The organism is Salmonella sp. SSDFZ54 (assembly GCF_004010735.1).
Classification (GTDB): domain Bacteria; phylum Pseudomonadota; class Gammaproteobacteria; order Enterobacterales; family Enterobacteriaceae; genus Salmonella; species Salmonella enterica.
Genome location: NZ_CP034819.1, coordinates 4,545,480 through 4,602,449, shown reverse-complemented (window position 1 = coordinate 4,602,449; position 56,970 = coordinate 4,545,480). Strand labels below are relative to the sequence as shown.

The following is a 56,970-nucleotide window of genomic DNA, read 5'->3' as shown; positions in this document are numbered from 1 at the left end:
CAAATGAAGCGACGCTGGCGGCCCGCATTGAACGCGCGCTAAAAACCTGGTCCGGCGAGCTGCCAAAAGGCGAACAAGGGTATGTATTCGTTCTCGAGGACAGTGAAACGGGTGAGGTCGGCGGGATCTGCGCCATTGAGGTCGCGGTCGGTCTTAACGACCCCTGGTATAACTATCGTGTCGGTACGCTGGTTCATGCTTCCAAAGAGCTGAATGTATATAACGCGTTGCCAACATTATTCCTGAGTAATGATCATACCGGCAGCAGTGAGCTTTGCACGCTGTTTCTCGATCCCGAATGGCGTAAAGAGGGTAACGGCTACCTGTTGTCAAAATCGCGCTTTATGTTTATGGCCGCGTTTCGCGATAAATTCAATGAGAAAGTGGTGGCGGAAATGCGCGGCGTCATTGACGAGCACGGTTATTCTCCCTTCTGGCAAAGTCTCGGCAAACGCTTTTTTTCTATGGATTTCAGCCGGGCGGATTTTTTATGCGGTACCGGGCAAAAAGCGTTTATCGCCGAGCTGATGCCCAAACATCCTATTTATACCCACTTCTTATCTGAAGAGGCACAGGCCGTGATTGGCGAAGTCCACCCGCAAACGGCGCCAGCCCGCGCGGTGCTGGAAAAGGAAGGCTTTCGCTATCGCCACTATATCGACATCTTCGACGGTGGGCCGACGCTGGAGTGTGATATTGACCGCGTGCGGGCTATTCGTAAAAGCCGACTGGTGGAAGTCGCGGAAGGGCAACCCGCGCCTGGCGACTATCCGGCATGTATGGTCGCCAATGAAAACTATCACCACTTTCGGGCCGCGCTGGTGCGTGCCGATCCGCAGACTTCACGACTTGTACTTACCGCCGCGCAGTTGGATGCGCTGAAATGTCGCGCGGGCGACCACGTTCGGCTGGTACGCCTTTGCGCTGAGGAGAAAACCGTATGACGCTATGGATAAACGGCGACTGGATAACCGGTCAGGGCGAACGCCGCCGCAAAACGAATCCGGTGAGCGCGGAGATACTTTGGCAGGGGAATGACGCTAATGCGGCACAGGTCGCCGAGGCCTGTCAGGCGGCGCGCGCGGCGTTTCCTCGTTGGGCCAGAGAGCCTTTTGCGGTACGACAGGCTATCGTAGAGAAATTTGCCGCCCTGCTGGAGGCGCATAAAGCCGATCTCACGGAGGTCATCGCACGTGAAACCGGTAAACCGCGCTGGGAGGCGGCAACGGAAGTGACGGCGATGATCAATAAGATTGCCATCTCGATTAAGGCTTACCACGCCAGAACAGGCGAACAAAAAAGCGAACTTGTCGATGGCGCCGCGACGTTGCGCCATCGTCCTCACGGTGTGCTGGCGGTATTCGGCCCTTATAACTTTCCCGGCCATTTACCGAATGGCCATATTGTGCCCGCGTTGCTGGCAGGCAATACGCTGATCTTCAAACCTAGCGAGCTAACGCCATGGACCGGGGAAACGGTAATAAAACTCTGGGAACGGGCCGGGCTACCGGCAGGCGTTCTTAATCTGGTGCAGGGCGGCCGGGAGACCGGACAAGCGCTGAGTTCGCTCGACGATCTCGACGGACTGCTGTTTACCGGCAGCGCCAGTACCGGATATCAGCTTCATCGCCAGCTATCCGGCCAGCCGGAAAAAATCCTGGCCCTTGAAATGGGCGGAAACAATCCGCTCATTATTGAGGATGTGGCAAATATAGATGCGGCGGTACATCTGACGCTGCAATCGGCGTTTATTACCGCCGGACAGCGCTGTACCTGCGCGCGACGCCTTCTGGTAAAACAGGGTGCGCAGGGAGATGCATTTCTGGCGCGGCTGGTTGACGTCGCCGGACGTCTGCAGCCCGGCAGATGGGACGACGATCCGCAGCCGTTTATCGGCGGACTGATTTCAGCGCAGGCGGCACAGCATGTGATGGAGGCCTGGCGTCAACGAGAGGCATTAGGCGGTCGCACGCTACTGGCGCCGCGGAAGGTCAAAGAGGGAACCTCTCTGCTGACGCCTGGCATCATTGAGCTGACGGGCGTCGCGGATGTGCCGGATGAAGAGGTGTTTGGTCCGCTGCTGAACGTCTGGCGTTATGCGCATTTCGATGAGGCGATTCGTCTGGCGAATAATACCCGTTTTGGTCTGTCGTGTGGGCTGGTGTCGACGGATCGCGCGCAGTTCGAACAGCTCTTGCTGGAGGCGCGGGCAGGGATCGTTAACTGGAATAAACCGCTCACCGGGGCAGCGAGTACTGCGCCGTTTGGTGGTATCGGCGCGTCTGGCAACCATCGGCCCAGCGCCTGGTATGCCGCCGATTATTGCGCCTGGCCGATGGCCAGTCTGGAATCTCCCGAACTGACGTTGCCTGCGACATTAAGCCCCGGTCTCGACTTTTCTCGCAGGGAGGCGGTATGACGGCGCATGAAGTTAATTTTGACGGGCTGGTGGGGCTTACGCACCATTATGCCGGGCTATCCTTCGGCAATGAGGCATCGACCCGCCACCGTTTTCAGGTGTCGAATCCTCGTCTGGCGGTAAAGCAGGGGCTGCTAAAGATGAAAGCTTTGGCGGATGCCGGCTTTCCCCAGGCGGTGATCCCGCCGCATGAGCGGCCTTTTATTCCGGCGTTGCGTCAGCTCGGCTTCACGGGTAGCGATGAGCAGATTCTGGATAAGGTTGCGCGTCAGGCGCCACGCTGGCTTTCCAGCGTGAGTTCCGCGTCGCCAATGTGGGTTGCGAATGCGGCGACGGTTTGCCCATCGGCAGACGCGCTGGACGGGAAAGTTCACCTGACGGTGGCGAATTTAAACAATAAATTTCATCGCGCTCTTGAGGCGCCTGTTACCGAAGCGCTGCTACGCGCCATATTTCGCGATGAAAGTCAGTTTTCAGTGCATAGCGCGTTACCGCAGGTCGCATTATTGGGAGATGAAGGCGCGGCGAATCATAACCGTCTTGGCGGCGAGTATGGTTCGGCAGGCGTGCAGCTTTTTGTCTATGGGCGCGAAGAGGAGAATGAAATACGACCCGCTCGTTATCCGGCGCGCCAGAGCCGCGAAGCCAGCGAGGCCGTGGCGCGTCTTAATCAGGTGAATCCGCAACAGGTTATCTTCGCTCAGCAGAACCCGGAGGTCATCGATCAAGGCGTATTCCATAATGATGTCATCGCCGTTTCGAATCGACAGGTATTGTTTTGTCACGAAGCGGCGTTTGCCCGGCAGAAAGTGCTCATTAATCAGTTGCGTACGCGCGTTGACGGTTTTATGGCGATAGAGGTGCCCGCCGGAGAGGTTTCTGTATCAGATGCTGTGGCGACCTACCTGTTTAATAGTCAGTTGTTAAGCCGTGACGACGGCTCAATGCTGTTAGTGTTGCCGCGGGAATGTCAGGACCATGCCGGCGTCTGGCGCTATCTGAATAAGCTGGTGGCGGAGGATAATCCCATCAGCGCGATGCAGGTGTTTGATTTGCGAGAAAGTATGGCCAACGGTGGCGGCCCGGCCTGTCTGCGATTACGCGTGGTGTTAACAGAAGAAGAACGACGGGCGGTGAATCCAGCGGTAATGATGAATGACGCTCTGTTTACGGCCCTTAACGCGTGGGCGGATCGTTATTATCGCGATCGCCTGACCGCTGCCGATCTGGCCGATCCGTTATTATTGCGAGAAGGCCGGGAGGCGCTGGATGTGTTAACGCGTCTGCTGGATTTGGGGTCGGTTTATCCTTTCCAGCAAACGGGGGCGGCTGATGGATAACTTTCTGGCGTTGACGCTAAGTGGCACGACACCACGGGTGACGCAGGGGAAGAGCGCGGGTTTTCGCTGGCGCTGGTTAGGTCATGGTCTGCTTGAACTCACGCCCGATGCGCCGGTCGACCGCGCGTTAATTCTTTCTGCGGGGATACACGGCAATGAAACCGCGCCGGTAGAGATGCTGGATAAGCTGCTGTCGGCGCTGTTTTCAGGCAGCTTGACGTTAACGTGGCGAGTGTTGGTGGTACTCGGCAATCCGCAGGCGCTGGCGGCGGGAATACGCTATTGTCACAGCGATATGAACCGTATGTTTGGCGGGCGTTGGCAGTCCTTTGCCGAAAGCGATGAAACGCGGCGGGCGCGTGAGCTGGAGCTCAGTCTGGAGACCTTCTTTTCATCTGGCCATGCGCGGGTACGCTGGCATCTGGATCTGCATACCGCCATTCGTGGCTCGCATCATTTGCGTTTTGCGTATTGCCGCAGCGCGACCGCCCGTGGGAGACAGATTTTCTGGCGTGGCTGGGCGCGGCAGGACTAGAGGCGTTGGTATTTCATCAGGCGCCCGGCGGTACGTTTACGCACTTTAGCTCTGAACATTTCGGCGCGCTTTCCTGTACGCTGGAGTTGGGAAAGGCGTTGCCGTTTAGGCAAAACGATCTGACGCAGTTCAACGTAACCTCGCAGGCGTTGTCGGCGTTGCTGAGCGGTGTCGAAACGTCAACCTCGTTTTCGCCGCCGCTACGCTATCGGGTGGTGTCGCAAATCACGCGTCACAGCGACAAGTTCGCGCTTTATATGGATGCGCAAACGCTGAATTTTACTGCCTTTGCGAAGGGAACGTTGCTGGCCGAGGAGGGGGATAAGCGCGTGACGGTGACGCATGACGTTGAATATGTTCTCTTTCCTAATCCCTCTGTCGCCTGCGGATTGCGGGCTGGATTAATGCTGGAAAGACTGCCCTGATAAATGTCCCTGTAAGCTCACGTTAGGATTACAGGGATGATTTGGGACACAGTTTCATGCTATTACGGATTATTCCTGGAGAATTGCTTTATTAATAAGCGTTGCTGCGTTATAGTTCTGCATAATTTCTGCTATATCATGCTGTTGTATATTTCTCTTTCAACTCTGCGCAATTTATTCTTTTTTTCTTCACAATTGGCGAAAAAGTGTTTTTTATACTTTCATTGTTTTACCGTTGTTATGACTAATTGACGCTAAGACGGTTAAAGTTAATCACGACAACACGGCGCTGTTTTAAATATGCCGTAAAAATAACTGAAAGGAAGGATGGAAATATGCGTAAACTGACTGCTCTATTTGTTGCCTCTACCCTGGCGATGGGTGCTGCGAATCTCGCTCATGCCGCTGAGACTACCACCGCCGCGCCAGCGGATGCGAAGCCAATGATGCAGCATAAAGGTAAATTTGGCCCACATCACGATATGATGTTTAAAAACCTGAACCTGACAGACGCACAGAAGCAACAAATTCGCGACATTATGAAAGCGCAGCGCGAGCAAATGAAACGTCCGCTGCTGGAAGAGCGTCGCGCCATGCATGATATTATCGCCAGCGATACCTTCGATAAAGCCAAAGCCGAAGCGCAAATTACGAAAATGGAAGCGCAGCGCAAGGCCAATATGCTGGCGCATATGGAAACCCAGAATAAAATTTATAACGTTCTGACACCGGAGCAGAAAAAGCAATATAACGCTAATTTTGAGAAGCGTCTGACAGAACGCCCGGCGCAAGAAGGTAAAATGCCTGCTGCGGCAGAATAACTTTCCGCATAATTTAAGACCGCCGGTCTTGTCGACAACACAATCGTTGAGGTGGACAGGATCGGCGGTTTTCTTTATGACTGGCGACAGTCGGTGTGCAGTTCAATGATCTCATATTGACCTGACATTAGTGGCTTACAGAGAATTTTATAGCCATCCTGATCAAAGCCCGCAGGGGTGCGCACCAGGGTGGCGGCCTCATCCAGCGAGGGTACCGCCCCCAACCATAACCAGTTGTTGATAATGTGGAACTGGGTCATTTGTGGGCGGCTCTCTTTTAACGCGATAGCGCCTTTCCAGGGCCAGCAAACCACACGTAACCGTTCCAGTGAGGCCTGCAGACGAAGAAAATGCGCCTGCGGGGTTTCTTGCCCACAGCACGCGCCAGCGCAGCGCTTCAGAGCGAAACGAAAACAGGCGCGCCCACGGCTTACCGGTTCAAGCCCCAGCAGGCCATAACACAATTTTTGTTCATCGGCGAGGTTCTGTAAGCTTTGCAGCGCTGCCCGACGGTTGGCGAAGAGCCCAAACAGGTTCGGCTCATGGGAAAAATCGACGCTGCGGGCGGAAACGACCTCAATCTTTTGTTCGCTCAACTGTAGAGAGCAAAGCTGGCGATTACGACGTAACCGCTTGTTAAACAGCGGCTGTTGTTCTTTGATCAGTCGCGCCTCCAGCAGCAACGCGCCCATTTCCCCAGCGGTGCAGATCCAGCTTATCCGCCGCGCCTGTCGCAGCATAGCGGCCTCGTCAGGCGTTCGCAGATGTGAGAGCACCCGGCTGCGAATATTTACGCTTTTACCGATATAAAGCGGCAGCGTCTCGCTTTCGCTATGAAATATATAGACGCCCGGTAAGGCTGGCGCTTCGCTGAGGAAAGGACGTAAATGTTCTGGATATTCGTAAATGGCCGCCGCTTCAAACTCAAGGCGGGGGGCTGATTGACGCCGTACCACAGTGATCTCCGTTAACTGGTTATTCATCCAGTATAACAGCGGATGGGTGATTAAAAAAGAGGCTGGGAAGAGAGGAGGCCGGATAGACGAGCGATATCCGGCACAACAGTAGAAGTACGCTTACTTTTTCCAAAAGTCGTCGAATACCGTAATCGGCAAACGGCGCTTATGTTCAGTTTTTACATACCAGCCTTCGATAGTTTTAGCGATGGCGGAGTCCAGCGTTTTGCCTTCCAGGTAATCGTCAATATTGTCATACGTTACGCCCAGCGCGGCTTCATCAGGCAGTGAAGGGCGGTCGTCTTCCAAATCGGCGGTGGGGACTTTTTTATACAGATGCTCAGGACAGCCCAGCGCTGCGAGAAGCTGTTTGCCCTGGCGTTTGTTAAGGCGATGAAGCGGGTTAATATCGGTACCGCCATCGCCATATTTGGTGAAGAACCCGGTTATCGCTTCCGCCGCATGGTCGGTGCCCACCACGACGCCGTGAGTCATACCGGCGATGCTATATTGCGCTTTCATTCGCTCACGCGCTTTTTCATTGCCGCGAACAAAATCGCTCAGCTCAATTCCCGCTTCGCGCAGCGCCTGTTCGCTGGCGAGGACGGCGCCTTTAATATTGACGGTGAGTACTCTGTCCGGCTGAATAAAAGCGATGGCGTCCTGGCAATCCTGTTCATCGGCCTGCACGCCATAAGGCAGACGAACGGCGATAAACTGCAGCGCATTATCACCAGTCTCTTCCCGCAATTCGGCGATAGCCATCTGGCTGAGTTTCCCGGCCAGCGTCGAATCCTGCCCGCCGCTGATGCCTAACACCAGCGATTTCAAAAAGGGATAGGTTTTCAGGTACGCTTTAAGAAAATCCACGCTGCGGCGAATTTCTTCTTCAGGGTTGATATGCGGTTTCGCGCCAAGCGCCTGGATTATCTCTTGCTGCAGAGTCATTTAACCCCCTTCGACATTAAAAAAATGAATCTTTACCCTGTTAAAGCTAACCCTTCGCCGCTGAAACGACAAGGTTTGGCGGGCTAAGCGGTGTTTAAAACAACATATCGCTGCGTTAGAGAATTTTCCGAAAGACTTTTTGTGGCGAGGCGCGGCTTGAAAAATGTTCTGATGTATTCCAGGCTTACATAACACGCTGATAAACAAGAGGACGGAAAATGAACAAGAACGTAGCAGGAATTTTAAGCGCAGCGGCGGTAATGACTATGCTGGCAGGCTGTACGGCGTATGATCGTACAAAAGACCAATTTGTTGAGCCTGTCGTTAAAGATGTTAAAAAAGGAATGAGCAGGGCGCAAGTTGCGCAGATTGCGGGCAAACCGTCATCTGAAGTGAGCATGATTCATGCGCGCGGTACCTGTCAGACCTACATCCTGGGTCAACGTGATGGTAAAGCGGAAACCTACTTTGTTGCGCTGGATGATACCGGGCACGTGATTAACTCCGGCTACCAGACCTGTGCGGAGTACGACACTGACCCACAGGCGCCGAAGCAGTAACAACTGTACATTGCCTGAACATTCAAGGAAACCGGCCTGCGAGCCGGTTTTTTTGTGCCTGCCATAACCTTATTTATTATCGCGAATTATTTGCCCGAAATGTGAGGGGGGTCATAACGCCAGGTCAATGAGAGACAATTTAGTGGGTCAAGGAAATACCATCCGGCGGTCCGATCCCGTATACTCATTTCAGCCACCTAAAAAAGTAAATCCGGTTACGCAAGTCGCCCAGAGTATGGATGCAGGTTGAGGCTTGCGGCGTATCTGGTTGACAGATAATCGCACATGAGGAAGGTTTTTATGGAAAAGAAACACATTTATCTGTTTTGTTCTGCGGGCATGTCAACGTCGTTACTGGTATCAAAAATGCGCGCTCAGGCTGAAAAATATGAAGTGCCGGTGATTATTGAAGCATTCCCTGAAACCCTGGCCGGTGAAAAAGGCCCGGCAGCGGACGTCGTGTTATTAGGCCCGCAAATTGCTTATATGCTCCCCGAAATTCAGCGTTTATTACCCGGTAAACCGGTAGAAGTCATTGATTCAATGTTGTACGGCAAGGTAGATGGCTTAGGCGTGCTTAAAGCTGCGGTAGCGGCAATTAAAAAAGCCGCCGCGAATTAATTATTTTTTAATTTTTCCCGTCAAAGAGTTATTTCATACACTAACCGCAATATTTTATTGCGGTATTTAAGGGTATTTTTCTATGAGTAACGTTATTGCTTCACTTGAAAAGGTACTCCTTCCTTTTGCTGTAAAAATAGGAAAGCAGCCACACGTTAATGCAATCAAGAACGGCTTTATTCGTTTAATGCCATTAACCCTTGCGGGGGCGATGTTTGTATTAATTAATAACGTTTTCCTGAGCTTTGGGGAGGGGTCGTTTTTTTATTCCATGGGCATTCGGCTTGATGCCTCAACCATTGAAACACTTAATGGATTGAAAGGCATCGGCGGGAACGTCTATAACGGCACATTGGGCATTATGTCGCTCATGGCGCCATTTTTTATCGGCATGGCGCTGGCGGAAGAGCGCAAGGTTGATGCGCTGGCCGCCGGACTGCTCTCCGTGGCGGCATTTATGACCGTAACGCCGTATAGTGTCGGCGAGGCCTATGCCGTAGGCGCTAACTGGCTGGGCGGCGCGAATATTATCTCCGGTATTATTATTGGCCTGGTGGTCGCGGAGATGTTTACATTTATTGTCCGGCGCAACTGGGTGATTAAGCTACCGGACAGCGTACCGGCTTCGGTGTCTCGTTCATTCTCAGCATTAATTCCCGGCTTTATTATTCTCTCTATTATGGGGATTATTGCCTGGGCGCTGTCTAATTACGGTTCTAACTTCCATCAGATTATTATGGACACTATCTCTACGCCGCTGGCATCGCTGGGTAGCGTGGTAGGGTGGGCATATGTCATTTTTGTACCGCTGCTGTGGTTCTTTGGTATTCATGGTTCGCTGGCGCTGACCGCGCTGGATAGCGGCATCATGACGCCCTGGGCGCTGGAAAACATCTCTATTTACCAGCAGTATGGCTCCGTCGATGCGGCGCTGGAAGCCGGTAAAACGTTCCATATCTGGGCGAAACCGATGCTGGATTCTTATATCTTCCTCGGTGGCAGCGGCGCAACGCTGGGTCTGATCATCGCTATCTTCCTGGCATCCCGTCGCGCGGACTATCGCCAGGTGGCAAAACTGGCGCTGCCGTCAGGTATCTTCCAGATTAACGAACCCATCCTGTTTGGCCTGCCGATTATTATGAACCCGGTGATGTTTATCCCCTTCATTCTGGTTCAGCCGATTCTGGCGGCGATTACGCTGGTGGCTTACTATTTGGGTATTATTCCGCCGATTACCAATATTGCGCCGTGGACCATGCCAACCGGGCTGGGGGCGTTCTTTAACACCAACGGCAGTGTCGCCGCGTTGCTGGTTGCGCTATTTAACCTGGCGGTCGCTACCCTGATTTATCTCCCCTTCGTGGTGGTGGCTAACAAAGCGCAGAACGCCATCGAGCAGGAAGAAAGCGAAGAAGATATCGCTAACGCACTGAAATTCTAAACTCCGCGTCGGCATGGGATGCCATGCCGGGCTGAATCAGAGGAAAGACTATGTTTGATCTTGAAAATGTTGTAGATAACCAGACAGCGGCTGAGGAACTCGAAGAAGTCGTTATGGGGCTTATCATCAATTCTGGTCAGGCGCGCAGCCTGGCATATGGCGCGCTCAGAAAAGCGAAAGAAGGCGATTTTGAGGCGGCGAAAGCGATGATGGACCAGTCGCGCATAGCGCTCAATGAAGCGCATCTTGTGCAGACAAAACTCATCGAAGGCGATCAGGGCGAAGGCAAAATGAAAGTCAGTCTGGTCCTGGTTCACGCTCAGGATCATTTGATGACATCAATGCTGGCTCGTGAACTGATCGCCGAGTTGATTGAGCTCCATGAGAAACTGAAATAACAGGGGGCGGATGATGCAGCTACAGGTTAACGCAACGGAAATCAAAACGGTTTATGAGCAGCAGCTCTTCAATGGCAAAAATTTCCATGTGTTTATCTATAACAAGACGGAAAGCGTCACCGGGCTGCATCAGCACGACTACTATGAATTTACCCTGGTATTAACCGGACGTTATTACCAGGAGATCAACGGGAAGCGTGTGCTGCTGGAACGTGGAGATTTTGTTTTTATCCCGGTGGGGTCGAATCACCAAAGTTTCTATGAGTTTGGCGCAACGCGTATTCTGAACGTAGGAATTAGTAAACGTTTTTTTGAACAGCATTATCTTCCGTTACTGCCGTTTTGTTTTGTGGCATCGCAGGTATACAGGGCGAATAGCACCTTCCTTACCTATATTGAAACGGTGATTGCGTCGTTGAATTTTCGCGGCAATGGGCTCGACGAATTTATCGAAGTGGTGACATTTTATATTATAAACCGCTTACGTCATTACCGCGAAGAGCAGGTTTATGATGATATTCCACAATGGCTGAAAGCAACCGTGGAGATAATGCATGATAAAACGCAGTTTGGCGAACATGCGCTGGAAAATATGGTGCGCCTGTCGGCAAAATCCCAGGAGTATCTGACGCGCGCCACCCGACGTTATTACAGCAAAACGCCGATGCAAATCATTAATGAGATTCGCATTAATTTTGCCAAGAAACAGTTGGAAATGACCAACTATTCGGTTACGGATATTGCTTATGAAGCCGGGTATAGTAGTCCAAGTCTGTTTATTAAAACGTTTAAGAAGATGACCTCATTTACGCCGAATAGTTATCGGAAACGATTGACGGAAATTAATGAGTAACGGTTTGCATTGCTCGATTAATTACATTTCACGCTTGCCCCAATAGCGCGGGGAACGTCACGCTATTTCTTACGAGCGGGCATAGCGTAATACATATCAGTGTCATACACTGAAGGGAGATATTATGAGCCAGAAATTAAAAGTCGTCACTATTGGTGGCGGGAGCAGCTACACCCCTGAATTACTTGAAGGCTTTATTAAACGCTACCATGAGTTACCTGTCACCGAATTATGGCTGGTTGACGTTGAAGACGGGAAAGAGAAGCTGGGCATTATTTATGATCTCTGCCAGCGAATGATTGATAAAGCAGGCGTTCCGCTAAAATTGTATAAAACGCTGGATCGCCGGGAAGCGCTGAAAGACGCTAATTTTGTTACTACCCAGCTACGCGTTGGTCAACTCAAAGCCCGTGAGCTGGACGAGCGTATCCCGCTTAGCCACGGCTATCTGGGGCAAGAAACCAACGGCGCTGGCGGTTTATTTAAAGGGTTGCGTACCATTCCGGTTATTTTTGACATCATTAAAGATGTTGAAGAATTATGTCCGAATGCGTGGGTCATTAACTTTACTAACCCGGCGGGGATGGTGACGGAAGCGGTTTATCGCCATACCAACTTTAAAAAATTCATCGGCGTATGTAATATTCCTGTCGGCATGAAAATGTTTATTCATGACGTGCTGGCGCTGAATGAGAATGACGATCTTTCCATTGACCTGTTTGGTCTAAACCATATGGTCTTTATTAAAGATGTGCTGGTGAATGGCACCTCACGGTTCGCAGAATTACTGGATGGCGTGGCGTCCGGTCAGTTGAAAGCGTCAACCGTAAAAAATATCTTTGATCTGCCGTTTAGTGAAGGATTGATTCGCTCGCTGAACATGCTGCCGTGCTCTTATTTGTTGTATTACTTCAAGCAAAAAGAGATGCTGGCGATTGAAATGGGCGAATATTACAAAGGCGGCGCGCGCGCTCAGGTCGTACAGAAAGTGGAGAAACAACTCTTCGACTTGTACAAAAATCCTGAGCTAAACGTGAAGCCGAAAGAGCTTGAGCAACGCGGCGGCGCTTATTATTCCGATGCCGCTTGTGAAGTCATTAACGCTATTTATAATGACAAGCAGACTGAGCATTACGTTAATATTCCACATCATGGGCATGTCGAGAATATCCCGGCGGACTGGGCGGTGGAAATGACCTGCATTCTGGGACGCAATGGCGCGACGCCGCACCCGCGTATCACCCGTTTTGACGAAAAAGTGCTGGGGCTTATCCACACGATTAAAGGATTTGAGGTCGCGGCCAGCAATGCGGCGCTGAGCGGAAACTTTAATGATGTGCTGCTGGCGCTTAACCTGAGTCCGCTGGTGCATTCCGACCGCGACGCAGAAGTCCTGGCGCGTGAGCTCATTCTGGCGCATGAAAAATGGCTGCCTAATTTTGCCGCTTGCATCGAAGCGCTGAAAGGTAAGCACCACTGACAGAGGTAGGCTATGGAACGCGTGTTGATTGTGAATGCCGATGATTTTGGCCTGAGTAAAGGGCAAAATTACGGCATTGTTGAAGCATATCGCAACGGCGTTGTGACCTCCACGACGGCGCTGGTCAATGGCGAGGCTATTGACCATGCGGCGCAGCTTAGCCGCGAGCTGCCTGCGCTTGGGGTGGGAATGCATTTTGTTTTGACGTTAGGCAAACCGGTGTCAGAGATGCCGGGCCTGACGCGAGACGGCCTGTTGGGGAAATGGATCTGGCAAATGGCGGAGGAGGATACGCTTCCGCTGGATGAAATTGCGCATGAACTGGCGTGTCAGTATCAGCGTTTCATCGACGTATTTGGCCGCGAGCCAACGCATCTCGACAGCCACCATCATGTGCATATGTTCCCGCAAATTTTCCCCATCGTCGCCCGTTTTGCGGCGCAGCGCGGGATTGCGTTACGTATTGACCGCCAGACGGTGTTGAACGCCGACGATCTGCCGTCGGATTTGCGCAGCACTCAAGGATTTAGCAGTGAATTTTACGGCGAGGAGATCACCGAAGCGTGCTTTTTACGCATTCTGGATGCCTCGACGCATCGAGGAGAAACCTCTCTGGAGGTGATGTGTCATCCGGCGTTTGTGGACAACATTATTCGCCAGAGCGCCTATTGTTACCCCCGCTTAACTGAACTGGAGGTATTGACGTCTGCGTCACTCAAGGCAGCGATTGCGGAACGTGGATATCGTCCTGGCAGTTTTCTTGATATTTAGCTCCTGAGTTTGCGGCGCAAGAATGCGCCGCATTTTTTGCCGTTTATGCAGGAATCGCGTTAATTTTCCCCGCACGCGACCAGACACGGTGTGCCGCCATCAGCGTCAGCAGAGTGTCCATAAAGTGGTGGTCAACGTTATCGGCCTCAACAAGTCCTTCTTCCCCCTGGCTATCAATGTTTAAAAGCGCCTTAAACCGTCGGGCGTCGCCTGCCAGTGCGATGGGCTTCAGATGTTTGTAGGCTTCCAGAAGGTAGTAGCGGGCATCGCCGCAGCTCTCGATATCGGCAATATTGCCGCACGGTACTATTACTGCATCGACCGTTAGCGACGGCGCGCCGGCAAAGGTTGCCGCAATAGTTAATGTTGAACCGTCATCAGCCGTTACTTCACCCATCCGTGAATAGAGCAGTTTTGCGTGGACGCCTTTGGCTTTTAAAGCCTGCAAAATGGTCAACAGCTCGGCGGCGTTAACCTTGTCGTTCAGCAGAATAGCGACCACTCGGCCTTTAACATCGCCGTCCGGCACCGCATACAGGCTGAGCGCCGGATCTTTTTTCAGACCGTTGACATCAGGAGGCGGGGCAATTTGCGTTTGCTCATGGGTGAGTGCAAAACCGAGATTATGCGCGACGCCCTGAGCCAGCGTGACATCAATATGCGCTAACTGATCGACCACCCGCTCCCGAATATACGCGCGGGCGACTTTACTCAGTTCAAAGCTGAACGCCTCAATAATATGCTGCTGCTCTATCGGCGTCTGACTGAGCCAGAACAGGCGAGGATGCGCGTAATATTCGCCGAAAGAGGGGCTGCGTTCGCGGATTTTATTGCCATCCACGCGTTCCTGGTATGATTCGAAGCCGCCGCGTTTTGGCGCTGGCGGCGTTTCGCGCGGCCAGTTGTCATTAATGGAGTTCGGTTCATAGTTCGCCGGATTGGTGTCGATATCCATCCGGTGCATACCGTCACGCTGGAAGTTATGGTAGGGGCAGGTAGGGCGGTTAATCGGAATTTCGTGGAAGTTTGGCCCGCCCAGACGGCTGATTTGCGTGTCGGTATAAGAGAACAGACGCCCCTGTAACAGCGGATCGTTGGTAAAATCAATGCCGGGAACAATATGTCCTGGATGAAATGCCGCCTGTTCGTTTTCAGCGAAAAAGTTATCCGGATTACGGTTTAACACCATTTTGCCGACGCGTTGTACTGGCACCAACTCTTCCGGAATCAGTTTGGTCGGATCGAGCAGATCAAAATCGAATTTAAATTCATCCTCTTCGGCAATGAGTTGTAGGCCCAGCTCGTATTCCGGGAAATCGCCCGCTTCGATGGCCTCCCACAGATCCCGGCGGTGAAAATCCGGATCGCGACCGGTCAGTTTTTGTGACTCATCCCATACCAGCGAGGCTTTACCTGCCAACGGTTTCCAGTGGAAACGGACAAAGGTCGCTTTCCCTTGTGCATTGATCAGACGGAAGGTGTGAATGCCGAACCCTTCCATCGTCCGATAACTCCGTGGAATACCGCGATCCGACATTGCCCACATGACGTTGTGCAGCGTCTCAGGCTGTAAGGAAACATAGTCCCAGAAGGTGTCGTGCGCGCTCTGTCCTTGCGGAATAGCCCAATGTGGTTCGGGCTTAACGGCGTGCACAAAATCCGGAAACTTATGTGCATCCTGGATAAAAAAGATCGGCGTGTTATTACCGACGAGATCGAAAATTCCCTCTTCGGTATAAAATTTGGTCGCAAAACCGCGGATATCACGTACGGTATCAGCAGACCCCGCGCCGCCCTGTACTGTCGAAAAGCGAACAAAGACCGGGGTAATTTTCTGTGGATCGCACAGAAACGCGGCTTTCGTGATGTCGCTCAGGTCTTTATATGGCTGAAAATAGCCGTGCGCTGCTGATCCGCGGGCGTGAACGAGCCTCTCCGGGATACGCTCATGGTCAAAGTGGGTAATTTTCTCGCGCAGGATAAAATCTTCCAACAGCGTAGGGCCACGGCTGCCGGCGCGAAGAGAATTTTGATCGTCGGCGATGCGCACACCCTGATTGGTGGTCAGCGCATAATTTTCGCTGCCTTTACGAAAGGTGTCGAGGGCGGTGAGCTTATCATTCGCGGTCTCGGGCGCTTTTAAGCTGCCGGGGGCCGTTGGTTGCGCGCCCGGCGGCGTCGGTTCTGGCGTGGGGCGATGTGAACCGTCTGACGGCGCCAGGGAGTCCAGGCCGGGCTGTGATTCACGGGTATCATGCACGGGGGACTGATGGGGGGATTTCTCATTATGCGACATTGAACTCGTCTCCTGCTTTCATCACTGAAATGGGCGTGGTAGTAGTCAAAATCACTCTAACTATAGAACATTTCAGCAATTATGCCGGGGGAGAGCGGAACGGCAGACAAGGCTCAATAGGGAAATCGCACGCGCGGAACAGGACGTCGGGGGCGAAGATCGGCTAAAATAGTGTTTTTCTGATTTTTAGCCTTAGAGCCTATCCCAGTAGGCGTTATTGGCGCAGCCAGTTTGGACACGGACAGCGCGCAAAAACCGGAGCGTACACGTAGTACGTGAGGATTTTGAGCACTGCCCAGGACCAAAATGGCAAGTAAAATAGCCCTAATGGGATAGGCTCTTAGCCTCTTTTAGTGAAGCATTAATGATGAAACCTCTTCGCCAGCAAAATCGCCAGATTATTAGCTATATTCCGCGTGTTGAACCCGCGCCGCCGGAACATGCGATAAAAATGGATACGTTTCGCGACGTCTGGATACTGCGCGGTAAATATGTTGCCTTTGTTCTGACGGGGGAGTCATTTCAACGGTCGCCCGCCTTTAGCGTGCCAGAATCGGCGCAACGTTGGGCGAATCAGGTTCGCCAGGAAAACGAAATCGCTGACTAAGAAAAAAACAAAACGCCGGTACTGGAGACCGGCGTTTTTAGTGACAGACATTTTGAGTTGCCGATCGTCGTGTCTCAGACGATGTGAACTCCCGATAATGTATTATCGATGCGCCAGTTCAGCGTCTTCTTCGCTATCGAGAATGGTTTTATCGGTCTGCTTCAGCCACTGGCTGGTCAGCGTACCCGCGGTCATTGAGCCACTCACGTTCAGTGCGGTACGGCCCATATCAATCAACGGTTCGACGGAGATTAACAGCGCGACCAGCGTGACCGGTAAGCCCATGGCAGGCAGCACAATCAGCGCGGCGAAGGTCGCGCCGCCGCCAACGCCGGCAACACCCGCCGAACTTACGGTAACGATACCCACCAGCGTGGCTATCCATACGGGGTCTAAGGGGTTGATGCCGACCGTCGGCGCAACCATTACCGCCAACATCGCAGGATAAAGACCGGCACAACCGTTTTGGCCGATGGTCGCGCCAAAAGAGGCAGCAAAGCTGGCGATGGACTCCGGCACGCCCAGGCGGAGGGTTTGCGCTTCGACATTAAGTGGAATGGAGGCGGCGCTGGAGCGGCTGGTAAAGGCAAATGTCAGCACCGGCCACACCTTGCGGAAATATTTCAGCGGGCTAATCCCGTTCACGCCCAATAGTATGCCGTGAACCACAAACATTATCGCCAGACCAAGATATGACGCTACCACGAAGCTTCCAAGCTTAATAATGTCCTGCAGATTGGAGCCAGCAACCACTTTCGTCATCAGCGCCAGTACGCCGTAAGGCGTAAGTTGCATCACCAGACGCACCAGCTTCATCACCCAGCTTTGCAGGGTATCGATAGCAACAAGCACACGCTCGCCTTTTGGCGCATCATCTTTCAGCAGTTTAAGCGCGGCCACGCCCAGGAATGCGGCGAAAATCACCACGCTGATAATAGACGTAGGATTGGCGCCAGTCAGATCCGCAAACGGATTTTTCGGTACAAAAGACAGCACCAGTTGCGGCACGCTGAGATCGGCCACTTTGCCGACATAGCTCGTCTCAATGGCATTCAGACGCGCGGTTTCCGCGCCGCCCTGAACCAGACCTTCCGCCGTCAGTCCGAACAGATTGGTGACCAGCACGCCCACCAGCGCTGCGATAAGGGTAGTAAACAGCAGCGTGCCGATAGTCAGAAAACTGATTTTCCCCAATTGAGAGGCGTTATGCAGTCGTGCCACGGCGCTTAAAATAGAGGCGAATACCAGCGGCATCACAATCATTTGTAGCAATTGCACATAACCGTTGCCGACAATATTGAACCACTGAATGGAGTCTTTTAACACCTGACTGTCAGCGCCATAAATGGTGTGCAGGGCCAGACCAAAGATCACGCCCATCACAAGGCCGACAAGCACTTTTTTAGCCAGACTCCACTGTTTATGACGGGCCTGCGCCAGTACAAACAGCAGAATGACGAACACCGCAATGTTCGCAATTAATGGAAAATTCATCCCCGTTCTCCTGATTTTTTTATTATGAAGCGCTGTGTTTTAGCGATTCTGTTCGCGCAAGATTAGCAGAACTGTGAGCTGGCTCTTATATTCAAATGGAATGGTTTATACCAAAAATGACTTTGGCGTTGATTTACTAATCAATCTGGTGATTTATAAAACGATTGAACTGCATTTGCAGGATAGTGATCATCTGCGAAGACCAGCGTATGACGTTGTTTTCCGGCATGGACTGTGGCATCCACACCGCCCAGGCAAACAACGCCATACATAAAAATCGCTCCAGTTGATTGCCTTTGCGCGGCGCCAGAATAGGCAGGCGGAAACGCCAGCGACACGGCCACAGTAAGGGAACGCCTGCGGGGGTAAGCATATCCGCGACGATATGGCTTAAATAGCCGAGTACCATGCCTTGCAGCGCATCCGCCGGGATAATCCACGTATCCGGAACCTTGAGATAAAAGGTCGCCAGTAGGGCAAAGACCGCCAGCAGACTATGGGTAAACCCCCGGTGACCGAATGCGCGGGCGATCGGTTTCGATACCCATTTCAGGCGCTGACCAAGAAAAGATTTGGGGTGGTCGATATCCGGCAGCAGACAGGTCAAAATAGCCGAAGGAATAATATGCCACCAGTCGCCGTGCGCAAGGACGGGCGTTAACTCGGCATTCTTGGCGAAAACCGCGCTGGCTATAGAAAAAAGAAGATGTCCTTCCGCCGTCATGATAAAACCCATTAAACTGTCAATTCATACAGTATAGGGTTTTTATACAGTAGGCGGAAGTGGTGACGTTGTAACTCTTTGTCTCTGTCAAAGCCGCTTGCCGTCTGGCTCAGCGGCTAATTGCCCGTTGACTTTGTTTCGGAAACATCTTAACCGAGTAGATGCGCCGCCGTCAGCTCTGTCAGCGAGTTAAGTTTGACATTCGCCAGCGCAAAGCGCGGATCATGCTGGTTTTCTTCTGCTGGCACCACAATGGCGCGCATTCGCGCCGCCTTTGCCGCGATTAAACCATTCACCGAATCCTCCAGCGCCACGCAGGTTAATGGATCAACGCCTAGTTTGGCCGCACAATCCAGATAGACCTGCGGGTGCGGTTTGCTGTAGGGCAATTTTTCCGCAGAGGCCAGCGCGTCAAAACTGTCGCGCAGCTCAAACATGGTGAGCACTTTTTCCAGCATATGCAGCGGCGATGCCGAGGCAAGCCCCACTAATAGCCCCTGCGCTTTACACAGCGCCACAGCCTCGCGCACACCCGGCAAAAGAGGGCGCGTCTCTTCGATAAGCGTAATCGCGCGGGCAATAACACGGTTTGTCACTTCCTGGCGATCGGGGCCGCTCCACGGTTGCTGCGCAAACCAGAGATCGACAACCATATCAATGCGTAGCCCAAGCGTGTCTGGTAACTCATGGCGCCGAGTAATATCTACGCCTAAACTTGCCATCACGTCCAGTTCAGCGCGATCCCAGAGCGGTTCGGAATCGATCAGTAGTCCATCCATATCGAAAATTGCAGCAAGAATTTGACGTGGGGTTGACATCACAACCTCTCCTGTTGAGATTAAAAAATAACGAATTAAGCGTTCATTATGACCATGTTCTTAGTATATCGCCCTTAAAGATCAGGCGAAAACGGGAATCAACAGGTAGACTTAGGCCAAAACGACGCGTCTTTATCAAGGGGAACTCATGACGTATCAACAAGCTGGACGCATTGCAATCCTAAAAAGAGTTGTAGGGTGGGTTATTTTTATTCCGGCACTGCTTTCCACGCTCATCTCAGTCCTTAAATTTATGTATGCGCACAGTGAAAAGCAGGAGGGGATAAATGCGGTAATGCTGGATTTTACCCACGTAATGATAGACATGATGCGCGTGAATACGCCGTTTCTGAATGTTTTTTGGTACAACTCGCCGACGCCGAATTTTCAGGGAAGCCTGAATATCGGTTTCTGGCTCATTTTTATTCTGATTTTTGTCGGGCTGGCGATGCAGGATTCCGGCGCCAGAATGAGCCGCCAGTCACGTTTTTTGCGTGAAGGCGTGGAAGATCAGTTGATTCTGGAAAAAGCAAAAGGCGCGGAAGGGCTAACGCGTGAGCAGATAGAGTCACGTATCGTGGTGCCGCACCATACCATCTTTTTACAGTTTTTCCCGCTCTATATTTTGCCGGTTATTATTATCGTGCTCGGCTACTTTTTCTTTTCCTTGTTAGGCTTCATGTAAACTGAAAAATGCCGGATAGCCCGTATCCGGCATGGGCTGTACCTATACCGCAAGCAGCCGATCCATCGCTTTTTGCGCAGTAGCCAGGTGCTGACCGCCAAACAGCCTTGCCCGATTAAGCAGGGTGTAGAGCTGGTAAATCGGCTGCCTGTCGAGAAAATCCAGCGGTAGCGGCGAAACGGACTGATAGCCGTCATAAATCTGCGGTGGCTGATCGGTATGCAGCGGCAGCATCGCCAGATCGCATTCTCTGTCGCCCCAATAGCAGGCTGGATCGAAGATATAGGGGCCGTCAGGGCCAAGCGCGCAGTTCGCCGACCATAGATCGCCATGCAAAAGAGAAGGCTGCGGTTGATGCGACGCCAGACGTTGCTGAACATGTTCAACAATGGCGTCAATATTACCAAAGGTAATGCCTTTTTCCGCGGCGAGTTCAAGTTGCCAGCCAATGCGCTGTTCGGCGAAAAAAGTCGACCAACGGCGTTGCCAGGTATTCGGCTGCGGCGTGGTAGAGAGCGCGTTGTCAAAATCGAGGCCGAATTGAGGTTGGTCGCTCCATTGGTGCAGGCGCGCCAGCTGTTGCCCAAGAATAAACGCATTATGGGCATCCAGCGGGCGGGGCGAGAGGTAGTCCATGACTAAAAAGCTGTAATCCCGATCCGAACCTACCGCCCATACCTTAGGCACAACAACGGTTTTACTGCGGGAGAGCAGCTCCAGCTGATCGGCTTCTGCGGTAAAACCGCGAAGCATTTCTCGTTCATCGCACTTCACGAAAAAATCATGGCCTGCATAACGTAAATGCCATGCGGCATGAACTTCTCCGCCTGGCAGTTCATTACGCAGTTCGATTTCGCCTTCACCGACTTGCTCGCTTAAAAGACGACTGATAGCTTGCCACATAATGTCTCTCCCCACGTTGTCTGCCAGATCATAAGGTTAGCGCAAAAATGCGGTTGAAAAATACGAACTAACGCACATCGCGGACGCGCCGCGGCGGGAATGGCACTTATTGTGCGTTTTTACTCCACGCCTCCCAGGTCGCCACGGTAATGTCGACATCCTTATCTAACGCGCTTTTCGCAAGTCCGGCGACAAGCGCTTTGATTTCATCAGCGCTCTGAGCGCTAACAAAGCCAAACGTATTGGTGCCGAGCTCATGCACATTCCCTTCATCGTCCGTTAATGTCAGCAAAAAACCGCTGCGCGTCAGATGATTATTGAGTTCGTTAATCTCGGTCAGGGAATCTTCATGGAAGGTTACGGTAATAACATAACGGGTAATATCGCCACTGGCCATCGTTCACCTCGTTGGGAGCAACTGTGTTTTTAACAGCGGCGGATGCGCCGCCCGTTAACCGATTTTCCGGTATCCCCCTCGGCGAGGGGGAAACGATTATTGCGCGGAAAGATAGGCGTATATTTTTTGGGTATCGTCACGGGAACACAGACGCGTACCTTGATTGAGCGTAGCGGCGCTGCCTGCCGCCACACCGAAGCGCACCATCTCTTCCAGCGACGCGTCTTGCGCCAGTTTTAACGTCATCGCGCCCACCATACTGTCGCCTGCGCCGACAGTACTTTGACTTTTCACCGGGGGAGGAACAACCTGGATGCAATTCTCACTGTCTATGCCCAGCGCCCCTTGCGGCCCCAGAGAGACCACTACCCGGCGAGCCTTGCCGCTTTGCACTAATTCCTGGGCCGCTTTACGCACATCATCAGGCTGCGTCAGATCGCGATTGACTAACGCGCTCAATTCTTTCAGGTTAGGTTTCACCAGTTCGATATCGCCAAGCGCCAACGCAGCGGTGAGCGCGTCGCCAGAGCTATCAATAATGCAGCGAATGCCTTGCTTCTGCGCGGCGGAAATCAGTTGCGTGAGTTTCTCGACCTTAACGCCGGGCGGAAGGCTGCCGCTGATAACCAGAATTGCCCCGGATTCAATTTCCAGTACCTGTTCTTCAAGCTGGCGAAATTCGTCATCGTCCAGCGTGGCGCCGGGCATAACAAAACGATATTGTTCGCCGCTGGACTCGACGTGGACGTGCAGGTTCTGACGCGTCCAGTCCTTCGCATCGACGGTAGACACGGGGACATTTTCGTCAGCCAGTAGTGCGACCAGATGTTCGCCGGTAGCGCCGCCAGCCGGGAAAATTGCGGTCGCGGTGCCGCCAAGATGCGCAATGGCGCGAGCGACATTAATACCCCCGCCGCCGGGTTCGAATACCGGCGCGGAGCACCGCAGTTTACCTTCGGGATAAATTTGCGGCGTGATTGTTGCGCTATCGAGAGAGGGCGCAAGCGTCAACGTATAGATACGTACCATCATTACCTCCTGTTAGGCTGATTTCAGTCTGGCACTTAATCCCCGGAAAGTGAAGGAATTAACAATATGATTTTCCGGATCTTTATTTAAAGAAGTACGATGTAAAGTTATATAAATAAATGAATGCTTCGGGAGGGTTCTTATTCAAAAAATGAAATAGTAATTGATTGCTATGTTATTCGGGGCTTCTTATAATTCGCTACCTTTCCAGGGGCGTTTGTCATTGATCCCTATGAAAGTTTCCGGGACCGTCGTGGTCTCTTTTTTAGTTGTACGGACTCTATATAAATGAAGCTTTTGAAGGCAGTACCCGCTGTAGTTATGCTGGCGGGTGGCGTGTTCGCGTCTCTGTATGCCGCCGCCGATGATTCCGTTTTTACTGTCATGGATGATCCCTCCACCGCGAAAAAACCTTTTGAAGGTAATCTGAATGCGGGCTACCTTGCTCAGTCAGGCAATACTAAAAGTTCTTCCTTAACGGCTGACACGGCGATGACCTGGTATGGACAACGTACCGCCTGGTCATTATGGGGCAATGCCAGCAATACCTCCTCTAATGATGAACGCTCTTCAGAAAAATATGCGGTAGGCGTGCGTAACCGTTTTAATATGACGGATTATGATTATACCTTTGGCCAGGCCAGTTGGCTGACAGACCGTTTCAACGGTTATCGTCAGCGCGACGTACTGACCGCCGGTTACGGGCGGCAGTTCCTTAATGGTCCAGTGCACAGCTTCCGTTTTGAATTCGGTCCTGGGGTTCGCTATGACGAACATACGGACGATACTACTGAAACGCAGCCGTTGGGTTATGCTTCCGGCAGCTATGCCTGGCAGTTAACTGACAATGCTAAGTTTACACAGGGGGTGTCAGTATTTGGCGCAGAAGACACCACACTAAATTCGGAAACAGCCCTCAATGTCGCCATTAACGAACATTTTGGTCTAAAGGTGGGGTATAATTTAACGTGGAACTCGCAGCCGCCTGAATCAGCGCCTGAACATACCGATCGCCGCACTACGGTAACGCTGGGCTATAAGATGTAATATTGCGCCGGGTTACGTTACGTAACCCGGTTATTCCGTGGTGACGCCTCAGAAGAAGAAGGTGATGTCGCCGTTGATATAAGAATAGTCGTCTCCGGTGCGAAATTCCGACGTGACTTTGTTTAAAGAAAGAGAAAATGCGACGGGAGAATAGCCGATGGTGGCACCGACGCGATATTCATCCACGGTTTTATTAATATCCACCGTTTCCATTTTTGTTTGCAGCGTTTTCCCCTGTAACGTGTAGTTTTTATCAACTTCCCTGCGCTCAACGCCAGCAAATACTTTATAGATCAATCCCTCTTTTTGAGTGTGTATTAACCCTCGGCGGGACAGTAACCCAAACCCATTATCAGAGTTGAAGGTCTTATCATTTCCCAGCGCAACGGTTGCGCCGTATCCTAAATACTGGAAGAGATTGCCGCCGACAGCAGAGACTTCTGGATAGAAGCCCACATTGACACCCAGAATATCAATAGCTGGCGTAAGGGAGACCATTCCTTTTGCCGTATAACCATAACGGTTTTCAATTTGATCCTGCCAGGCAGGGTATTTTTCTGCGCCTATTATTCGATGCGCCCGATTCTGAACCTCCTGACCGCCTGCGTCAGGACCAATAACGCCGATATCGGTACCTAAACGATAACGTAACCAATTGGTGGCTAATGAATTCCACTCCAGTCCGGTATGAAGAAAGGCGCTGAACGCGCGGTCGCCTTTGACGGCTTCAGGCTTTCTCTTACTGGCACCTGATGGAGAATAAATATCTTGCGCGATATGAAAAGAGAGTTGACTGGCGTCAGTGAGATCGTGGCTGTAGCCTAAAAAGAGCCCGGCAGTATAATCACCCCGGTCTGCAGCCTTGTGCCCATAAAGGGCATTTAAGGATGGTTGAAATATACCTGCATCATCATTCGCCACTGAAATAGCAAGGCTACTGGCATTGGCCATTGTGGTCGTACTGAGTATGGCGGCAATCATCGTTGCGCAATAGCTGTATTTGTTCACTTTTTACCCCTGAATATGAAAGTGAATACTCTTATTTTTACAAAGTAATAAGCACAGCAGCATGATGCGCAGTGCTTATTAAACCTTTAAATATAACTAAACTCCTGCCAGCAGCGAGTCATTGAGAGGATACGTTGCCTTAATGTTGAAAAATGGTGTTGAAAAACATGCGTCAGATATTATTGAATATCCATTTTTCATTCGCTATCTGAGTGCGAGAAATTATTGGCTTCACGATTATGCATATAATACGATGTTTTTTGGTATCAATATGAATATCACGTTGTATTCTTTTGAGCTCATTTTCTATGATGGCTTCGATGTTTATCTGTTATTAATTTTTACCGTGATAGTGTTGTCTTTAATGATGAGAGTATCTAACGGCTGGCAGGGTAATATAACCAAATTATTACTATCTGAATTATTAGGGCAGTTATTATTAAGGAAGCAAAAGTGAATAAGACCATTAATCTGCTAAAATTACTGCCCGTAGTATTATTAAGCGCATGTACTACATCGTATCCTCCCCAGGATACAACATCGGCACCCGAGTTACCCCATCGTAACGTACTCGTTCAGCAACCTGATAACTGTAGCGTTGGCTGTCCTCAAGGAGGAAGTCAACAAACAATCTATCGCCATGTCTATACGCTCAATAATAATAGCGCCACGAAATTTGCCAACTGGGTTGCCTATAGCGTGACAAAGACCAGCCAGGCAAGCGGTCGCCCGCGGAACTGGGCGCAGGACCCCGATTTACCGCCCTCGGATACGTTGGCCCCTTCGGCCTATAAAAATGCCCATACGCTATTAAAAGTCGACAGGGGACACCAGGCGCCGTTGGCAGGATTGGGCGGCGTTTCGGACTGGCCGTCGTTAAATTATTTATCGAATATTACGCCGCAGAAATCCGCCCTGAACCAGGGAGCATGGGCTGCACTGGAAAACCGGGTGCGCGAACTTGCCAAACAGGCTGATGTATCTGTAGTGCACGTAGTGACCGGCCCCCTTTTTGAGCGGCATATCGCCACATTGCCAGAAGATGCGACGGTAGAAATTCCCAGCGGGTACTGGAAGGTTTTATTCACCGGAACGGCGCCGTCAAAAAGTGAAGGAAATTACGCTGCGTTTATTATGGATCAGAATACACCCCGTTCGGCGAATTTTTGCGACTATCAGGTTACCGTGGAGGCTATCGAACATAAAACGAAGCCAGTGCTGACGCTGTGGTCTGCCTTGCCTGAAGCGGTAGCCAGCGAGGTGAAAACGACAAAGGGGAGTCTGGCGCAGAAGTTAGGTTGTCGATGAGAAGCGCTATACGGCGCGTAGAAAGATAATGGAGAAATCCTGTCAAGGGTCTTGATTTGCTACAGAGTGATGCAATCTCCCTTTTTTTAGTGTTACCATCGTCATGCCGGACGAAAATAGCGATTTTCGTCTGTGTCGAAGGTTGTGCGCCAATTTAGCAATGGTTGGCTAGATGGATACACAACTCACTGTCAATAAATTCATTTTCTCTTTGTATGTGATCTTGCGTATGGGTCACCACTGCAAATAAGGATATTACATGCCTGTTATTACTCTTCCTGATGGCAGCCAACGCCATTATGACCACCCTGTAAGCCCGATGGATGTTGCTCTGGACATTGGTCCTGGCCTGGCGAAAGCCACCATTGCGGGCCGTGTGAATGGCGAGCTGGTTGATGCTTCCGATCTGATTGAAAATGATGCGACGCTTTCCATCATCACCGCAAAAGATGAAGAGGGTCTGGAGATCATTCGTCACTCTTGCGCGCATCTGTTAGGTCACGCTATCAAGCAACTTTGGCCGCACACGAAAATGGCGATCGGCCCGGTTGTCGACAACGGTTTTTACTATGACGTTGATCTTGACCGCACGCTAACTCAGGAAGATGTCGAAGCGCTCGAAAAGCGGATGCATGAGCTCGCCGAGAAAAATTACGACGTTATCAAGAAGAAAGTCAGCTGGCACGAAGCGCGTGAAACCTTCGTGAAGCGTGGTGAAAGCTACAAAGTTTCCATTCTTGATGAAAACATTGCTCATGATGACAAGCCAGGCTTGTACCATCATGAAGAATATGTCGACATGTGTCGTGGTCCGCACGTGCCGAATATGCGTTTCTGCCATCACTTTAAACTGATGAAAACTGCCGGCGCATACTGGCGCGGTGACAGCAATAATAAGATGTTGCAGCGTATTTACGGTACGGCATGGGCAGATAAAAAAGCCCTGAACGCTTATCTGCAGCGCCTGGAAGAGGCCGCAAAACGCGACCACCGTAAAATTGGTAAGCAGCTCGACCTGTATCATATGCAGGAAGAAGCGCCGGGCATGGTGTTCTGGCATAACGACGGCTGGACTATCTTCCGCGAGCTGGAGGTCTTTGTTCGTTCTAAACTCAAAGAGTACCAGTATCAAGAAGTTAAAGGCCCGTTCATGATGGACCGTGTGCTGTGGGAAAAAACCGGGCACTGGGACAACTATAAAGATGCGATGTTCACCACATCCTCAGAAAACCGCGAATATTGCATCAAGCCGATGAACTGCCCGGGCCACGTTCAGATCTTTAACCAGGGTCTGAAATCCTATCGTGATTTGCCGCTGCGTATGGCGGAATTCGGTAGCTGCCACCGTAACGAGCCATCAGGCGCGCTGCATGGTCTGATGCGCGTACGCGGCTTTACGCAGGATGATGCGCATATCTTCTGCACCGAAGAGCAGATCCGCGATGAAGTTAACGCTTGTATTCGTATGGTCTACGATATGTACAGCACCTTTGGCTTCGAGAAGATCGTCGTCAAGCTTTCCACTCGTCCTGATAAGCGTATCGGCAGCGATGAGATGTGGGATCGTGCTGAGGCGGATCTGGCGGTTGCGCTGGAAGAAAATAATATCCCGTTTGAGTATCAACTGGGTGAAGGCGCATTCTACGGTCCGAAAATTGAATTTACCTTATATGACTGCCTCGATCGTGCATGGCAGTGCGGTACAGTACAGCTGGACTTCTCCTTACCGTCTCGTCTGAGCGCCTCCTATGTAGGCGAAGACAACGAGCGTAAGGTGCCGGTAATGATTCACCGTGCGATTCTTGGGTCGATGGAACGTTTCATCGGTATCCTGACCGAAGAGTTCGCTGGTTTCTTCCCGACATGGCTCGCGCCTGTTCAGGTAGTCGTGATGAATATTACCGATTCGCAGTCTGAATACGTTAACGAATTGACGCAGAAACTACAAAATGCGGGCATTCGTGTAAAAGCAGACTTGAGAAATGAGAAGATTGGCTTTAAAATCCGCGAGCACACTTTACGTCGTGTCCCTTATATGTTGGTCTGTGGTGATAAAGAGGTGGAAGCAGGCAAAGTTGCCGTTCGCACCCGCCGCGGTAAAGACCTGGGCAGTCTGGACGTAAATGACGTGATTGAGAAGCTGCAACAAGAGATTCGCAGCCGCAGTCTTCAACAACTGGAGGAATAAAGTATTAAAGGCGGAAAACGAGTTCAAACGGCGCGTCCGAATCGTATTAATAGCGAAATTCGCGCGCAAGAAGTTCGCTTAACAGGTCTGGAAGGCGAGCAGCTTGGTATTGTGAGTCTGAGAGAAGCTCTGGAAAAAGCTGAAGAAGCCGGAGTAGACTTAGTCGAAATCAGCCCTAACGCCGAGCCGCCGGTTTGTCGTATAATGGATTACGGCAAATTCCTCTATGAAAAGAGTAAGTCTTCTAAGGAACAGAAGAAAAAGCAAAAAGTTATCCAGGTGAAGGAAATTAAATTCCGTCCTGGGACAGATGAAGGCGACTATCAGGTAAAACTCCGCAGCCTGATTCGCTTTCTCGAAGAGGGCGATAAGGCCAAAATCACGCTGCGTTTCCGCGGTCGTGAAATGGCCCACCAGCAAATCGGTATGGAAGTGCTTAATCGCGTGAAAGACGATTTGCAAGAACTGGCAGTGGTCGAATCCTTCCCAACGAAGATCGAAGGCCGTCAGATGATCATGGTGCTTGCTCCTAAGAAGAAACAGTAAGGCCTTCAAGTAACAATTCTGTGAAGCCTTCGGGCTTCACAGGTTTTGTTCGCCTATGTTTCGTTTATTAACAATGCGAAGTGGAAGTTATTAAAATGCCAAAAATTAAGACCGTACGCGGTGCTGCTAAGCGCTTCAAAAAAACCGGTAAAGGTGGTTTTAAGCACAAGCACGCTAACCTGCGTCACATTCTGACCAAAAAAGCGACTAAACGTAAACGTCACCTGCGTCCGAAAGCCATGGTTTCTAAAGGCGATCTGGGCCTGGTTATCGCGTGCCTGCCGTACGCATAAGCCGTTAACGTTTTTAACTTTTTAATTAGAATAGATACAGGAGAGCACATATGGCTCGCGTAAAACGTGGTGTAATTGCACGCGCACGTCACAAGAAAATTTTGAAACAAGCCAAAGGCTACTACGGTGCGCGTTCTCGCGTATACCGCGTTGCCTTCCAGGCAGTTATCAAAGCTGGTCAGTATGCTTACCGTGACCGTCGTCAACGTAAGCGTCAGTTCCGTCAACTGTGGATTGCGCGTATCAACGCAGCAGCACGTCAGAACGGTATTTCTTACAGCAAATTCATCAACGGCCTGAAAAAAGCCTCTGTTGAAATCGACCGTAAGATCCTGGCTGATATCGCCGTATTCGACAAAGTCGCGTTCACCGCGCTGGTTGAAAAAGCGAAAGCAGCTCTGGCATAAGCCAGTGAAAAGAGGGAGCCTGGCTCCCTCTCTTTTATTTACTGTTCAGTGAGTTGACAATTGACCTGTAACCCTTTTCAATAAAGGATATTCGGTTTTACCACATAAGGTAACGCAAGCATGAACGCTGCTATTTTCCGTTTCTTTTTTTACTTTAGCACCTGATCCCAGGAGGCTAGCGCGTGAAAAACGAAACGAAAAACAGCGCAAAAAAGCCTCCTGATGGAGGCTTTTTTTGTATCTGAAATCGAGAGATTACGTCCAATGAACCGGTGTCTTCACCGACACAATGAGGAAAACCATGTCACATCTCGCAGAGCTGGTTGCCAATGCAGCGGCCGCCATTAACCAGGCGTCAGATGTTGCCGCGTTAGACAATGTACGCGTCGAATATTTGGGCAAGAAAGGGCATTTAACCCTTCAGATGACGACCCTACGCGATCTGCCGCCGGAAGAGCGTCCGGCAGCCGGGGCAGTCATTAACGCCGCGAAAGAGCAGGTACAACAGGCTCTTAACGCGCGTAAAGCCGAGCTGGAAAGCGCAGCGCTTAACGCCCGTCTGGCCGCTGAAACCATCGATATCTCCCTGCCGGGGCGCCGTATTGAGAACGGCGGTCTGCATCCGGTCACGCGTACCATTGACCGTATTGAAAGTTTCTTCGGCGAGCTTGGTTTTACCGTGGCGACTGGCCCGGAAATCGAAGATGACTACCATAACTTCGATGCGTTAAACATTCCGGGTCATCATCCGGCCCGCGCCGATCATGATACCTTCTGGTTTGACGCGACCCGTCTGCTGCGGACCCAGACGTCTGGCGTCCAGATCCGGACGATGAAAGCGCAGCAACCGCCGATCCGTATTATTGCGCCGGGCCGTGTATACCGTAATGACTACGACCAGACGCATACTCCGATGTTCCATCAGATGGAAGGTCTGATTGTTGATACCAACATCAGCTTCACCAACCTCAAAGGTACGCTGCACGACTTCCTGCGTAATTTCTTTGAGGAGGATCTGCAGATTCGCTTCCGTCCTTCTTATTTTCCGTTTACCGAACCTTCTGCGGAAGTGGATGTGATGGGTAAAAACGGCAAATGGCTGGAAGTGCTGGGCTGTGGGATGGTGCATCCGAATGTGCTGCGTAATGTCGGTATCGATCCGGAAATCTATTCTGGCTTCGCTTTTGGTATGGGGATGGAACGTCTGACCATGTTGCGTTACGGCGTCACCGACCTGCGTTCATTCTTCGAAAACGATCTGCGTTTCCTCAAACAGTTTAAATAAAGGCAGGATAAAACAATGAAATTCAGCGAACTGTGGTTACGCGAGTGGGTTAACCCGGCAATTGATAGCGATGCGTTGGCTAACCAGATTACGATGGCTGGCCTGGAAGTAGACGGCGTTGAGCCGGTCGCGGGAAGCTTCAATGGCGTTGTGGTTGGGGAAGTGGTTGAGTGCGCCCAGCATCCGAACGCTGACAAATTGCGTGTAACGAAAGTCAACGTCGGCGGAGAACGCCTGTTGGATATCGTCTGCGGCGCGCCAAACTGTCGTCAGGGGCTGAAAGTAGCGGTGGCCACCATTGGCGCTATTCTGCCGGGCGATTTCAAAATTAAAGCGGCGAAACTGCGCGGCGAACCGTCTGAAGGGATGCTGTGCTCCTTCTCCGAACTGGGGATTTCCGACGATCACAGCGGCATTATCGAACTGCCGGCGGATGCGCCGCTGGGTACCGATATCCGTGAATACCTGAAGCTTGACGACAATACCATCGAAATTAGCGTCACGCCGAACCGTGCGGATTGCTTAGGTATCATCGGCGTTGCGCGTGATGTGGCGGTACTGAACAAAGCGCCGCTCCAGGAGCCTGAAATGGCGCCGGTTACGGCAACTATCAGCGATACGCTGCCGATTACAGTAGAGGCCGCTGATGCGTGTCCACGTTATCTGGGCCGGGTGGTAAAAGGCATCAATGTTAACGCGCCGACGCCGCTGTGGATGAAAGAGAAATTGCGTCGCTGCGGTATTCGCTCCATCGATGCGGTGGTTGACGTCACGAACTATGTGCTGCTCGAACTGGGTCAGCCAATGCATGCTTTCGATAAAGATCGCATTGATGGCGGTATTGTCGTGCGGATGGCAAAAGAGGGTGAAACCGTCGTCCTGCTGGACGGTAGCGAAGCGACGTTAAATGCGGACACGCTGGTGATCGCCGATCACCATAAGGCGCTGGGGATAGCCGGTATTTTTGGCGGCGAACATTCCGGCGTGAACGGCGAAACGCAAAATGTGCTGCTGGAATGTGCGTACTTTAATCCGCTGTCTATCACCGGTCGCGCTCGCCGCCACGGTCTGCATACCGATGCGTCTCACCGCTACGAGCGCGGGGTGGACCCGGCGCTGCAATATAAAGCGATAGAGCGCGCTACTCGTCTGCTTCTTGATATCTGTGGCGGTGATGCGGGTCCGATAATTGATGTGAGCAACGAAGCAACGTTGCCGAAACGCGCCACCATTACGCTGCGTCGCAGTAAACTGGATCGCCTGATCGGGCATCATATTGCGGATGAGCAGGTCAGTGATATTCTGCGTCGTCTGGGCTGTGAAGTGACCGAAGGGCAGGACGAGTGGAAAGCCGTGGCGCCGACCTGGCGTTTCGATATGGAGATTGAAGAAGATCTGGTGGAAGAGGTGGCCCGCGTTTACGGCTATAACAATATTCCGGACGAGCCAATCCAGGCCGGTTTAATCATGGGAACGCATCGTGAAGCCGATCTGTCGTTGAAGCGGGTTAAAACCATGCTGAACGACAAAGGCTATCAGGAAGTGATTACCTATAGCTTTGTCGATCCTAAAGTACAACAGCTCATCCATCCCGGCGCAGAAGCGCTGCTGCTGCCGAACCCTATCTCCGTTGAGATGTCGGCGATGCGTCTGTCGCTGTGGAGCGGATTGTTGGCGACGGTGGTCTATAACCAAAACCGTCAGCAGAATCGCGTGCGTATTTTTGAAACCGGTTTACGTTTCGTTCCGGATACACAAGCCAATCTGGGTATTCGACAGGATCTGATGCTGGCTGGCGTGATTTGCGGTAACCGCTATGATGAGCACTGGAACCTGGCAAAAGAGACCGTTGATTTCTATGATTTGAAAGGCGATCTGGAAGCAGTATTGGATTTAACCGGCAAACTGGGTGATATCCAGTTTAAGGCGGAGATGAATCCGGCTCTGCATCCGGGACAGTCTGCGGCGATTTATCTGAAAGATGAACGTATTGGTTTTATTGGGGTTGTTCACCCTGAACTGGAACGTAAACTGGATCTGAATGGTCGTACGCTGGTGTTTGAACTGGAATGGAATAAGCTCGCAGACCGTATCGTGCCGCAGGCGCGGGAGATTTCACGCTTCCCGGCCAACCGTCGCGATATTGCGGTTGTTGTTGCAGAAAACGTTCCCGCAGCGGATATTTTATCCGAATGTAAGAAAGTTGGCGTAAATCAGGTAGTTGGCGTAAACTTATTTGACGTGTACCGCGGTAAGGGTGTTGCGGAGGGTTATAAGAGCCTCGCTATCAGCCTGATCCTTCAGGATACCAACCGTACACTCGAAGAAGAGGAGATTGCCGCTACCGTCGCCAAATGTGTAGAGGCATTAAAAGAGCGATTCCAGGCATCATTGAGGGATTGAACCTATGGCGCTTACAAAAGCTGAAATGTCAGAATATCTGTTTGATAAGCTTGGGCTTAGCAAGCGGGATGCCAAAGAACTGGTTGAACTGTTTTTCGAAGAGATCCGTCGTGCTCTGGAAAACGGTGAGCAGGTGAAACTCTCTGGTTTTGGTAACTTCGATCTGCGTGATAAAAATCAACGTCCGGGGCGTAACCCGAAAACGGGTGAAGATATTCCTATTACAGCACGGCGCGTGGTGACCTTCAGACCCGGGCAGAAGTTAAAGAGCCGGGTCGAAAACGCTTCGCCCAAAGAAGAGTAATCAGATCCAGGCATAACATCCATCAGGGTGTATTGCGGCAGATACGCTGCCATCCCGAAAGTAGATCAGCGGGATGACAGCGTATCTGTCAGCCTGAAAGATGACCCGTATAACTAAAAAGGCCGCATTGCGGCCTTTTTTCTTTCAAGTAAAGGATACCCACCGTAAAATCACGCTACCTCTTTTCAGCTGAATGGATAACATGCTGACTTTTGCCCGCCAACAACAGCGACGAAACGTTCGCTGGCTTCTGAGCCTGTCACTGCTGGTGCTACTGGCTACACTTCTGAGCTTATGCGCAGGCGAACAGTGGATTGCCCCCGGTGACTGGTTAAGCGCCCGGGGGGAACTGTTTGTCTGGCAAATTCGCCTTCCCCGCACGCTTGCGGTATTGCTGGTTGGCGCTGCGCTGGCGCTATCTGGCGCTGTGATGCAGGCGCTGTTTGAAAACCCACTTGCTGAACCGGGTCTGCTCGGCGTTTCGAATGGGGCCGGTGTTGGGCTTATTGCCGCCGTCTTACTGGGGCAGGGGCAACTGCCAGGATGGGCGCTGGGGCTGTGCGCTATAGCCGGCGCGCTCATTATTACGTTAATCCTGCTGCGTTTTGCGCGTCGCCATCTTTCTACCAGCCGCTTGTTGTTGGCGGGCGTCGCGCTGGGCATTATCTGTAGCGCGCTGATGACGTGGGCTATCTATTTTTCCACCTCTTTCGATCTGCGGCAATTAATGTACTGGATGATGGGAGGATTTGGCGGCGTTGACTGGCAGCAGAGCTGGCTAATGATTGCGCTCATCCCGGTACTGATCTGGATATGTTGCCAGTCGCAACCGCTGAATATGCTGGCGCTAGGGGAAACCTCGGCGCGGCAGCTTGGCCTGCCGCTGTGGTTCTGGCGCAATTTGTTGGTCATCGCCACCGGCTGGATGGTGGGCGTCAGCGTGGCGATGGCGGGGGCGATTGGTTTTATCGGTCTGGTTATTCCGCACATCCTGCGCTTATGTGGTTTAACCGATCACCGGGTTTTACTTCCCGGCTGCGCGCTGGCCGGGGCTATCGCCCTGCTATTGGCTGATGTGGTCGCCCGACTGGCGCTGGCGTCGGCTGAACTGCCTATCGGGGTGGTCACCGCCACATTGGGGGCGCCAGTGTTTATCTGGCTGCTACTCAAATCCGCGCGTTAGCGCATCGGTAAACAACTGCTTTCATCATTCGCAGTCTATGATTAAAGGCTAACGATGAAACCCGCTATTCTACCGACATCAGGGAGACACCATGCAAAACTCGCTTCTTAATACTCACGTTACGACGATTGATGGAGAGGTCACTACACTTGAAAAATACGCCGGAAAAGTGCTGCTCATTGTAAACGTCGCCTCCAGATGTGGCCTGACGCCGCAATATGAACAGCTGGAAAATATCCAGAAGGCGTGGGCAGACCAGGGGTTTGTCGTGTTGGGTTTTCCCTGCAACCAGTTTATGGGGCAGGAGCCAGGCAGCGAAGAGGAGATTAAAACCTATTGCGCCAGCACCTGGGGCGTCACGTTCCCGATGTTCAGTAAAATTGATGTGAATGGCGACGCGCGCCATCCGCTGTATCAAAAACTGATAGCCGCTGCGCCAACGGCAGTCGCGCCGGAGAAGAGCGGCTTTTACGAACGGATGGTAAGCAAAGGCCGTACGCCACTCTATCCGGATGATATTCTGTGGAATTTTGAAAAATTTTTGGTAGGCCGGGATGGTCAGGTGGTACAGCGTTTTTCGCCGGATATGACGCCTGAAGATCCTATTGTGATGGAAAGCATAAAAATCGCGTTGGCAAAATAATGTCTCAATTGATGCAATTAAAGGATGTCGCCGAGAGCACCCGCCTGGGGCCGCTTTCCGGCGAAGTAAGCGCAGGAGAGATCCTTCATCTTGTCGGGCCGAACGGTGCCGGGAAAAGCACGCTACTGGCGCGTATGGCGGGGTTAACCTCCGGCGAGGGGAGCATCAGGTTTGGTGGAGCGCCGCTGGAGGCATGGGCGACGGCAACGCTTGCCCAACACCGCGCTTATCTTGCGCAACAGCAAAATCCGCCGTTCGCCATGCCGGTCTGGCATTACCTGACATTGCATCAACCGGATAAAACGCGAACCGGGCAGCTTAACGAGGTGGCCGATATGCTTGGATTGGGCGACAAACTGGGGCGAAGCGTGAATCAGCTTTCCGGTGGCGAGTGGCAGCGCGTTCGCCTTGCTGCCGTTGTACTACAAATTCATCCCGACGCTAATCCGGTCGGTCAATTATTGCTGCTTGATGAGCCGATGAACAGTCTCGATGTTGCGCAACAAAACGCTCTGGATCGGGTATTACATCATTTGTGTCAGGCAGGAATTGCGATTGTGATGAGTAGCCACGATCTGAACCACACGCTGCGCCATGCGCATAAAGCCTGGTTACTAAAGCGCGGTAAACTCATTGCCTGCGGCCGCCGGGAAGAGGTGCTCACCCCCTCTTATCTGGCGCAAGCCTACGGTCTGCGCTTTCGACGACTCGACGTCGAGGGGCATCCAATGCTCATTTCGGCCACTTAAGTAAAATCGTTTCTTGAAAAGCAGGTAATTTCGACGCTAAATTAATACCAAAATAAAAACAGAGGATTGTTGCGGCATGCGTTTTTGGCTTCTTGTTATCACAGCATTGTTCCTGGCAGGATGCAGTACTCATCGGGCACCGGCGCCAAATGCCAGGTTATCAGACTCCATTACCGTCATTGCGGGTCTGAACGATCAGTTGCAGTCCTGGCGCGGTACGCCATACCGTTACGGCGGCATGAGTCGCAGAGGCGTGGACTGTTCCGGCTTTGTGGTAGTCACTATGCGCGACAAGTTTGATTTGCAGTTGCCTCGTGATACGCGTGAACAATCAAAAATCGGCACCAGAATCGATAAAGATGAATTGCTGCCCGGAGATTTGGTTTTCTTTAAAACCGGTTCGGGCGAAAGTGGTTTACATGTTGGTATTTACGATACAAATAATGAGTTTATTCATGCCTCTACCAGTCGTGGCGTGATGCGTTCATCGCTGGATAATGTGTACTGGCGAAAAAACTTCTGGCAGGCACGGCGAATTTAACCTCGCAGACGATATAAATTTTATAGTCTATTTTTAACATATCGCCGGTTGAACTTATGACATCTGTTGTCATCATATATAATGATATAACCGTAGCATTTACAAACGTACTTTTATTAAAAACGGGCGTGTTCACGCCCTGTTAAAAGTACAAGATTGAATATTGGTTTATAATCAGAGTAAGTTAAAAAAAGGAACCGGTTCACCGGTAAACAAGAAAAATGATGACGCTTCAATTAGTATCTGAAGTTACGTCTGTTTCCGTCCGTAGTGACTGGGTGGCGAATAGCGCCCTAACCATGGGACTGGCGTAATGATTGCTTCACTTGATGAGCTTTACCATTCCGAACTCTTTTTCCTTCCCGTCATGGATGAAAACGCTCGGCTTGTTGGTTTAGAGATTATTGCAACGTTTGCCGCTGAAGACGGCGCCGTGCGGATGCCGACTGAGTTGGTAGCGCCTCGCCTTTCGGTGGAGGAACAATACTGTCTGTTTGTTGAAAAACTGGCGTTGTTAGAAACCTGTCAGCACTTTTTTATTCAGCATAAACTTATTGCATGGCTTAATTTACCGCCTGCAATTAGTGACTTATTATTAGATAGCGAACTTTTTCCCCGTGCAGCGCGCTTTCCGTTTCTTGAATTAGCTATAAATGAGAATTATCCTGGGTTAAACCAGGGCAAAAACAATGAAACGTTAGCTAATCTGGCAATGCATTTCCCATTAATGCTGGCAAATTTTGGGGCAGGCGAGGCGTCGACTAAAGCTATTTTCGATGGGCTTTTCAAACGAGTCATGTTGGATAAAAATTTTATTCAGCAGCGGGCTGAAATGATCTCATTCGAACCATTCATGCACGCTATTGTTGCCCAGATCTCCTCCAGCTGCGAGTCGCTGATGATTGCCGGTATTGATACTGAGGCGATGTTTGCGCGCGCAGCGCCATTGGGGTTTAGCGCATTCCAGGGCGGACTATGGCCTTCGGTGCCGGTAAGCCAGCTCATTAAACTCGTTCAGCGATAACCTTTCTGTTTGCCGGTGTTTAACCGGTGATTAACCGTCTACACTGAAGACAGGAGGCCCTATGACCCTGTCTTTTACTGCCCGTTGGCGCGATGAACTGCCAGCAACGTATACCGCGCTTTTACCCACACCGTTAAAAAATGCGCGACTGATTTGGTATAACGACGAACTGGCGCAGCAGTTAGCCATTCCCGCGTCGTTATTTGACGCTACTAATGGCGCTGGCGTTTGGGGCGGCGAAACCTTATTACCCGGTATGTCGCCTGTCGCGCAGGTATATAGCGGGCATCAGTTCGGCGTCTGGGCGGGACAACTCGGCGACGGACGCGGTATTTTGCTGGGCGAACAGCTCCTGGCGGATGGCTCGACCCTCGACTGGCATCTGAAAGGCGCCGGATTAACACCCTATTCGCGAATGGGGGATGGACGCGCCGTCCTGCGTTCAACCATACGAGAAAGTCTTGCCAGCGAAGCCATGCATTATCTGGGTATTCCCACTACGCGCGCGTTATCTATCGTAGCCAGCGATACGCCGGTTCAGCGAGAGACGCAGGAAACGGGCGCGATGTTAATGCGTCTGGCACAAAGTCATATGCGTTTTGGTCATTTCGAACATTTCTACTACCGCCGTGAGCCGGAAAAAGTTCAGCAACTGGCTGATTTCGCTATTCGTCATTACTGGCCGCAATGGCAGGATGTCCCGGAAAAATATGCTTTGTGGTTTGAAGAGGTGGCGGCGCGTACCGGAAGACTCATCGCCGAGTGGCAAACCGTCGGTTTTTCGCACGGCGTTATGAATACGGATAACATGTCGATTCTGGGGCTGACCATCGACTATGGTCCCTTTGGTTTTCTCGACGACTACGATCCCGGCTTCATTGGTAACCATTCCGATCATCAGGGGCGTTACCGCTTCGATAATCAACCGTCGGTGGCGCTGTGGAATTTACAACGTTTGGCGCAGACGTTAACCCCTTTTATTGAGATCGACGCGTTAAACAGAGCGCTGGATCGTTACCAGGACGCGTTGTTAACGCACTATGGGCAGCGAATGCGCCAGAAGCTGGGCTTCTTTACCGAGCAAAAAGACGATAACGCTTTACTGAATGAATTGTTTAGTCTGATGGCACGCGAAGGGAGTGATTATACCCGTACATTTCGGATGTTAAGCCATACGGAGCAACAGAGCGCTTCCTCGCCGTTGCGGGATACGTTTATCGATCGCGCGGCGTTCGATGCCTGGTTCGACCGCTACCGGGCGCGATTGCGCACAGAGGCGGTGGATGACGCGCTGCGCCAGCAGCAGATGCAACGCGTGAATCCTGCGATTGTGTTGCGCAACTGGCTGGCGCAACGCGCGATAGATGCGGCTGAACAAGGAGACATGGCGGAACTGCATCGGTTGCATGAAGTTTTACGTCAACCTTTTACCGATCGAGATGATGACTATGCCAGCCGACCACCGGAGTGGGGAAAGCGGCTGGAGGTCAGTTGTTCAAGTTAGCCTGATGCCAGCAGCATCGTCTGCTGGCGGGAGCGCTATTTGGTTAACAGTAGTTTACCGGCCTGAGTTTTGCGCAACAGATACTCCTGACCGTTGTGATCGATAATGACTTTGCCGTCCGGACCTAATAGCGCCTGACTGTTGACGCGCCGTTCAGCGGCAGGGAGAAGCGTTTCATTGTCTATTTCCTTAGGGTGAGGCAGCTCGGTGTTATCCATACGCGACATGCTATTTATTAATAATCAAACTCACAATGATTATTATTATCAATAATTAATGCGATAACAGCAAGTGCTAATTCTGTGGAGTGATATACGCGCGCGGAGAGAAAAGGGCGGGTAACGCATCGAAGAAACGCCCATCCCGACAGGATGGGCGAGCTATTAAAAGCGGCTGTCTACCGCCGCGGCAAGTTTTTCCAACAAAACTTCCGTATCTTCCCAGTTCAGGCAAGGATCGGTAATGGACTGACCATAGATTAATGGTTGACCGCTGATAATTTTTTGCGTGCCTTCCCGTAAAAAACTCTCGGCCATAATCCCGGCAATTGCCGTGGAGCCATTACGAATCTGCTGGCAAATATCATCACATACCTCCAACTGGCGGCGATGCTGTTTTTGACAGTTGCCGTGGCTGAAGTCGACGACCAGATGTTCCGGCAGATCAAATTCATGCAACGTGTCGCAGGCGGCGGCAATATCTTCAGCGTGGTAGTTCGGTTTTTTACCGCCGCGCATGATGATGTGCCCATACGGGTTGCCACTCGTCTGGTAGATGGTCATCTGTCCGTCTTTATCCGGCGAGAGAAACATATGGCTGGCGTGGGAGGCGCGAATAGCGTCAACGGCAATGCGGGTATTGCCATCCGTACCATTTTTAAAGCCGACCGGACAAGAGAGCGCAGAAGCCATTTCCCGATGGATTTGGCTTTCGGTGGTACGCGCGCCTATCGCTCCCCAACTGATCAGATCGGCAATAAACTGGCCGGTGACCATATCAAGAAATTCTGTGGCGGTCGGTACTCCCAGTTCGTTCACCTGCAATAGCAAGCGACGCGCCAGTTCAAGCCCATAATTGACGCGGTAACTTCCATTCAAGTCAGGATCGGAAATCAGGCCTTTCCATCCCACAACGGTGCGCGGTTTTTCAAAATAGGTGCGCATGATGATCTCCAGACGCGCCTGATGCTTTTGGCGTTGCGCCTGGAGCTGCGTCGCGTATTCCATGGCAGCATTCAGATCGTGAATCGAACAGGGGCCAATGACGACCAGTAGCCGTGGATCTTCACCATTTAAAATCTTTTCTATCCGGCGTCGGGAGTCGGTAACGTGACTGGCGACGGAGGACGATACAGGATACCGCTGCGCGAGTTCGGTCGGTGTTACCAGGCTGTCGATACGCGCAGTACGGAGTTCGTCGGTTCTGTTCATTACAAGTCTCAGAAGTTTGTTGCTTCAACGGCAGGACTACCGGGAAGTGATGGGCATCACGATAAACCAATCCCTGCTGATTTCAAGTGCGAGGCGTGTCACACCTCGCAGGCAGAACGGCATGATAACAAAAATCAACCCATTAAACTAGTTTGCTAGTACATCCTGCGGTTAAGCCCCATAATGTCGAGAATCTTGGTGGCTATCTCTTCAACGGAATAATTGGTGCTGTTCAGGCAGGGGATCTGATTCTTACGATACAGCGCTTCGACCTCCGCCACTTCCATGCGGCACTGACGCAACGAGGCATAGCGACTGTTTTCACGGCGTTCTTCGCGAATTGCCGCCAGGCGTTCAGGGTCAATTGTCAGGCCGAACAGTTTATGTTGTAGCGGTTTTAACGATGTGGGCAGCGTCAAATTATCCATATCATCGGCGATGAAAGGGTAGTTAGCCGCACGAATACCGAATTGCATTGCCAGATAGAGGCTGGTGGGCGTTTTTCCACAGCGCGAAACGCCAAGTAAAATGACCTGGGCCTGATCGAGGTTACGCAATGAAATGCCATCATCATGCGCCAGGGTATAATCGATAGCGGCAATACGGGCGTCATACTTGTTCAGGTTACCCGGATTAAGCCCATGAGTACGATGAGCGATCGGCGTCGGATCCAGTTTCATCTCCTGCTGAAGCGGCGCCACCAGCGCCTGGACGATATCCTGGCAGAAACCTTCGCTCTGTAAGATGATGGCGCGAATTTCAGGTAAAACAATCGAGTAAAACACCAGCGGGCGAACGCCGGTTTGCTGATAAATGGCGTCAATTTGGTCTTTGACGGCGCGGGCGCGACTTTCGTTTTCCACGAATGGCAGCGTGATGCTGCTGATCGTCACCGGAAACTGCGACATAACCGCGTGACCCAGGACCTCGGCGGTGATGGCGGTACCATCAGAAATATAGAAAACATGGCGATCAACAACATTATCCATTCTGTTCATCCTGAAGAGTAAACATAATTATCTGAAAGCATAAATTAAAAGTAACGGGAAACGTATAACTTGTCGCTTATTTTATAAAATGACAGGCACTTTTTATAATTAATGAAAAGTGTGTTTCATTTCCTGGAAACGCAGTTTATACCGGGGGTGATTAAGGGAATGCCGTGCTATGCGCGGGTTTGCGCAACTACGTAAACAATCTGAAAAAATGAAAAAATAAATTTGCTTGAACGATTCACCGTTTTTTTCGCGGGTTTAAGTATGCCAGGATAAATACGCAACTATGTGTTTCTTAAACTCGTTCATTTATCACAAAAGGATTGTTCGATGTCCAACAATGGCTCGTCACCGCTGGTGCTTTGGTATAACCAACTCGGCATGAATGATGTAGACAGAGTTGGGGGCAAAAATGCCTCCCTGGGTGAAATGATTACTAACCTTTCCGGCATGGGCGTATCCGTTCCGAATGGTTTTGCAACCACTGCCGATGCGTTTAACCAGTTTTTGGATCAAAGCGGCGTAAACCAGCGCATTTATGAGCTGCTGGATAAGACAGATATTGATGATGTCTCCCAGCTGGCGAAAGCGGGCGCGCAGATCCGCCAGTGGATTATCGACACTCCTTTCCAGCCGGAGCTGGAAAACGCCATCCGCGATGCCTATGCGCAGCTTTCGTCGGATGATGAAAATGCCTCTTTTGCCGTGCGTTCCTCCGCCACGGCGGAAGATATGCCAGATGCTTCGTTTGCGGGCCAACAGGAAACGTTTCTTAACGTTCAGGGCTTCGATGCGGTACTGGTGGCAGTGAAACACGTATTTGCTTCTCTGTTTAACGATCGCGCCATCTCTTATCGCGTTCACCAGGGATATGATCATCGCGGCGTAGCGCTTTCCGCTGGCGTGCAGCGGATGGTTCGCTCCGATCTCGCCTCGTCAGGGGTGATGTTCTCTATCGATACCGAATCCGGCTTTGACCAGGTGGTCTTTATCACCTCGGCATGGGGACTGGGTGAAATGGTGGTGCAGGGCGCGGTTAACCCGGATGAATTTTATGTCCATAAGCCAACCCTGGCGGCAGGCCGTCCAGCCATCGTACGCCGCACCATGGGGTCGAAAAAAATCCGCATGGTTTACGCCGCCACCCAGGAGCACGGCAAGCAAGTGAAGATTGAAGATGTGCCGCAGGAACAGCGCGACATTTTCTCACTCACCAACGAAGAAGTGCAGGAACTGGCGAAACAAGCGGTGCAGATTGAGCAGCACTATGGTCGTCCGATGGATATCGAATGGGCGAAAGACGGTCATACCGGTAAGCTCTTTATTGTGCAGGCACGTCCGGAAACCGTGCGCTCCCGTGGCCAGGTGATGGAGCGTTATACGCTACATGCGCAGGGGAAAATCATTGCCGAAGGTCGCGCCATTGGTCATCGTATCGGCGCCGGTACGGTAAAAGTTATTCACGATATCGGCGAAATGAACCGTATTGAGCCTGGCGATGTGCTTGTCACCGATATGACCGACCCGGACTGGGAACCGATCATGAAAAAAGCGGCGGCGATTGTCACTAACCGTGGCGGGCGCACCTGTCACGCGGCGATTATCGCCCGCGAATTGGGCATTCCGGCGGTAGTCGGTTGCGGCGACGCCACCGAACGCATGAAAGATGGCGAAAAAGTAACCGTCTCCTGCGCAGAAGGTGATACCGGTTATGTTTATGCCGACATGCTGGATTTCAGCGTAAAAAGCTCCAGCGTAGACACCATGCCAGAGCTACCGCTGAAGGTCATGATGAACGTCGGCAACCCGGACAGGGCATTTGACTTTGCCTGCCTGCCGAATGAAGGCGTAGGTCTGGCGCGACTGGAATTCATCATTAACCGTATGATTGGCGTTCACCCACGCGCGCTGCTGGAGTTTGACGACCAGGATGCCGCGCTGCAAAACGACATTCGTGAGATGATGAAAGGGTTTGACTCGCCGCGTGAATTTTACGTTGGTCGACTGACGGAAGGGATCGCGACGTTAGGCGCCGCCTTCTACCCGAAACGCGTCATCGTTCGCCTGTCTGACTTTAAGTCCAACGAATACGCCAACCTGGTCGGCGGCGAACGCTATGAGCCGCATGAAGAAAACCCGATGCTGGGCTTCCGCGGCGCGGGTCGTTACGTCGCAGAAAGTTTCCGCGATTGTTTTGCGCTGGAATGCGAAGCGGTGAAACGCGTGCGCAACGATATGGGCCTTACCAACGTCGAAATCATGATCCCGTTCGTGCGGACGGTCGACCAGGCGAAAGCGGTCATCGAAGAGCTGGCGCGCCAGGGGCTTAAACGCGGCGAGAACGGGCTGAAGATCATCATGATGTGCGAGATCCCGTCCAATGCCTTGCTGGCTGAACAGTTCCTCGAGTATTTTGATGGCTTCTCGATTGGTTCTAACGACATGACGCAGCTGGCGCTGGGGCTGGATCGCGATTCCGGCGTGGTGTCTGAACTGTTTGACGAGCGTAACGACGCGGTGAAAGCGCTGCTGTCGATGGCGATCCGCGCGGCGAAAAAACAGGGCAAATATGTTGGAATTTGTGGTCAGGGTCCGTCCGACCATGAAGACTTTGCCGCCTGGCTGATGGAAGAGGGGATCGACAGCCTGTCGCTGAACCCGGACACCGTGGTTCAGACCTGGCTGAGTCTGGCGGAACTGAAGAAGTAGTGTAATACCGGATGGCGGCGTTAACGTCGCCATCCGGCAATTTATACCGCAGTGTGCTCCTGGCGCAGCCGCTCAATAATATCCTGCCGCAACAGAAACTTCTGCACTTTGCCAGAGGCGGTTCTGGGCAGTTTTTCTACGATGACGATCCGTTCCGGATATTTATACTTCGCTACCCGTTTTCGACTGAAAAAAGCGATCACCTCTTCCAGCGTCAGCGAAAGGTGCGGCGGTTTTAAGACTACATACGCGCATGAACGTTCGCCTAAGCGTTCATCAGGCATAGCAACGACGCAAGCATCGTGTATGCGGGGGTGTTGCAATAAAATATCCTCCACCTCGCGACTGCTGATATTTTCACCTCCACGTATAATAATATCCTTTTTGCGCCCGGTAATTTTGATATAACCGTCTTCATCCATGCGGCAGAGGTCGCCGCTGTAATACCAGCCCTCATTATCCAGTGCGCGGGCGGTAAGTTCCGGCTCGTCCAGGTATCCCATAAAAACGTTCGGCCCGCGCGAGGCTTCTTCGCCTTCGTGGCCTGCTGGAAGCGTATTGCGATCTTCATCCACGATTTTAATTTCTACACCGGTGGCGGCATAACCATCGGTGTTCATCATGCGTGAAGTCGAATCACCCAGATTAACCATCGAGTGTGGAGAACTTTCTGTAGAACCGTAAATACTCAATAATTTGATACCGCGCTGCTGGCAGTCGCGGGCAACCTTTTTGGGAATAGTCGTGCCGCCGCATAAGAAGAATCGCAGTGAGGAGAGGTCGGCAGGCTGTTGCTCAACGGCACAAAGCAGATCGTAAATAAACGGCGTCGCGCCTGACATACAGGTACAGCGTTGCTGCGCTAATAAGGTAAGGCAGGCTTCTGGGGTAAAGATGTCCAGCAATACGCTACGCGCCCCGATTAAAAAGGGCGCGGTGACGCCGTGTAAAAATCCGGTGGCGTGGCCCAGTGGCGCAGGCATCAGGAACACATCTTGCCAGGTTAAATTCAACCGCGCGCAATACGCCCGTTCGCTGGCAAGAATATTATTGTGGGTCAACATCACCCCTTTCGGCATTCCTTCTGTGCCGGAGGTAAACAGCACTGCCGCCAGTTCATCACCGTGAATGTTAATGTCTGACTGCAACGGTTCGCTGCGGTCGATGATTTGACTAAGCGCAAGCGCTGTGGTGGCAGGCGCCAGTTTATCCACGCCGACAATATGCGTCAGATGGCGCAGTTGATTTTGTAGCGGAAGGATAAGATCGACCGGACGATTCTGTTTGAACACGGTGGGGGCGAAGAATATTTTTGCCTGACATTTGTTCAGCACCCAAACCAGCTCTGCTTCTCGCCAGGCGGGAAGTAGCGGGACAGATACCGCGCCCGTTTTCAGGCAGGCCAGATAAATGAGGGTAAACTCACACCAGCCCGGAAGCTGAAAGGCCACGCGATCGCCCGGTTGAATCCCCTGAGACAGTAACCAGTTTGCCAGGCGGCTTGCCGCGCAGTCGAGCGCGGCGTAGGTCCAGGACGCGCCATGATTATCGACCACGGCGATTTTATCGGGTACGGCGCGTGCGGTTTGCCGCCAGTAGTCGCCCAGTGAAGCATCGCCCCAGTAGCCGGACTCGCGATAGGTTTTCCGCCTTGCGGCGTCAAACGTTAATGTAACACTCATTGACTTGTTCTCTATTAATACAAATGACGTAATCTCCGGGGGCAAGCCGAATAAGACGCCGTAGCGTCGTTATCCGGTGTTTCAGAGCGTCAGCCGTAGCGAAACTCAACGCCGAACGTTCCCGCCGGGTATTCCCATTTTTCGAGAAGAGTATTGCCGCAGAGAACCCTGCAGGTCCCGCATTCCAGGCAGCCCGCGGAGTCAAAATGAATATTTCCCGCATCGTCCAGCTTATAGAGTCCGGCAGGGCAGGCTTTTATTAATTTATTAAACTCCTGCATGTCAGGCGAGGAGCGCAAAATGATATGTGGGTGTCCTTCATCTACGTAAAATTTATTTACGCCCAATTTGACGTCAACATTCACCTTATTGTCCGAACTCATAATGCCGTAGCCCCTTTTATGCCGTCTTTTAATAGATTCACCAGTCCAATTTTTTTCGCATGTGACAGGATAGTTTTACGCAACGGTGGGACTGGACCGCCATCAACGGTGAACAGATCGCCCACAATGTTTGCCGCCATTCGCGGGTACTCGGTAAAAAGCCGTGGGTTTTCCATTAATCCGGGGAGTTTGCGGAAATGCCGCATATCGCGTAACACGCCGTTTTTCTCCAGCGCGCGTTTGTAACCGGCAAGACTCGCGGCGGAAAAATCTTGCCGCGCTTTAGCGTCAATGGCGGTTTGAGCGGCCGCTTGCGCGGACGCGATGGCTAAATCCATGCCGCGGACGGTATAACCGAGATTCAGGCAAAGACCGGCGGCGTCGCCGACAATCATCACGCCGTCATTTGCCAGCTCCGGCATCATTGCTATGCCGCCTTCGGGCACCATATGAGCGGAGTATTCAAGCAGCGTTCCCCCCTGAATCAAAGGGCGTATTGCCGGATGCTGTTTAAAATCTTCCAGCATTTGCGGTACGCTTTTGGTCGCGTGAGCAATGTCGCCCAGGCCACATACCAGCCCCAGAGAAACCGAATCGCGGTTGGTATAAAGAAACCCGCCGCCCATGAGCCCGTTGGAGGGCGCGCCAGCGAATAACCAGGCGGCGCCTTCATGGGACGCCAGATTAAAGCGCTCTTCAATAAGTGCCGGAGAGAGCCCAATCAACTCTTTTACGCCGACGGCATAGTGATGCGCAGAAGAGACAGGCACCATGTCCAGCGAACGGCCCAGCATGGAATTCACGCCGTCCGCGAGAATCACAATATTCGCATCCAGAATATCATCCCCGGCCTGAACGCCAGTGACGCGATTGCCTTCACGTACCAGAGCGTCGACCCGTACACCTGGGATAAACTGCGCGCCAGCCTGTTCCGCCTGCGCCATTAGCCACGGGTCCAGTTTGTTGCGCAGTACGGTATATGACGTAAGGGGCGGAGTAGGGGGCGCGCGGTGAAAATCAAGTGTGACGGCGCTTTCTTCGGTTAAAAAGGAGATTTTTTCACGGGTAACGACGCGTTCGATGGGGGCGGACGTTGCGAATCCCGGCATAATACTTTCGATACTGTGAGCGTAGAGCCGGCCACCGGTCATATTTTTGCTGCCCGCGCTGTTTCCGCGTTCAATAACCAGTACATCCAGTCCCGCTTTTGCCATCACATACGCGGCGACCGTTCCTGCTACGCCTGCGCCCACCACAATAGCGTCAAATTTATCATCCGACATGCTTTATGCTCCTTTCCCGCCGTATCGACGACGGGAGATGTGCGTTGAAAAAGGAATTAGCGGCTTAACTGGTCGATGAGGGCAGGAACAACCTTATAGATATCGCCCACCAGGCCATAATCGGCATAATTGAAAATGGGCGCGTTTTTATCTTTGTTAATTGCGACAATAATTTTTGCGCCGTTTCCACCCACCATATGTTGAATTTGGCCGGAAATGCCCAGCGTCAGATAGAGATCGGATTTCAACAGAACGCCGGATACGCCAATATAACGCTCACGTTCCATCCAGTTTTCACCTTCCGCAATGGGGCGGGAACAGCCCACTTCTGCGCCGAGGACGGCCGCCAGTTTATGCACCATATCCAGATCGCTTTGCGCCGCCAGACCTCGTCCTACGCCGATGACCCGTTTGGCTTTGCTCAAATCGACGCTGCTTAACGATTTCGCGCGCCGCTGCTGGCACAATACCTCGTGGCGTGGGGCAATATATGCCAGCGTGGTCTGCGGGCAAGTATGACCGGGGAGAGGGGCGGCGGGTTCCAGCACGCCGGGTGCCAGCGTAATAATCGCCTGCGGACTGTTTAATTTCTCTTTGCCGAAAGCAAGTCCGCCGTACATGCGATGCTCTGCGTGTAGCGTCCCGTCGAGGAGGTCAATAGACGTCGCGTCGTTCACCATCACGGCGTCAAGCTGGATGCTCAGCCGGGCGCCCAGCGCTTTACAGCGCTTGGTCGCCGCCATGAGCAGCAGCCCATTTTGGTCGCCTAATAACGAGGCCAGCGTTTCGGCATAGTTTTCCACGCGCTGCAAATCCGTATGCGATTCAAGAATGACTATCTCATCAGCGCCAAGCGCTTTCACGTAGTCGATCTCCGTGTTTCCTTGCACGATGGCGTAAACTTTTTCTCCCCACTGCCGCGCGCCGGTCATTAATTCGGCATAACGCTCTACGTTATCGCTAAATACCCATACGTTAGCTAAATGATTCATGATAATTTTTCTCCGTTGGGCTTAGTTCAGGGATTTTTTCAAATGGTCGGCCAGTGCGGTGATGGCTTCCGGCGAATCGTTATCGAGAATGATATGCTTGCGTTCTGTCTGCGGCGGTACCGAGATGGCGACCAGTTCCGCCAGTGGCGTGGTTGGGGTCCAGTGGATATCGCTCGCCAGCCACGACGTAACGGCTTTTTTCCCGGCGCCGAGAATGGCTTTCATTGACGGGATGCGTGGAACGTTAATATCTGAGGTCACGCAAAGCACCGCGGGCAGGGTGAGCTCGATAATTTCAACGTCTTCTTCCAGTGTGCGTTCAACGATGATTTTGTCGCCGTCGCGTTGAATATGGCTTACTGCGTTGATGACGGGGAGTTTCAGGAGTTCGCCAGTCAGCAGGCCCACCTGTTGGGCATAAATATCGCCGGAGCCCTCTCCAAAGAGCAGCAGGTCAAAGCCGATTTTCTCCGCCGCGGATGCTAGCGCCAGCGCGGTTTCTTTGGGCAGGGCGTGCTCCAGTTGCGCATCCTGAACCATAAAAAGCGCATCCGGCCCGCGGGATAACACATCTTTGCGGACTTTTGAATTTTGTAACAGAGAGCCGCCGACGGTGAGCGCGGCGATCTCGTCGCCATCGCCAGCTAACTGCGCGGCGGCCTCAATTGCATTTAAATCAAACTGGCTGATTTTGGCCTCGGCACGATCAAAATTGAGCGAATGCTCCGGGGTCACGGTAATGTCCTGTTCTTCAGGCACCAACTTAAAGCAGGTTATTATTTTCATTGCATCTCCAGTGAGTCGCGTGCGGATAAGTAACGTAAATCTGACTGAAAATAGTCTGCGGCAGTCTGAAGAGGTTTACGATGGGTCAATCTGTTTTCCTTGCCAACAATCTTGCACAAAAAATCTGCGAACAGAGAATCGTTAGCAACCATCTGAAAAGGGCGTCATAAAAATATAAATACGGTAGTGAGAATAATAAGTGCGAAGCATATCATCATTTTTTAACATGAAACGTGCGATGTTGTTTCTGTGAGGTTAAAAGAAAACATCAAAGATATGTCGGCTATGTATTTTTGTCTGATAATACGCTATCGACAGGTAATCTGAGCTGTCTGCAAAAGAACATAATATCTTGCATTCGGAACGAATAATCTTGTTTTGCTGGTAATCTCCACGGTTGTACAACACTGACGCTCGCTTTATTTTATCCAGGTTATCTTTTTAAACCTGACAGAGGTTATTATGTATCAGCGCTGTTTTGACTCCGCCGCGGAGACGATTTTTGAACAGGACAAGACCCCTCGATTTTCACGTTTTGTCATTAGCGATGATCCAAACTGGGAGTCTGGCCATCATATGCATGATAATGAAACAGAGCTTATTTACGTCAAAAAAGGGATAGCCAGGTTAATTATTGACTCTTCACTCTACGTCGCGCATGCGGACGATATTGTCGTCGTTGAGCGGGGGCGGCTACACGCTGTAGCATCCGACAGCAATTCGCCGGCTACCACCTATACCTGTGCGCTGTATGGGTTTTGTTTTCCAGGTTGGGAAGAAAACCAACTATTGCAGAGTCATTCCTGTCCGGTGGTTTCCGTGGTTCAGGGGAAAGAGGTCATTAAAAGTATCTTTAATGAATTAAGCGTGTTACTTCCGCAGGGGAAAAACGTATTGGCTTCCTCTGTATACGATGCATTTGCTTACACTCTGACCGCACTTTACTATGAAAATTTTAAAAATGCCTATCGTTCTGAACAAGGCTACATTAAAAAAGATGTATTAATTAAGGATGTGCTTGTTTATCTCAATAATAATTATCGTGAAAAAATCACGCTTGACCAGCTATCGAAAAAATTTCGTGCCAGCGTCAGCTATATATGCCATGAATTTGCCAAAGAATATCATATATCCCCTATCAACTATGTTATTCAACGACGTATGACCGAGGCCAAGTTTGCGCTGACAAACACTGAGTCGCCACTGGCAGAAATTTCATGGCGGGTAGGATATGAAAATGTGGACCATTTTGCCAAATTGTTTATGCGGCATGTAGGATGTTCTCCCAACGATTATCGTAAGCAATTTAAAAATAGTCTGGTTGAGCAGGCGTATTTGCTGCCAAATACCTGACGGCGAAATATATCTGATTTATTCGGCCTGATGCCGTAAAGCAGTCAGGCCGAATAAGACGTTCCGGTACGATCCTTACTTGTTCTGATAGTCTTTCAGAATCTGGCGTCCTGCCACATAGATCATAATTTCATCCGTGCCGCCACCGATACGTTCGCAGCGAACATCGCGCCAGAAGCGGGAGACACGGGCTTCGTCAGTATAACCAAGCCCACCCATAATCTGAATCGCATCGTCAATCACTTCCATCGCTGTGCGTGCGCAGTACAGCTTAGCCAGCGCGGCGCTGGTACGCAGTGACTCTTCCCGATCGGCCTGCCAGGCGACTTTCAACACCATATTGCGCATGTTTTCGATTTTGATGGCCATTAACGCCAGCTTCTCCTGGATCATCTGGTTATGGCCGATGGGTTTACCAAAGGCGATACGCTGGTTGGCGTAACGGGCGGCATCTTCAAATGCGCATTCGGCGAAACCTGTACTGCGCGCCGCATTAATCAAACGCTCCATCTCAAAATTGTACATGACATTGAGGAAACCCATGCCTTCTTCACCGACCCGGTCGCTTTCGTCCACCTCGACATTATCGAGATAAACTTCGCATGTACTCAACATGTGCCAGCCAATTTTATGCAGCGGATTAATCTTTATGCCCGGTTTATTTGAGTCCACCCACCAAAGCGTGAACGCTTTTTTAGGATCTTTTGGCTCCGTATCGCGCGCCAGAACCAGCATGTAAGGATATTCTTTTGCACCGGTGATAAACGTTTTCTGACCGTTAAGATAAACCTTGCCGTTTTTACGCGTCCAGGTTGTTGTGGCGCTATTATTATCAGATCCCGCGCCAGGTTCTGTTAAGGCTAGCGCATATGCTGGATCGCCGGTGGCCAGAGTACTTTCTGCTGTTTTACGCAGTTGTTCTGCGGAACCAAAACGGCGCATACTGTGAATGCATTGGCCGTTGGTAATCAAAAAGGCCGGAGCACCGCATTTTGAGATTTCCATCAGCGCCAGCATTTGCGTTACATAGTCAGCCGGAATGCCGCCGAATTCTTCCGGGACGCCCAGCATCGAAATACCGTTTTCCGCCAGCGCCTGCATAAATTCTTTGGGATAGGTGCCCGTTTGATCGCAGGTACGGAAATACTCTTCCGGAAAATTGCTGGTGATTAACTCGCGAATACTGGCCAGTAATAGTTCTTGTTCTTCAGTTAATGAAAAATCCATATTTGTACTCCTTTTAATGTGTTGCGTCAGGAAGCGTGGGTGATGCTGCCAACTTACTGATTTAGTGTATGATGGTGTTTTTGAGGTGCTCCAGTGGCTTCTGTTTCTATCAGCTGTCCCTCCTGTTCAGCTACTGACGGGGTGGTGCGTAACGGCAAAAGCACCGCCGGACATCAGCGCTATCTCTGCTCTCACTGCCGTAAAACATGGCAACTGCAGTTCACTTACACCGCTTCTCAACCCGGTACGCACCAGAAAATCATTGATATGGCCATGAATGGCGTTGGATGCCGGGCAACCGCCCGCATTATGGGCGTTGGCCTCAACACGATTTTCCGCCATTTAAAAAACTCAGGCCGCAGTCGGTAACCTCGCGCATACAGCCGGGCAGTGACGTCATCGTCTGCGCGGAAATGGACGAACAGTGGGGATACGTCGGGGCTAAATCGCGCCAGCGCTGGCTGTTTTACGCGTATGACAGGCTCCGGAAGACGGTTGTTGCGCACGTATTCGGTGAACGCACTATGGCGACGCTGGGGCGTCTTATGAGCCTGCTGTCACCCTTTGACGTGGTGATATGGATGACGGATGGCTGGCCGCTGTATGAATCCCGCCTGAAGGGAAAGCTGCACGTAATCAGCAAGCGATATACGCAGCGAATTGAGCGGCATAACCTGAATCTGAGGCAGCACCTGGCACGGCTGGGACGGAAGTCGCTGTCGTTCTCAAAATCGGTGGAGCTGCATGACAAAGTCATCGGGCATTATCTGAACATAAAACACTATCAATAAGTTGGAGTCATTACCGGAAGCGTGAATCCCATAGTGCTATCGGTAAATAATCTTGTGTCCATCAGTTTTAAATCTGGTGAGATAACCGGTGAAAAATCCATCTTGTCAAGAATATCCCGTTGCAGATCGACGCCAGGCGCAATTTCAATTAAATGCAGGCCATCTTGTTTGAGAGTGAAAACCGCACGTTCAGTGATGTAACGCACATCTAACCCGCGCTCAAGCGCAATTTTTCCACTGAACGTAATTTCCGGCAGTTCGCTGACGAATTTTTTGACGCGACCTTCCTGCAGAATATTTAATTTGCCATCGGTAATTTCAGTTTTTAAACTTCCGGCCGTCAGAGTTCCGCAGAAAATAATTTTTTGCGACGTTGCGCTAATATCGATAAACCCGCCGGTGCCCATAATTTTGCCGTTGAATTTATGTACACCGACATTACCGTGTTGATCCACTTCGGCAAAACTTAAATAGCAGACATCGAGCCCACCGCCGTGATAAAAATCAAATTGTGAGGTCATATCGAGGATCGCGCGGGTATTGACATTGGCACCGAAGGCCACGCCCTGAGAGGTAATACCGCCCACCGGGCCTGTTTCCACGGTCAGCACGAAGTCATCGGCGCAGCCTTCCTCGCGAGCGACCAGACCAATACCGTCGGCAATGCCTACGCCCACATTGCCTACCGCGCCTTTACGCATTTCAAACAGCGCGCGTCGGGCTACCAGCTTGCGCTGATTAAGGGGCAGGGTAAGCTGGGTACTATCATCAAGAGTAAAATCCCCGGAGATAAATCGGTTCACCGGCGCGCCGCCATACAGTTGCGTCTGGTCGGCGTCGACAACCACAATATCCACCAGATAGCCGGGAATACGCACGGATTTTGGATGCAGCGTGGCTTTTTTTACCATTTTCTGCACCTGCATCATTACAATACCGCCATTATTGTGAACGGCCTGGGCGATCACCAGCGCATCAAGATACATCACCTCATCTTCAAATGATGCATAGCCTTCGCTGTCGCAGGTGGTGGCGCGGATAAAAGCCACATTAGGCGCTATCGCTTTATAATAGAGATATTCTTTATTATCGATCTCTACCAGCTTAATGAGATCTTCTTTAGTCACGTCGTTTAATTTTCCGCCCTGTTGGCGAGGGTCGACAAAGGTACCAATACCAATATCGCTCAGAATACCCGGCTGGTGTGCGGCGCTGGCGCGCAGTGTCTGGGTTAATACGCCTTGTGGGTAGTTATAGGCGGCGATTTTATTTTCTTCAGCCAGTTCAGAAATACGGGGAGATTGCCCCCAATGTCCGCATAGCGCCCATTTTACCAGCCCCTCCTGCGCCAGCGGGCTGATGCCGCGATCGGCGCGGTCACCTAATCCGGTGGGGCTAATAATAGATAAATCTCGTGGTGACTGGGTTGTTTGATATTTATCTGCCAGTGCGGTAATTAATGTTGTCGCTTCGAGAATACCGCCGCCTGCGCCCAGAATACATAAAGTGGCCTCGTCTGGAATATAATTTACTGCTTCTTGTGCAGAGAGCACGGGAACGCGGCCATTAATGCGTGATGGCTTATTGAGTTTCATATTTACTCCACTATTATCCCTGAAAGCAATATCGATATAACCGTGTTAAGGTAATAAAGACAGCGGCTTTCAATGAATATGGAACATATTCATGTCAGATAACTATTTATTTTTATTGTGGCAGAAAGAGAATATTCTGCCACACGATAAAGTATTACGCCTGGTGCAATATAGTTAATACGGTACGCAGATCGGCTACCGATATTTGTCCCGGCGCAGATGCTTTTTTCACCGCGCCAAACGTTGCTGCAGAACCGAACACTTCGCCGGCAAGACGAGATATTACCCCGGTTTTCGACATCGACATGGTAATAATCGGACGATCCGCATAGCGCTCCTGCATTTCTACAGTGGCGGTAAGTAAGGTCAGGACATCGGCTTTAGTCTGCGGCATGACGGCGATCTTCGGAATATCGGCGCCCAGTTCCTGCATTTTACGCAGACGCTGAACAATCTCTTCCGCTGCGGGCGTTTTATGAAAATCATGGTTAGACATGATCACCGCAACATTGTGTTGATGAGCATAGCCGACGGTGGCTTTCACCTCATCGTCGCCGGTAAAAAGCTCAAGATCGATCATATCGACCAGACCGCTGTCAACCGCTGCACGATTCAGAGCGATATACTGTTCGGTGGTTAGTGCCTGTTCGCCGCCTTCTTTCGCGCTGCGGAAGGTAAATAGCAAGGGTTTATCGGTGATAATCTCCCGGATGGCGCCGGCGGCCTCAAGTACGCTTTCCGCCGTTGTCACGTTGGCAAAATGGTCAACGCGCCACTCCAGAATATCGAAATCCGCTTCACGGTAGGCGAGTGCTTCCGATTTCACATCGGTAATGGTTTTTCCCATTAGCGACACAATGATCTTTGGCGCGCCTTCGCCAACCACGAGATCTCTTACAGTTACGGTTTTCATTTGGTACCCTTCATTGTCATTCGTCGCAATTATAATTTTACCGGTCAGGCTGTGAATCCCATCACCTGCTTCACATAGTCCAATGGAAATGCTTTTCCTGTCCACAGTTCAAACTGTTCGGCTCCTTGCCATAACAACATGCCGTAACCATCAATTGTTTTGCAACCAGCTTGTTGCGCCTGCTGCAATAACTTTGTCATATGCGGATTATAAACACATTCGGTGACCAGCAATTCAGGGCGGAGCAGGGAAACATCGCCGATCAGGGATTCGTTCTCCAATGGTTTCATGCCAACTTTGGTGCCGTTCGTCAGAATATCTGCGCTGGCAAGCGCTTCAGTAAAAGCGTGCTGATCGGCAAGATCGGTGACGGTAACGACGCAATCGGTGTTTTCATTCACCCGCTTCGCAAAGGCAACCGCTTTTTCGAAAAAGTCATCTTTACGGTTAAACAGTTTAATTTCCTTAATGCCTTCAATGGCTGCCTGGGCGCCAATGGCGGTAGCCGCGCCTCCCGCGCCGAGCAGCACCATGGTTTTTCCCCGAATATCGAAACCGCTTTCTTTAATTGCCCGAATATGGCCCGTACCATCCGTGTTGTAGCCGCGTAGATAGCCGTCATCGTTAACAATGGTGTTGATAGCGCCAACCAGTTTTGCCGCTGGCGTTAATTCATCGACATACTCACACGCGAGCTGTTTGTTTGGCATGGAGACGCCCGTACCGCGCATTTTTAATGCTTTCAGTCCTTCAATGGCGCTGGCAAACGTCGTGTTATCCACTTCGAAAGCCATATAGGTATACGGTAGCCCCGCTTTTTCTAACGCTTTGTTTTGCATTTCGGGCGATAAGCTATGACGGATAGGATACGCCATAAGACCAATTAATTCATATTTTGCGGTAACATCCATTTTATACTCCTTAATAAGTGGACAGTGCAGAGCAGGGCGCATGCCTGTTGCGCATAGTTAACATTTTTACTGGAAATAACGCTCGCCAAATCGGACATCGTTTTGCGGGATCTTAAATACGCGATAATAGCGAATAAATACAATAATGGCGGTGATAAATGTCAGTAGTGCAAAGGAAAAATCTAACAAAATGATATATTGCAGGCCAATAGTAGAGAGATAACCGGTGATCAGTGGAATAATAAAGTTAGCTACGCCCCCCATCATCATATATATACTGGTGACTTTAGCTTTACTCTTAGGGAAAAATTCCGACATTACCGATACACCTAATTGTAAAATACCTCCAGCAGCGGAAAAACCAATCACGAAGGCGCCAGCATTACAGATCAGTGGAGAGGGATACAGGTAAATTGCCGCAGCGGTGAGTGTCGCCAGCCCGGCATTGAAAACATTGGCCCAGATAGGGCGAACCATTTTTTTCAGCAATGCGGCAAAAATAAACACGCAAACCAACGATCCCATACTGTAATAAGAGATGGTTTTCAGCGCGTCGGATTCCGCCATTCCGGCGAAGGCCATCGCATATTTAGGCATCCAGACCACAATCACATAGAAGGTTGAGAACGCGGCGACGCCAAATAAAACGGAAGCTACGCCTTCCAGCCAGACGAGGGGAGTACTGTTCATCTGGGGTAATTCTTTCGCAATACTGGCATCGACAAGTTGGCTGGGAAAACGGCTTTTCAACAGCATCAACGTGATGAGGACGAAAAGGATACCGGGGATTACCACCGCGTAGCCGTACCAGATATGGTTGACTAACAAGGCGCTGACGATAAGGGGGTAAATCATTTGCCCAAAAGAGACCATCGCTTTAACCAGAATAACTGCCGAGCCCGATGCTTTGGGAAAACACTCCATTAATGCAGGGTATCCGCCGGTATCCAGCGCGGAGTTCGCCAC

General features: G+C 51.3%; 56 protein-coding genes, 1 pseudogene and 1 other annotated feature (2 of these 58 running past the window's edge). Of the genes and pseudogenes, 34 read left to right on the top strand and 23 right to left on the bottom strand.

Annotated features, from left to right (window positions below; all coding sequences use genetic code 11):
- The 5 genes and pseudogenes from astA to spy all read left to right on the top strand — a co-directional run.
- Window positions 1–944: the 3' portion of an arginine N-succinyltransferase gene (gene astA / locus EOS97_RS22895; RefSeq protein WP_001263890.1), read on the top strand. 91 nt of this gene lie to the left of the window's left edge; the window shows 944 of its 1,035 coding nt (coding positions 92–1,035); its start codon lies beyond the left edge, outside the window; the stop codon is at window positions 942–944.
- Entirely contained in the window at window positions 941–2,419 is a 1,479-nt protein-coding gene (gene astD, locus EOS97_RS22890) for a succinylglutamate-semialdehyde dehydrogenase (protein WP_127836206.1), read from the top strand. The genes astA and astD overlap by 4 nt, the downstream gene beginning before the upstream one ends.
- A complete protein-coding gene (astB, locus tag EOS97_RS22885; RefSeq protein ID WP_000123947.1) occupies window positions 2,416–3,759 on the top strand; it encodes an N-succinylarginine dihydrolase in 1,344 nt (447 codons plus the stop codon). Before astD ends, astB begins: the two co-directional genes overlap by 4 nt.
- Window positions 3,752–4,719 (top strand): annotated as a pseudogene (gene astE, locus EOS97_RS22880) (succinylglutamate desuccinylase). Before astB ends, astE begins: the two are co-directional and overlap by 8 nt.
- A gap of 335 nt (window positions 4,720–5,054) precedes the next feature.
- Complete coding sequence (gene spy / locus EOS97_RS22875; protein WP_001228998.1) at window positions 5,055–5,540, top strand: ATP-independent periplasmic protein-refolding chaperone Spy; 486 nt, start codon at window positions 5,055–5,057, stop codon at window positions 5,538–5,540.
- 74 nt (window positions 5,541–5,614) lie between these two features.
- Here spy and cho read toward each other — a convergent pair whose 3' ends face one another.
- Together cho and nadE are read right to left on the bottom strand one after the other, a co-directional pair.
- The gene (gene cho / locus EOS97_RS22870; RefSeq protein ID WP_001805139.1) at window positions 5,615–6,496 is read right to left on the bottom strand and encodes an excinuclease Cho; all 882 of its coding nucleotides are present in this window, start codon (window positions 6,494–6,496) and stop codon (window positions 5,615–5,617) included.
- Window positions 6,497–6,616: 120 nt separating this feature from the next.
- On the bottom strand, window positions 6,617–7,444 hold the full coding sequence (gene nadE, locus EOS97_RS22865) for an ammonia-dependent NAD(+) synthetase (RefSeq protein WP_000174982.1): 828 nt from the start codon (window positions 7,442–7,444) through the stop codon (window positions 6,617–6,619).
- Window positions 7,445–7,662: 218 nt separating this feature from the next.
- Between nadE and osmE the strand changes: the two genes are divergently transcribed.
- The 7 genes from osmE (at window position 7,663) to chbG (ending at window position 13,568) form a co-directional block, all read left to right on the top strand.
- Window positions 7,663–8,004, top strand: coding sequence for an osmotically-inducible lipoprotein OsmE (gene osmE / locus EOS97_RS22860; RefSeq protein WP_001039301.1), 342 nt, complete (start codon window positions 7,663–7,665; stop codon window positions 8,002–8,004).
- A 300-nt stretch (window positions 8,005–8,304) separates the two neighbouring features.
- Entirely contained in the window at window positions 8,305–8,625 is a 321-nt protein-coding gene (gene chbB / locus EOS97_RS22850) for a PTS N,N'-diacetylchitobiose transporter subunit IIB (RefSeq protein ID WP_000412161.1), read from the top strand.
- An 82-nt stretch (window positions 8,626–8,707) separates the two neighbouring features.
- Window positions 8,708–10,066 carry a PTS N,N'-diacetylchitobiose transporter subunit IIC gene (gene chbC, locus EOS97_RS22845; RefSeq protein WP_000073063.1) on the top strand — a complete coding sequence of 453 codons (1,359 nt, stop codon included), beginning with the start codon at window positions 8,708–8,710 and terminating at the stop codon, window positions 10,064–10,066.
- Between the two features lie 50 nt (window positions 10,067–10,116).
- Window positions 10,117–10,464 (top strand): PTS N,N'-diacetylchitobiose transporter subunit IIA, encoded by a 348-nt coding sequence (gene chbA, locus EOS97_RS22840; protein WP_000459883.1) that lies wholly within the window; start codon window positions 10,117–10,119, stop codon window positions 10,462–10,464.
- Between the two features lie 10 nt (window positions 10,465–10,474).
- Complete coding sequence (gene chbR / locus EOS97_RS22835) at window positions 10,475–11,317, top strand: transcriptional regulator ChbR (RefSeq protein ID WP_000983393.1); 843 nt, start codon at window positions 10,475–10,477, stop codon at window positions 11,315–11,317.
- 124 nt (window positions 11,318–11,441) lie between these two features.
- A complete protein-coding gene (locus tag EOS97_RS22830; protein ID WP_000078778.1) occupies window positions 11,442–12,797 on the top strand; it encodes a 6-phospho-beta-glucosidase in 1,356 nt (451 codons plus the stop codon).
- A 12-nt stretch (window positions 12,798–12,809) separates the two neighbouring features.
- On the top strand, window positions 12,810–13,568 hold the full coding sequence (gene chbG / locus EOS97_RS22825) for a chitin disaccharide deacetylase (RefSeq protein ID WP_000442735.1): 759 nt from the start codon (window positions 12,810–12,812) through the stop codon (window positions 13,566–13,568).
- 43 nt (window positions 13,569–13,611) lie between these two features.
- Here the strand turns inward: chbG and katE are convergent, their stop codons facing one another.
- Window positions 13,612–15,864 carry a catalase HPII gene (gene katE, locus EOS97_RS22820; protein WP_000019116.1) on the bottom strand — a complete coding sequence of 751 codons (2,253 nt, stop codon included), beginning with the start codon at window positions 15,862–15,864 and terminating at the stop codon, window positions 13,612–13,614.
- Window positions 15,865–16,228: 364 nt separating this feature from the next.
- Here katE and cedA point away from each other — a divergent pair, with 364 nt between their 5' ends.
- On the top strand, window positions 16,229–16,471 hold the full coding sequence (gene cedA, locus EOS97_RS22815) for a cell division activator CedA (protein WP_000977510.1): 243 nt from the start codon (window positions 16,229–16,231) through the stop codon (window positions 16,469–16,471).
- Window positions 16,472–16,573: 102 nt separating this feature from the next.
- On the opposite strand, the gene tcyP is transcribed toward cedA, so the two are convergent.
- The 3 genes from tcyP to hxpB form a co-directional block, all read right to left on the bottom strand.
- The gene (gene tcyP / locus EOS97_RS22810; RefSeq protein WP_001010653.1) at window positions 16,574–17,965 is read right to left on the bottom strand and encodes a cystine/sulfocysteine:cation symporter; all 1,392 of its coding nucleotides are present in this window, start codon (window positions 17,963–17,965) and stop codon (window positions 16,574–16,576) included.
- A 136-nt stretch (window positions 17,966–18,101) separates the two neighbouring features.
- A complete protein-coding gene (locus EOS97_RS22805; protein WP_000505804.1) occupies window positions 18,102–18,701 on the bottom strand; it encodes a metal-dependent hydrolase in 600 nt (199 codons plus the stop codon).
- Window positions 18,702–18,838: 137 nt separating this feature from the next.
- Window positions 18,839–19,507 (bottom strand): hexitol phosphatase HxpB, encoded by a 669-nt coding sequence (gene hxpB / locus EOS97_RS22800; protein ID WP_000106854.1) that lies wholly within the window; start codon window positions 19,505–19,507, stop codon window positions 18,839–18,841.
- A 148-nt stretch (window positions 19,508–19,655) separates the two neighbouring features.
- On the opposite strand from hxpB, the gene EOS97_RS22795 reads away from it, so the two are divergent.
- A complete protein-coding gene (locus EOS97_RS22795; protein WP_000222158.1) occupies window positions 19,656–20,192 on the top strand; it encodes a YniB family protein in 537 nt (178 codons plus the stop codon).
- 42 nt (window positions 20,193–20,234) lie between these two features.
- Here the strand turns inward: EOS97_RS22795 and EOS97_RS22790 are convergent, their stop codons facing one another.
- The 3 genes from EOS97_RS22790 to pfkB form a co-directional block, all read right to left on the bottom strand.
- Window positions 20,235–21,095 carry a fructosamine kinase family protein gene (locus EOS97_RS22790; protein WP_000267686.1) on the bottom strand — a complete coding sequence of 287 codons (861 nt, stop codon included), beginning with the start codon at window positions 21,093–21,095 and terminating at the stop codon, window positions 20,235–20,237.
- Window positions 21,096–21,201: 106 nt separating this feature from the next.
- Window positions 21,202–21,492 (bottom strand): type V toxin-antitoxin system endoribonuclease antitoxin GhoS, encoded by a 291-nt coding sequence (ghoS, locus tag EOS97_RS22785; RefSeq protein ID WP_000146133.1) that lies wholly within the window; start codon window positions 21,490–21,492, stop codon window positions 21,202–21,204.
- A 96-nt stretch (window positions 21,493–21,588) separates the two neighbouring features.
- Window positions 21,589–22,521, bottom strand: a complete 933-nt coding sequence (gene pfkB / locus EOS97_RS22780; RefSeq protein ID WP_000251707.1) for a 6-phosphofructokinase II — start codon at window positions 22,519–22,521, stop codon at window positions 21,589–21,591.
- A 288-nt stretch (window positions 22,522–22,809) separates the two neighbouring features.
- On the opposite strand from pfkB, the gene EOS97_RS22775 reads away from it, so the two are divergent.
- On the top strand, window positions 22,810–23,568 hold the full coding sequence (locus tag EOS97_RS22775; RefSeq protein WP_000770984.1) for a YdiY family protein: 759 nt from the start codon (window positions 22,810–22,812) through the stop codon (window positions 23,566–23,568).
- Between the two features lie 48 nt (window positions 23,569–23,616).
- Here the strand turns inward: EOS97_RS22775 and EOS97_RS22770 are convergent, their stop codons facing one another.
- Window positions 23,617–24,576 carry a lipid A deacylase LpxR family protein gene (locus EOS97_RS22770; RefSeq protein WP_001046436.1) on the bottom strand — a complete coding sequence of 320 codons (960 nt, stop codon included), beginning with the start codon at window positions 24,574–24,576 and terminating at the stop codon, window positions 23,617–23,619.
- A 142-nt stretch (window positions 24,577–24,718) separates the two neighbouring features.
- On the opposite strand from EOS97_RS22770, the gene EOS97_RS22765 reads away from it, so the two are divergent.
- From EOS97_RS22765 to selO, 16 genes are all read left to right on the top strand, one after another.
- Window positions 24,719–25,033: a hypothetical protein gene (locus EOS97_RS22765; protein WP_000916604.1), complete on the top strand. Its 315-nt coding sequence runs from the start codon at window positions 24,719–24,721 to the stop codon at window positions 25,031–25,033.
- On the top strand, window positions 25,030–25,884 hold the full coding sequence (locus tag EOS97_RS22760) for a DNA/RNA non-specific endonuclease (protein ID WP_001044093.1): 855 nt from the start codon (window positions 25,030–25,032) through the stop codon (window positions 25,882–25,884). The genes EOS97_RS22765 and EOS97_RS22760 overlap by 4 nt, the downstream gene beginning before the upstream one ends.
- A 259-nt stretch (window positions 25,885–26,143) precedes the next feature.
- Complete coding sequence (gene thrS, locus EOS97_RS22755; RefSeq protein ID WP_001144226.1) at window positions 26,144–28,072, top strand: threonine--tRNA ligase; 1,929 nt, start codon at window positions 26,144–26,146, stop codon at window positions 28,070–28,072.
- Window positions 28,073–28,075: 3 nt separating this feature from the next.
- Entirely contained in the window at window positions 28,076–28,618 is a 543-nt protein-coding gene (infC, locus tag EOS97_RS22750) for a translation initiation factor IF-3 (RefSeq protein WP_001574431.1), read from the top strand.
- A 95-nt stretch (window positions 28,619–28,713) separates the two neighbouring features.
- Window positions 28,714–28,911 carry a 50S ribosomal protein L35 gene (gene rpmI / locus EOS97_RS22745; protein WP_001124225.1) on the top strand — a complete coding sequence of 66 codons (198 nt, stop codon included), beginning with the start codon at window positions 28,714–28,716 and terminating at the stop codon, window positions 28,909–28,911.
- A gap of 50 nt (window positions 28,912–28,961) precedes the next feature.
- Window positions 28,962–29,318, top strand: a complete 357-nt coding sequence (rplT, locus tag EOS97_RS22740; protein WP_000124850.1) for a 50S ribosomal protein L20 — start codon at window positions 28,962–28,964, stop codon at window positions 29,316–29,318.
- A 115-nt stretch (window positions 29,319–29,433) separates the two neighbouring features.
- Window positions 29,434–29,557: a sequence feature (Phe leader region), on the top strand.
- Window positions 29,439–29,483: a pheST operon leader peptide PheM gene (gene pheM / locus EOS97_RS22735; RefSeq protein WP_001386830.1), complete on the top strand. Its 45-nt coding sequence runs from the start codon at window positions 29,439–29,441 to the stop codon at window positions 29,481–29,483. It overlaps the preceding feature by 45 nt.
- 62 nt (window positions 29,558–29,619) lie before the next feature.
- Window positions 29,620–30,603, top strand: a complete 984-nt coding sequence (pheS, locus tag EOS97_RS22730; RefSeq protein WP_000018570.1) for a phenylalanine--tRNA ligase subunit alpha — start codon at window positions 29,620–29,622, stop codon at window positions 30,601–30,603.
- A 15-nt stretch (window positions 30,604–30,618) separates the two neighbouring features.
- The gene (gene pheT, locus EOS97_RS22725; protein ID WP_000672402.1) at window positions 30,619–33,006 is read left to right on the top strand and encodes a phenylalanine--tRNA ligase subunit beta; all 2,388 of its coding nucleotides are present in this window, start codon (window positions 30,619–30,621) and stop codon (window positions 33,004–33,006) included.
- A 4-nt stretch (window positions 33,007–33,010) separates the two neighbouring features.
- Complete coding sequence (gene ihfA, locus EOS97_RS22720; RefSeq protein ID WP_001229266.1) at window positions 33,011–33,310, top strand: integration host factor subunit alpha; 300 nt, start codon at window positions 33,011–33,013, stop codon at window positions 33,308–33,310.
- 202 nt (window positions 33,311–33,512) lie between these two features.
- A complete protein-coding gene (gene btuC / locus EOS97_RS22715; protein WP_000954982.1) occupies window positions 33,513–34,493 on the top strand; it encodes a vitamin B12 ABC transporter permease BtuC in 981 nt (326 codons plus the stop codon).
- 91 nt (window positions 34,494–34,584) lie between these two features.
- Complete coding sequence (locus EOS97_RS22710; RefSeq protein WP_001181565.1) at window positions 34,585–35,136, top strand: glutathione peroxidase; 552 nt, start codon at window positions 34,585–34,587, stop codon at window positions 35,134–35,136.
- The gene (gene btuD, locus EOS97_RS22705; RefSeq protein ID WP_000080607.1) at window positions 35,136–35,885 is read left to right on the top strand and encodes a vitamin B12 ABC transporter ATP-binding protein BtuD; all 750 of its coding nucleotides are present in this window, start codon (window positions 35,136–35,138) and stop codon (window positions 35,883–35,885) included. Before EOS97_RS22710 ends, btuD begins: the two co-directional genes overlap by 1 nt.
- Window positions 35,886–35,961: 76 nt before the next feature.
- Complete coding sequence (locus EOS97_RS22700) at window positions 35,962–36,426, top strand: C40 family peptidase (RefSeq protein WP_001213256.1); 465 nt, start codon at window positions 35,962–35,964, stop codon at window positions 36,424–36,426.
- Window positions 36,427–36,739: 313 nt separating this feature from the next.
- Window positions 36,740–37,450 carry an anti-FlhDC factor YdiV gene (ydiV, locus tag EOS97_RS22695; RefSeq protein WP_127836205.1) on the top strand — a complete coding sequence of 237 codons (711 nt, stop codon included), beginning with the start codon at window positions 36,740–36,742 and terminating at the stop codon, window positions 37,448–37,450.
- 61 nt (window positions 37,451–37,511) lie between these two features.
- Window positions 37,512–38,954, top strand: a complete 1,443-nt coding sequence (gene selO / locus EOS97_RS22690; RefSeq protein WP_000175665.1) for a protein adenylyltransferase SelO — start codon at window positions 37,512–37,514, stop codon at window positions 38,952–38,954.
- Between the two features lie 35 nt (window positions 38,955–38,989).
- Here the strand turns inward: selO and hemP are convergent, their stop codons facing one another.
- From hemP to ppsR, 3 genes are all read right to left on the bottom strand, one after another.
- A complete protein-coding gene (gene hemP / locus EOS97_RS22685; protein ID WP_000089115.1) occupies window positions 38,990–39,181 on the bottom strand; it encodes a hemin uptake protein HemP in 192 nt (63 codons plus the stop codon).
- A 156-nt stretch (window positions 39,182–39,337) separates the two neighbouring features.
- Window positions 39,338–40,384, bottom strand: a complete 1,047-nt coding sequence (aroH, locus tag EOS97_RS22680) for a 3-deoxy-7-phosphoheptulonate synthase AroH (RefSeq protein ID WP_001082188.1) — start codon at window positions 40,382–40,384, stop codon at window positions 39,338–39,340.
- 155 nt (window positions 40,385–40,539) lie between these two features.
- Window positions 40,540–41,373 (bottom strand): posphoenolpyruvate synthetase regulatory kinase/phosphorylase PpsR, encoded by an 834-nt coding sequence (ppsR, locus tag EOS97_RS22675; RefSeq protein WP_000370992.1) that lies wholly within the window; start codon window positions 41,371–41,373, stop codon window positions 40,540–40,542.
- A gap of 336 nt (window positions 41,374–41,709) precedes the next feature.
- On the opposite strand from ppsR, the gene ppsA reads away from it, so the two are divergent.
- Window positions 41,710–44,088, top strand: a complete 2,379-nt coding sequence (gene ppsA, locus EOS97_RS22670) for a phosphoenolpyruvate synthase (protein WP_000069340.1) — start codon at window positions 41,710–41,712, stop codon at window positions 44,086–44,088.
- Window positions 44,089–44,129: 41 nt separating this feature from the next.
- On the opposite strand, the gene fadK is transcribed toward ppsA, so the two are convergent.
- The 5 genes from fadK to EOS97_RS22645 all read right to left on the bottom strand — a co-directional run bounded on the left by fadK (window position 44,130) and on the right by EOS97_RS22645 (window position 49,214).
- The gene (gene fadK / locus EOS97_RS22665; RefSeq protein WP_000117492.1) at window positions 44,130–45,770 is read right to left on the bottom strand and encodes a medium-chain fatty-acid--CoA ligase; all 1,641 of its coding nucleotides are present in this window, start codon (window positions 45,768–45,770) and stop codon (window positions 44,130–44,132) included.
- Window positions 45,771–45,859: 89 nt separating this feature from the next.
- Window positions 45,860–46,153 (bottom strand): ferredoxin family protein, encoded by a 294-nt coding sequence (locus tag EOS97_RS22660; protein WP_000093362.1) that lies wholly within the window; start codon window positions 46,151–46,153, stop codon window positions 45,860–45,862.
- Window positions 46,150–47,436 (bottom strand): FAD-dependent oxidoreductase, encoded by a 1,287-nt coding sequence (locus EOS97_RS22655; RefSeq protein ID WP_001278565.1) that lies wholly within the window; start codon window positions 47,434–47,436, stop codon window positions 46,150–46,152. The genes EOS97_RS22660 and EOS97_RS22655 overlap by 4 nt, the downstream gene beginning before the upstream one ends.
- Window positions 47,437–47,492: 56 nt before the next feature.
- Window positions 47,493–48,428 (bottom strand): electron transfer flavoprotein subunit alpha, encoded by a 936-nt coding sequence (locus EOS97_RS22650; RefSeq protein WP_001015879.1) that lies wholly within the window; start codon window positions 48,426–48,428, stop codon window positions 47,493–47,495.
- A 21-nt stretch (window positions 48,429–48,449) separates the two neighbouring features.
- Window positions 48,450–49,214: an electron transfer flavoprotein gene (locus EOS97_RS22645; protein WP_000692095.1), complete on the bottom strand. Its 765-nt coding sequence runs from the start codon at window positions 49,212–49,214 to the stop codon at window positions 48,450–48,452.
- Window positions 49,215–49,676: 462 nt separating this feature from the next.
- Here EOS97_RS22645 and EOS97_RS22640 point away from each other — a divergent pair, with 462 nt between their 5' ends.
- On the top strand, window positions 49,677–50,567 hold the full coding sequence (locus EOS97_RS22640) for an AraC family transcriptional regulator (protein WP_000284832.1): 891 nt from the start codon (window positions 49,677–49,679) through the stop codon (window positions 50,565–50,567).
- Window positions 50,568–50,642: 75 nt separating this feature from the next.
- On the opposite strand, the gene EOS97_RS22635 is transcribed toward EOS97_RS22640, so the two are convergent.
- Window positions 50,643–51,794, bottom strand: coding sequence for an acyl-CoA dehydrogenase (locus tag EOS97_RS22635; RefSeq protein WP_000347819.1), 1,152 nt, complete (start codon window positions 51,792–51,794; stop codon window positions 50,643–50,645).
- 93 nt (window positions 51,795–51,887) lie between these two features.
- Here EOS97_RS22635 and EOS97_RS22630 point away from each other — a divergent pair.
- Window positions 51,888–52,585, top strand: a protein-coding gene (locus tag EOS97_RS22630) for an IS1-like element IS1B family transposase (protein WP_095033700.1) whose coding sequence is annotated in 2 segments (ribosomal slippage) — window positions 51,888–52,137 and window positions 52,137–52,585 — 699 coding nt in all. Because the reading frame shifts where the segments join, the coding sequence is not laid out codon by codon here.
- Here EOS97_RS22630 and EOS97_RS22625 read toward each other — a convergent pair.
- The 4 genes from EOS97_RS22625 to EOS97_RS22610 form a co-directional block, all read right to left on the bottom strand.
- Entirely contained in the window at window positions 52,579–54,180 is a 1,602-nt protein-coding gene (locus EOS97_RS22625; protein ID WP_127836204.1) for an acyl CoA:acetate/3-ketoacid CoA transferase, read from the bottom strand. The two genes, EOS97_RS22630 and EOS97_RS22625, sit on opposite strands and share 7 nt — an antisense overlap.
- Before the next feature lie 154 nt (window positions 54,181–54,334).
- On the bottom strand, window positions 54,335–55,093 hold the full coding sequence (aroD, locus tag EOS97_RS22620) for a type I 3-dehydroquinate dehydratase (protein ID WP_000860221.1): 759 nt from the start codon (window positions 55,091–55,093) through the stop codon (window positions 54,335–54,337).
- 44 nt (window positions 55,094–55,137) lie between these two features.
- Window positions 55,138–56,004 (bottom strand): quinate/shikimate dehydrogenase, encoded by an 867-nt coding sequence (gene ydiB, locus EOS97_RS22615; protein ID WP_000383488.1) that lies wholly within the window; start codon window positions 56,002–56,004, stop codon window positions 55,138–55,140.
- A 66-nt stretch (window positions 56,005–56,070) separates the two neighbouring features.
- Window positions 56,071–56,970 carry the 3' portion of an MFS transporter gene (locus EOS97_RS22610; protein ID WP_000081210.1) on the bottom strand. 336 nt of this gene lie beyond the right edge of the window, so the window shows 900 of its 1,236 coding nt (coding positions 337–1,236); the start codon falls outside the window, past its right edge; its stop codon occupies window positions 56,071–56,073.

What these genes read in the sequence shown, in the direction of transcription:
- astD (WP_127836206.1), top strand. Translation starts at nt 941, where the DNA reads ATGACGCTATGGATAAACGGCGACTGGATAACCGGTCAGGGCGAACGC.
- astB (WP_000123947.1), top strand. Translation starts at nt 2,416, where the DNA reads ATGACGGCGCATGAAGTTAATTTTGACGGGCTGGTGGGGCTTACGCAC.
- spy (WP_001228998.1), top strand. Translation starts at nt 5,055, where the DNA reads ATGCGTAAACTGACTGCTCTATTTGTTGCCTCTACCCTGGCGATGGGT.
- nadE (WP_000174982.1), bottom strand. Translation starts at nt 7,444, where the DNA reads ATGACTCTGCAGCAAGAGATAATCCAGGCGCTTGGCGCGAAACCGCAT.
- osmE (WP_001039301.1), top strand. Translation starts at nt 7,663, where the DNA reads ATGAACAAGAACGTAGCAGGAATTTTAAGCGCAGCGGCGGTAATGACT.
- chbB (WP_000412161.1), top strand. Translation starts at nt 8,305, where the DNA reads ATGGAAAAGAAACACATTTATCTGTTTTGTTCTGCGGGCATGTCAACG.
- chbC (WP_000073063.1), top strand. Translation starts at nt 8,708, where the DNA reads ATGAGTAACGTTATTGCTTCACTTGAAAAGGTACTCCTTCCTTTTGCT.
- chbA (WP_000459883.1), top strand. Translation starts at nt 10,117, where the DNA reads ATGTTTGATCTTGAAAATGTTGTAGATAACCAGACAGCGGCTGAGGAA.
- chbR (WP_000983393.1), top strand. Translation starts at nt 10,475, where the DNA reads ATGATGCAGCTACAGGTTAACGCAACGGAAATCAAAACGGTTTATGAG.
- EOS97_RS22830 (WP_000078778.1), top strand. Translation starts at nt 11,442, where the DNA reads ATGAGCCAGAAATTAAAAGTCGTCACTATTGGTGGCGGGAGCAGCTAC.
- chbG (WP_000442735.1), top strand. Translation starts at nt 12,810, where the DNA reads ATGGAACGCGTGTTGATTGTGAATGCCGATGATTTTGGCCTGAGTAAA.
- katE (WP_000019116.1), bottom strand. Translation starts at nt 15,864, where the DNA reads ATGTCGCATAATGAGAAATCCCCCCATCAGTCCCCCGTGCATGATACC.
- cedA (WP_000977510.1), top strand. Translation starts at nt 16,229, where the DNA reads ATGATGAAACCTCTTCGCCAGCAAAATCGCCAGATTATTAGCTATATT.
- tcyP (WP_001010653.1), bottom strand. Translation starts at nt 17,965, where the DNA reads ATGAATTTTCCATTAATTGCGAACATTGCGGTGTTCGTCATTCTGCTG.
- EOS97_RS22805 (WP_000505804.1), bottom strand. Translation starts at nt 18,701, where the DNA reads ATGGGTTTTATCATGACGGCGGAAGGACATCTTCTTTTTTCTATAGCC.
- hxpB (WP_000106854.1), bottom strand. Translation starts at nt 19,507, where the DNA reads ATGTCAACCCCACGTCAAATTCTTGCTGCAATTTTCGATATGGATGGA.
- EOS97_RS22795 (WP_000222158.1), top strand. Translation starts at nt 19,656, where the DNA reads ATGACGTATCAACAAGCTGGACGCATTGCAATCCTAAAAAGAGTTGTA.
- EOS97_RS22790 (WP_000267686.1), bottom strand. Translation starts at nt 21,095, where the DNA reads ATGTGGCAAGCTATCAGTCGTCTTTTAAGCGAGCAAGTCGGTGAAGGC.
- ghoS (WP_000146133.1), bottom strand. Translation starts at nt 21,492, where the DNA reads ATGGCCAGTGGCGATATTACCCGTTATGTTATTACCGTAACCTTCCAT.
- pfkB (WP_000251707.1), bottom strand. Translation starts at nt 22,521, where the DNA reads ATGGTACGTATCTATACGTTGACGCTTGCGCCCTCTCTCGATAGCGCA.
- EOS97_RS22775 (WP_000770984.1), top strand. Translation starts at nt 22,810, where the DNA reads ATGAAGCTTTTGAAGGCAGTACCCGCTGTAGTTATGCTGGCGGGTGGC.
- EOS97_RS22765 (WP_000916604.1), top strand. Translation starts at nt 24,719, where the DNA reads ATGTTGAAAAATGGTGTTGAAAAACATGCGTCAGATATTATTGAATAT.
- thrS (WP_001144226.1), top strand. Translation starts at nt 26,144, where the DNA reads ATGCCTGTTATTACTCTTCCTGATGGCAGCCAACGCCATTATGACCAC.
- rpmI (WP_001124225.1), top strand. Translation starts at nt 28,714, where the DNA reads ATGCCAAAAATTAAGACCGTACGCGGTGCTGCTAAGCGCTTCAAAAAA.
- rplT (WP_000124850.1), top strand. Translation starts at nt 28,962, where the DNA reads ATGGCTCGCGTAAAACGTGGTGTAATTGCACGCGCACGTCACAAGAAA.
- pheS (WP_000018570.1), top strand. Translation starts at nt 29,620, where the DNA reads ATGTCACATCTCGCAGAGCTGGTTGCCAATGCAGCGGCCGCCATTAAC.
- pheT (WP_000672402.1), top strand. Translation starts at nt 30,619, where the DNA reads ATGAAATTCAGCGAACTGTGGTTACGCGAGTGGGTTAACCCGGCAATT.
- ihfA (WP_001229266.1), top strand. Translation starts at nt 33,011, where the DNA reads ATGGCGCTTACAAAAGCTGAAATGTCAGAATATCTGTTTGATAAGCTT.
- btuC (WP_000954982.1), top strand. Translation starts at nt 33,513, where the DNA reads ATGCTGACTTTTGCCCGCCAACAACAGCGACGAAACGTTCGCTGGCTT.
- EOS97_RS22710 (WP_001181565.1), top strand. Translation starts at nt 34,585, where the DNA reads ATGCAAAACTCGCTTCTTAATACTCACGTTACGACGATTGATGGAGAG.
- btuD (WP_000080607.1), top strand. Translation starts at nt 35,136, where the DNA reads ATGTCTCAATTGATGCAATTAAAGGATGTCGCCGAGAGCACCCGCCTG.
- EOS97_RS22700 (WP_001213256.1), top strand. Translation starts at nt 35,962, where the DNA reads ATGCGTTTTTGGCTTCTTGTTATCACAGCATTGTTCCTGGCAGGATGC.
- ydiV (WP_127836205.1), top strand. Translation starts at nt 36,740, where the DNA reads ATGATTGCTTCACTTGATGAGCTTTACCATTCCGAACTCTTTTTCCTT.
- selO (WP_000175665.1), top strand. Translation starts at nt 37,512, where the DNA reads ATGACCCTGTCTTTTACTGCCCGTTGGCGCGATGAACTGCCAGCAACG.
- hemP (WP_000089115.1), bottom strand. Translation starts at nt 39,181, where the DNA reads ATGTCGCGTATGGATAACACCGAGCTGCCTCACCCTAAGGAAATAGAC.
- aroH (WP_001082188.1), bottom strand. Translation starts at nt 40,384, where the DNA reads ATGAACAGAACCGACGAACTCCGTACTGCGCGTATCGACAGCCTGGTA.
- ppsR (WP_000370992.1), bottom strand. Translation starts at nt 41,373, where the DNA reads ATGGATAATGTTGTTGATCGCCATGTTTTCTATATTTCTGATGGTACC.
- ppsA (WP_000069340.1), top strand. Translation starts at nt 41,710, where the DNA reads ATGTCCAACAATGGCTCGTCACCGCTGGTGCTTTGGTATAACCAACTC.
- fadK (WP_000117492.1), bottom strand. Translation starts at nt 45,770, where the DNA reads ATGAGTGTTACATTAACGTTTGACGCCGCAAGGCGGAAAACCTATCGC.
- EOS97_RS22660 (WP_000093362.1), bottom strand. Translation starts at nt 46,153, where the DNA reads ATGAGTTCGGACAATAAGGTGAATGTTGACGTCAAATTGGGCGTAAAT.
- EOS97_RS22655 (WP_001278565.1), bottom strand. Translation starts at nt 47,436, where the DNA reads ATGTCGGATGATAAATTTGACGCTATTGTGGTGGGCGCAGGCGTAGCA.
- EOS97_RS22650 (WP_001015879.1), bottom strand. Translation starts at nt 48,428, where the DNA reads ATGAATCATTTAGCTAACGTATGGGTATTTAGCGATAACGTAGAGCGT.
- EOS97_RS22645 (WP_000692095.1), bottom strand. Translation starts at nt 49,214, where the DNA reads ATGAAAATAATAACCTGCTTTAAGTTGGTGCCTGAAGAACAGGACATT.
- EOS97_RS22640 (WP_000284832.1), top strand. Translation starts at nt 49,677, where the DNA reads ATGTATCAGCGCTGTTTTGACTCCGCCGCGGAGACGATTTTTGAACAG.
- EOS97_RS22635 (WP_000347819.1), bottom strand. Translation starts at nt 51,794, where the DNA reads ATGGATTTTTCATTAACTGAAGAACAAGAACTATTACTGGCCAGTATT.
- EOS97_RS22625 (WP_127836204.1), bottom strand. Translation starts at nt 54,180, where the DNA reads ATGAAACTCAATAAGCCATCACGCATTAATGGCCGCGTTCCCGTGCTC.
- aroD (WP_000860221.1), bottom strand. Translation starts at nt 55,093, where the DNA reads ATGAAAACCGTAACTGTAAGAGATCTCGTGGTTGGCGAAGGCGCGCCA.
- ydiB (WP_000383488.1), bottom strand. Translation starts at nt 56,004, where the DNA reads ATGGATGTTACCGCAAAATATGAATTAATTGGTCTTATGGCGTATCCT.